At 71.4% G+C, this 55844-nt stretch carries 56 protein-coding genes and 1 pseudogene (2 of these 57 running past the window's edge); 23 read left to right on the forward strand and 34 right to left on the reverse strand.

From position 1 onward, the window contains the following. Positions 1–880, forward strand: partial view of a cation:proton antiporter gene (locus IF46_RS0116035; protein ID WP_030489151.1) — the 3' portion only. Its footprint begins 416 nt before the window's first position; 880 of the gene's 1296 nt are visible here — the last part of the coding sequence; its start codon lies off the left edge, out of view; the stop codon is at positions 878–880. A gap of 9 nt (positions 881–889) precedes the next feature. On the opposite strand, the gene IF46_RS0116040 is transcribed toward IF46_RS0116035, so the two are convergent. The 4 genes from IF46_RS0116040 to IF46_RS0116055 form a co-directional block, all read right to left on the reverse strand. Next, the gene (locus tag IF46_RS0116040; RefSeq protein ID WP_030489152.1) at positions 890–1849 is read right to left on the reverse strand and encodes an NAD(P)/FAD-dependent oxidoreductase; all 960 of its coding nucleotides are present in this window, start codon (positions 1847–1849) and stop codon (positions 890–892) included. A gap of 120 nt (positions 1850–1969) precedes the next feature. Further along, positions 1970–2470, reverse strand: a complete 501-nt coding sequence (locus IF46_RS0116045; protein ID WP_030489153.1) for a metallophosphoesterase family protein — start codon at positions 2468–2470, stop codon at positions 1970–1972. A gap of 104 nt (positions 2471–2574) precedes the next feature. Further along, complete coding sequence (locus IF46_RS0116050) at positions 2575–5451, reverse strand: ricin-type beta-trefoil lectin domain protein (RefSeq protein WP_051723942.1); 2877 nt, start codon at positions 5449–5451, stop codon at positions 2575–2577. 151 nt (positions 5452–5602) lie between these two features. Further along, a complete protein-coding gene (locus tag IF46_RS0116055) occupies positions 5603–7432 on the reverse strand; it encodes a glycoside hydrolase family 15 protein (protein WP_030489155.1) in 1830 nt (609 codons plus the stop codon). A 111-nt stretch (positions 7433–7543) separates the two neighbouring features. Between IF46_RS0116055 and IF46_RS0116060 the strand changes: the two genes are divergently transcribed. Continuing rightward, complete coding sequence (locus IF46_RS0116060) at positions 7544–8131, forward strand: general stress protein (RefSeq protein ID WP_030489156.1); 588 nt, start codon at positions 7544–7546, stop codon at positions 8129–8131. Between the two features lie 48 nt (positions 8132–8179). Here the strand turns inward: IF46_RS0116060 and IF46_RS0116065 are convergent, their stop codons facing one another. Beyond that, complete coding sequence (locus IF46_RS0116065) at positions 8180–8767, reverse strand: DUF1684 domain-containing protein (protein ID WP_036392302.1); 588 nt, start codon at positions 8765–8767, stop codon at positions 8180–8182. Next, positions 8764–9168 carry a winged helix-turn-helix transcriptional regulator gene (locus IF46_RS0116070; RefSeq protein WP_030489158.1) on the reverse strand — a complete coding sequence of 135 codons (405 nt, stop codon included), beginning with the start codon at positions 9166–9168 and terminating at the stop codon, positions 8764–8766. The genes IF46_RS0116065 and IF46_RS0116070 overlap by 4 nt, the downstream gene beginning before the upstream one ends. A 94-nt stretch (positions 9169–9262) precedes the next feature. On the opposite strand from IF46_RS0116070, the gene IF46_RS0116075 reads away from it, so the two are divergent. Next, positions 9263–10267, forward strand: a complete 1005-nt coding sequence (locus tag IF46_RS0116075; RefSeq protein ID WP_157563063.1) for a hypothetical protein — start codon at positions 9263–9265, stop codon at positions 10265–10267. Positions 10268–10556: 289 nt separating this feature from the next. On the opposite strand, the gene IF46_RS0116080 is transcribed toward IF46_RS0116075, so the two are convergent. Further along, entirely contained in the window at positions 10557–11126 is a 570-nt protein-coding gene (locus IF46_RS0116080; protein WP_030489160.1) for a TetR/AcrR family transcriptional regulator, read from the reverse strand. A gap of 59 nt (positions 11127–11185) precedes the next feature. Here IF46_RS0116080 and IF46_RS0116085 point away from each other — a divergent pair, with 59 nt between their 5' ends. Beyond that, positions 11186–11674, forward strand: a complete 489-nt coding sequence (locus tag IF46_RS0116085) for an FBP domain-containing protein (RefSeq protein ID WP_030489161.1) — start codon at positions 11186–11188, stop codon at positions 11672–11674. Positions 11675–11684: 10 nt separating this feature from the next. Here the strand turns inward: IF46_RS0116085 and IF46_RS0116090 are convergent, their stop codons facing one another. Beyond that, positions 11685–12218, reverse strand: coding sequence for a GNAT family N-acetyltransferase (locus IF46_RS0116090; protein ID WP_030489162.1), 534 nt, complete (start codon positions 12216–12218; stop codon positions 11685–11687). Positions 12219–12376: 158 nt separating this feature from the next. Here IF46_RS0116090 and IF46_RS0116095 point away from each other — a divergent pair, with 158 nt between their 5' ends. Beyond that, entirely contained in the window at positions 12377–12859 is a 483-nt protein-coding gene (locus IF46_RS0116095) for a MarR family winged helix-turn-helix transcriptional regulator (RefSeq protein ID WP_030489163.1), read from the forward strand. Between the two features lie 10 nt (positions 12860–12869). After that, positions 12870–13856, forward strand: coding sequence for a pirin family protein (locus IF46_RS0116100; protein ID WP_030489164.1), 987 nt, complete (start codon positions 12870–12872; stop codon positions 13854–13856). 64 nt (positions 13857–13920) lie between these two features. Here the strand turns inward: IF46_RS0116100 and IF46_RS35525 are convergent, their stop codons facing one another. Then, the gene (locus IF46_RS35525) at positions 13921–14049 is read right to left on the reverse strand and encodes a hypothetical protein (RefSeq protein WP_256441970.1); all 129 of its coding nucleotides are present in this window, start codon (positions 14047–14049) and stop codon (positions 13921–13923) included. Positions 14050–14183: 134 nt separating this feature from the next. Here IF46_RS35525 and IF46_RS0116110 point away from each other — a divergent pair, with 134 nt between their 5' ends. Further along, complete coding sequence (locus tag IF46_RS0116110; RefSeq protein WP_030489165.1) at positions 14184–15773, forward strand: phospholipase D family protein; 1590 nt, start codon at positions 14184–14186, stop codon at positions 15771–15773. Here the strand turns inward: IF46_RS0116110 and IF46_RS0116115 are convergent. Then, on the reverse strand, positions 15722–16471 hold the full coding sequence (locus tag IF46_RS0116115) for a hypothetical protein (protein ID WP_030489166.1): 750 nt from the start codon (positions 16469–16471) through the stop codon (positions 15722–15724). The genes IF46_RS0116110 and IF46_RS0116115 overlap by 52 nt on opposite strands. A gap of 378 nt (positions 16472–16849) precedes the next feature. Between IF46_RS0116115 and IF46_RS0116120 the strand changes: the two genes are divergently transcribed. After that, positions 16850–17674 carry a SigB/SigF/SigG family RNA polymerase sigma factor gene (locus IF46_RS0116120; protein WP_030489167.1) on the forward strand — a complete coding sequence of 275 codons (825 nt, stop codon included), beginning with the start codon at positions 16850–16852 and terminating at the stop codon, positions 17672–17674. Positions 17675–17787: 113 nt separating this feature from the next. Here IF46_RS0116120 and IF46_RS0116125 read toward each other — a convergent pair whose 3' ends face one another. Genes IF46_RS0116125 through IF46_RS0116135 form a run of 3 tightly spaced genes read right to left on the reverse strand, consistent with a single transcriptional unit; the run spans position 17788 to position 20556 of the window. Continuing rightward, positions 17788–18378: a GNAT family N-acetyltransferase gene (locus tag IF46_RS0116125; protein WP_030489168.1), complete on the reverse strand. Its 591-nt coding sequence runs from the start codon at positions 18376–18378 to the stop codon at positions 17788–17790. Continuing rightward, positions 18375–19883, reverse strand: coding sequence for an APC family permease (locus IF46_RS0116130; RefSeq protein WP_030489169.1), 1509 nt, complete (start codon positions 19881–19883; stop codon positions 18375–18377). The genes IF46_RS0116125 and IF46_RS0116130 overlap by 4 nt, the downstream gene beginning before the upstream one ends. A gap of 46 nt (positions 19884–19929) precedes the next feature. After that, positions 19930–20556, reverse strand: coding sequence for a GOLPH3/VPS74 family protein (locus IF46_RS0116135; RefSeq protein ID WP_030489170.1), 627 nt, complete (start codon positions 20554–20556; stop codon positions 19930–19932). Positions 20557–20741: 185 nt separating this feature from the next. Here IF46_RS0116135 and IF46_RS0116140 point away from each other — a divergent pair, with 185 nt between their 5' ends. Genes IF46_RS0116140 through hrpB form a run of 3 tightly spaced genes read left to right on the forward strand, consistent with a single transcriptional unit; the run spans position 20742 to position 24376 of the window. Further along, positions 20742–21566 carry a helix-turn-helix domain-containing protein gene (locus tag IF46_RS0116140; protein WP_269639330.1) on the forward strand — a complete coding sequence of 275 codons (825 nt, stop codon included), beginning with the start codon at positions 20742–20744 and terminating at the stop codon, positions 21564–21566. Between the two features lie 41 nt (positions 21567–21607). Then, complete coding sequence (locus IF46_RS0116145) at positions 21608–21808, forward strand: DUF397 domain-containing protein (protein WP_030489172.1); 201 nt, start codon at positions 21608–21610, stop codon at positions 21806–21808. 30 nt (positions 21809–21838) lie between these two features. Then, on the forward strand, positions 21839–24376 hold the full coding sequence (gene hrpB, locus IF46_RS0116150) for an ATP-dependent helicase HrpB (RefSeq protein WP_030489173.1): 2538 nt from the start codon (positions 21839–21841) through the stop codon (positions 24374–24376). Between the two features lie 21 nt (positions 24377–24397). Here the strand turns inward: hrpB and IF46_RS0116155 are convergent, their stop codons facing one another. Further along, complete coding sequence (locus tag IF46_RS0116155; protein WP_030489174.1) at positions 24398–25123, reverse strand: PP2C family protein-serine/threonine phosphatase; 726 nt, start codon at positions 25121–25123, stop codon at positions 24398–24400. Between the two features lie 262 nt (positions 25124–25385). Between IF46_RS0116155 and IF46_RS0116160 the strand changes: the two genes are divergently transcribed. Beyond that, on the forward strand, positions 25386–27995 hold the full coding sequence (locus IF46_RS0116160) for a glycoside hydrolase family 9 protein (protein WP_030489175.1): 2610 nt from the start codon (positions 25386–25388) through the stop codon (positions 27993–27995). Positions 27996–28059: 64 nt separating this feature from the next. On the opposite strand, the gene IF46_RS0116165 is transcribed toward IF46_RS0116160, so the two are convergent. The 6 genes from IF46_RS0116165 to IF46_RS0116190 are packed head-to-tail and all read right to left on the reverse strand — an operon-like array spanning position 28060 to position 33311. Then, positions 28060–28716: an HAD family hydrolase gene (locus tag IF46_RS0116165; protein ID WP_030489176.1), complete on the reverse strand. Its 657-nt coding sequence runs from the start codon at positions 28714–28716 to the stop codon at positions 28060–28062. 23 nt (positions 28717–28739) lie between these two features. Beyond that, entirely contained in the window at positions 28740–28997 is a 258-nt protein-coding gene (locus tag IF46_RS0116170) for a UBP-type zinc finger domain-containing protein (RefSeq protein WP_051723943.1), read from the reverse strand. Then, entirely contained in the window at positions 28994–30565 is a 1572-nt protein-coding gene (locus IF46_RS0116175) for a Na+/H+ antiporter (RefSeq protein WP_030489178.1), read from the reverse strand. The genes IF46_RS0116170 and IF46_RS0116175 overlap by 4 nt, the downstream gene beginning before the upstream one ends. Before the next feature lie 37 nt (positions 30566–30602). After that, positions 30603–31568: a TIGR03885 family FMN-dependent LLM class oxidoreductase gene (locus IF46_RS0116180; protein ID WP_030489179.1), complete on the reverse strand. Its 966-nt coding sequence runs from the start codon at positions 31566–31568 to the stop codon at positions 30603–30605. Between the two features lie 51 nt (positions 31569–31619). Beyond that, a complete protein-coding gene (locus IF46_RS0116185; RefSeq protein WP_030489180.1) occupies positions 31620–33035 on the reverse strand; it encodes an NADP-dependent succinic semialdehyde dehydrogenase in 1416 nt (471 codons plus the stop codon). Positions 33036–33047: 12 nt separating this feature from the next. Further along, a complete protein-coding gene (locus IF46_RS0116190) occupies positions 33048–33311 on the reverse strand; it encodes a DUF6343 family protein (RefSeq protein WP_030489181.1) in 264 nt (87 codons plus the stop codon). Positions 33312–33433: 122 nt separating this feature from the next. On the opposite strand from IF46_RS0116190, the gene IF46_RS0116195 reads away from it, so the two are divergent. Next, a complete protein-coding gene (locus IF46_RS0116195; protein ID WP_030489182.1) occupies positions 33434–34027 on the forward strand; it encodes an antibiotic biosynthesis monooxygenase in 594 nt (197 codons plus the stop codon). 120 nt (positions 34028–34147) lie between these two features. Beyond that, positions 34148–34999, forward strand: coding sequence for a GDSL-type esterase/lipase family protein (locus IF46_RS0116200; RefSeq protein WP_030489183.1), 852 nt, complete (start codon positions 34148–34150; stop codon positions 34997–34999). Between the two features lie 16 nt (positions 35000–35015). Here the strand turns inward: IF46_RS0116200 and IF46_RS0116205 are convergent, their stop codons facing one another. From IF46_RS0116205 to IF46_RS0116215, 3 genes are all read right to left on the reverse strand, one after another. Further along, on the reverse strand, positions 35016–35771 hold the full coding sequence (locus IF46_RS0116205; RefSeq protein ID WP_030489184.1) for an EcsC family protein: 756 nt from the start codon (positions 35769–35771) through the stop codon (positions 35016–35018). Between the two features lie 49 nt (positions 35772–35820). Beyond that, positions 35821–35967 carry a hypothetical protein gene (locus IF46_RS34795; RefSeq protein WP_198041451.1) on the reverse strand — a complete coding sequence of 49 codons (147 nt, stop codon included), beginning with the start codon at positions 35965–35967 and terminating at the stop codon, positions 35821–35823. Positions 35968–36073: 106 nt separating this feature from the next. After that, positions 36074–36934, reverse strand: coding sequence for a hypothetical protein (locus IF46_RS0116215; RefSeq protein ID WP_030489185.1), 861 nt, complete (start codon positions 36932–36934; stop codon positions 36074–36076). Positions 36935–37353: 419 nt separating this feature from the next. On the opposite strand from IF46_RS0116215, the gene IF46_RS0116220 reads away from it, so the two are divergent. Genes IF46_RS0116220 through IF46_RS0116230 form a run of 3 tightly spaced genes read left to right on the forward strand, consistent with a single transcriptional unit; the run spans position 37354 to position 39444 of the window. After that, positions 37354–38274, forward strand: a complete 921-nt coding sequence (locus IF46_RS0116220; protein ID WP_030489186.1) for a proteasome assembly chaperone family protein — start codon at positions 37354–37356, stop codon at positions 38272–38274. A 37-nt stretch (positions 38275–38311) separates the two neighbouring features. After that, the gene (locus IF46_RS0116225; RefSeq protein WP_030489187.1) at positions 38312–39109 is read left to right on the forward strand and encodes an exodeoxyribonuclease III; all 798 of its coding nucleotides are present in this window, start codon (positions 38312–38314) and stop codon (positions 39107–39109) included. Between the two features lie 17 nt (positions 39110–39126). After that, positions 39127–39444 (forward strand): antibiotic biosynthesis monooxygenase family protein, encoded by a 318-nt coding sequence (locus tag IF46_RS0116230; protein WP_030489188.1) that lies wholly within the window; start codon positions 39127–39129, stop codon positions 39442–39444. Positions 39445–39569: 125 nt separating this feature from the next. Here the strand turns inward: IF46_RS0116230 and IF46_RS0116235 are convergent, their stop codons facing one another. Both IF46_RS0116235 and IF46_RS0116240 read right to left on the reverse strand, forming a co-directional pair. Continuing rightward, positions 39570–40235, reverse strand: a complete 666-nt coding sequence (locus IF46_RS0116235) for a class F sortase (protein WP_030489189.1) — start codon at positions 40233–40235, stop codon at positions 39570–39572. Positions 40236–40479: 244 nt separating this feature from the next. Next, on the reverse strand, positions 40480–41118 hold the full coding sequence (locus IF46_RS0116240; RefSeq protein WP_030489190.1) for a hypothetical protein: 639 nt from the start codon (positions 41116–41118) through the stop codon (positions 40480–40482). 208 nt (positions 41119–41326) lie between these two features. Here IF46_RS0116240 and trmB point away from each other — a divergent pair, with 208 nt between their 5' ends. Then, positions 41327–41956 carry a tRNA (guanosine(46)-N7)-methyltransferase TrmB gene (gene trmB, locus IF46_RS0116245; RefSeq protein WP_051723969.1) on the forward strand — a complete coding sequence of 210 codons (630 nt, stop codon included), beginning with the start codon at positions 41327–41329 and terminating at the stop codon, positions 41954–41956. A gap of 112 nt (positions 41957–42068) precedes the next feature. Continuing rightward, positions 42069–44582: a DEAD/DEAH box helicase gene (locus IF46_RS0116250; RefSeq protein ID WP_030489192.1), complete on the forward strand. Its 2514-nt coding sequence runs from the start codon at positions 42069–42071 to the stop codon at positions 44580–44582. A gap of 10 nt (positions 44583–44592) precedes the next feature. On the opposite strand, the gene IF46_RS0116255 is transcribed toward IF46_RS0116250, so the two are convergent. Beyond that, positions 44593–45312: an MBL fold metallo-hydrolase gene (locus IF46_RS0116255; protein ID WP_030489193.1), complete on the reverse strand. Its 720-nt coding sequence runs from the start codon at positions 45310–45312 to the stop codon at positions 44593–44595. A gap of 113 nt (positions 45313–45425) precedes the next feature. Here IF46_RS0116255 and IF46_RS0116260 point away from each other — a divergent pair, with 113 nt between their 5' ends. Beyond that, on the forward strand, positions 45426–45992 hold the full coding sequence (locus tag IF46_RS0116260) for a TetR/AcrR family transcriptional regulator (RefSeq protein WP_030489194.1): 567 nt from the start codon (positions 45426–45428) through the stop codon (positions 45990–45992). A 23-nt stretch (positions 45993–46015) separates the two neighbouring features. Here IF46_RS0116260 and IF46_RS0116265 read toward each other — a convergent pair whose 3' ends face one another. Then, entirely contained in the window at positions 46016–47134 is a 1119-nt protein-coding gene (locus tag IF46_RS0116265; protein WP_051723944.1) for an acyltransferase family protein, read from the reverse strand. Positions 47135–47272: 138 nt separating this feature from the next. Further along, positions 47273–48334 (reverse strand): LacI family DNA-binding transcriptional regulator, encoded by a 1062-nt coding sequence (locus IF46_RS0116270; protein WP_232234059.1) that lies wholly within the window; start codon positions 48332–48334, stop codon positions 47273–47275. A gap of 52 nt (positions 48335–48386) precedes the next feature. On the opposite strand from IF46_RS0116270, the gene IF46_RS0116275 reads away from it, so the two are divergent. Continuing rightward, on the forward strand, positions 48387–49598 hold the full coding sequence (locus IF46_RS0116275; protein WP_051723945.1) for an MFS transporter: 1212 nt from the start codon (positions 48387–48389) through the stop codon (positions 49596–49598). A gap of 208 nt (positions 49599–49806) precedes the next feature. Here IF46_RS0116275 and IF46_RS35740 read toward each other — a convergent pair whose 3' ends face one another. Together IF46_RS35740 and IF46_RS32570 are read right to left on the reverse strand one after the other, a co-directional pair. Then, a complete protein-coding gene (locus IF46_RS35740; protein WP_420063573.1) occupies positions 49807–50067 on the reverse strand; it encodes a tetratricopeptide repeat protein in 261 nt (86 codons plus the stop codon). A gap of 164 nt (positions 50068–50231) precedes the next feature. Next, positions 50232–51737, reverse strand: a pseudogene (locus IF46_RS32570) (tetratricopeptide repeat protein); the annotation flags it as partial. A 3-nt stretch (positions 51738–51740) separates the two neighbouring features. Here IF46_RS32570 and IF46_RS34800 point away from each other — a divergent pair. Then, a complete protein-coding gene (locus tag IF46_RS34800; RefSeq protein ID WP_198041454.1) occupies positions 51741–52028 on the forward strand; it encodes a hypothetical protein in 288 nt (95 codons plus the stop codon). Between the two features lie 2 nt (positions 52029–52030). Here the strand turns inward: IF46_RS34800 and IF46_RS0116285 are convergent, their stop codons facing one another. Both IF46_RS0116285 and IF46_RS33315 read right to left on the reverse strand, forming a co-directional pair. Next, the gene (locus tag IF46_RS0116285; protein WP_051723946.1) at positions 52031–52423 is read right to left on the reverse strand and encodes a hypothetical protein; all 393 of its coding nucleotides are present in this window, start codon (positions 52421–52423) and stop codon (positions 52031–52033) included. A gap of 529 nt (positions 52424–52952) precedes the next feature. Continuing rightward, positions 52953–53198, reverse strand: a complete 246-nt coding sequence (locus IF46_RS33315; RefSeq protein ID WP_157563068.1) for a hypothetical protein — start codon at positions 53196–53198, stop codon at positions 52953–52955. A gap of 339 nt (positions 53199–53537) precedes the next feature. Here IF46_RS33315 and IF46_RS0116300 point away from each other — a divergent pair, with 339 nt between their 5' ends. After that, a complete protein-coding gene (locus tag IF46_RS0116300) occupies positions 53538–54182 on the forward strand; it encodes a hypothetical protein (RefSeq protein WP_030489200.1) in 645 nt (214 codons plus the stop codon). Positions 54183–54335: 153 nt separating this feature from the next. Here IF46_RS0116300 and IF46_RS0116305 read toward each other — a convergent pair whose 3' ends face one another. Together IF46_RS0116305 and IF46_RS0116310 are read right to left on the reverse strand one after the other, a co-directional pair. Then, on the reverse strand, positions 54336–55283 hold the full coding sequence (locus IF46_RS0116305) for an ABC transporter substrate-binding protein (protein WP_030489201.1): 948 nt from the start codon (positions 55281–55283) through the stop codon (positions 54336–54338). Continuing rightward, positions 55283–55844, reverse strand: partial view of an ABC transporter ATP-binding protein gene (locus IF46_RS0116310; protein ID WP_030489202.1) — the 3' portion only. It continues 374 nt past the right edge of the window; 562 of the gene's 936 nt are visible here — the last part of the coding sequence; its start codon lies off the right edge, out of view; it ends in the stop codon at positions 55283–55285. Before IF46_RS0116310 ends, IF46_RS0116305 begins: the two co-directional genes overlap by 1 nt.

Consider the following 55844-nt stretch of genomic DNA (forward strand, 5'->3'; position numbering starts at 1 on the left):
CGACGTGCAGGTCGGCGAGCCCACCGACGTCGAGGATTCCGAGGACGAGGTCCGCTTCGCGTTGACCTCCGAGGCCGGCCTCAACGACGGGCTGGCGTTCCCGTTCGTCTACGCCGCTATCGCCATCGCCTCGACAAGCCTCGCCCCACGCGACTGGTTGGCCGAGTGGTTCGCCGTGGACGTGCTCTGGAAGATCAGCATCGGCGTCGGCGGCGGGCTGCTCATCGGCTGGTTGCTCGGCAAGCTGTTCTTCCGGGCGCCCAGCGAGCTGCGGCTGGCCCGGCACGCCGAGGGCTTCCTGGCGCTGGCCGCCACGTTCCTGGCGTACGGGCTCGTGGAGGTGGTCGGCGGGTACGGCTTCCTGGCGGTGTTCGTGGCCGCCCGGGCGATCCGGGCCGCCGAGCGGACCCACGAGTTCCACTCGGTGCTGCACGACTTCGCCGAGCAGGTCGAACGGCTGCTCACCCTGGTGTTGTTGCTGCTGCTCGGTGGCGCGATCGTCGGGGGTCTGCTGGGCCCGCTGACCTGGCCGGCGGCCGCCGTCGGGCTGGCGTTGGTGTTCCTGGTACGGCCGCTGATCGGCTGGTTGTCGCTGCGCGGCGCCCCGGGACGCCCCGCCGAACACTGGGTCATCTCGTTGTTCGGCATCCGCGGTGTCGGCTCGTTCTACTACCTCGCGTACGCCACCACGAAGGCGGACTTTCCGCAGGCCGAGTTGCTCTGGGCGATCGTCGGGCTGGTGGTGCTCGTCTCCGTCGTGGCGCACGGCATCTCGGCGACCCCGGTCATGCAGTTGCTGGATCGGGAGGGTGAACGGACCTCCGACCCGGCCGAGCGGGACGCCGACGCACGGCCCGTCGCGGCAGCCGGGCGCCCCTGAGCGCGTCGCTCAGGCCAGGCGGGCGGCGAGCGCACGGCCCAGGTCCCGGCCGGAGCGCCACGCGCTCTGCACCTGGGACTTGCCGAACACGTCGCCGGCCAGACCGATCCCGTCGGCGTCGAGGTGGTGGGTGGCATCGGTGGCAGCGCTTGTCGGCTTCGCGTACGTCCAGCGGTGCACGTGCACGTCCACGGCCTGCTCGGGCAGCCCGAGCAGGTCCCGGACGGCCTGTTCGATCGCCGGGCCGGCCCCGGTGGGTTGGGCCAGGTGCCCGGCCGCGAACTCCGGCACGGTGTGCGCGACCAGCACCGGCGCCCCGTCGCCGCGCCGGTCGCCGTCGTCGCAGACGAGGTTGAGGACCGGATGCTCGTTGACGAACGCGCCTCGGAAGTCCGGCCAACGCCGGGTCGGGAAGCGCAGCACGGCGGCCAACGACGGCGACCAGCGCTGCTCCTGCACGACCCGGGTGGCGTCGGCCAGGGCCGGGTCGAGCAGCAGGGCGGCCTGCGGGCCCGGCATGGCCAGGGCGACCGCCGCGCACGGCTGCCCGTCCACGGTCGGGCCGGGCTCCACGGTGAGCACCAACCGGTCGACGGTCACCGGCACCGCACTGGCCAGGTGCTCAACGAGCGAGCGCAGCCCACGGGGGGCGGCGAAGCGCATCGGCCCCGGCACCTCGTGGTGCCCGCTGCGGTCGTACGCCTGGAAGGTGTCGGTCCACTCGCGGACCAGCCCGGCGGCACGCCACTGCTCGACCAGGGCGACGAAGTCCGGGTCGCTGGCGGTGAAGTACGCGGCGCCGATGTCCGCGGGCCGGCCCTGGAAGCGTTTGCTGGCCATCCGGCCACCGCAGACGTGCCCCCGCTCCCGGACCTGCACCGGCACCCCGGCCCGGCTCAACTCGACCGCACAGGCCACCCCGGCGATACCCGCCCCGACCACCACGACACCCGACCGGTCCACCGTCATCCGTTGATCGTAGGTGGCAGCGTGCGGGCATGAAGCACCGACGAACGGGGCACTGGCACGCCTGTTCGAAGAACAGTGATGGCCGAGACCGGCCGAGGCCAGTAACTCCTGCGCAGGGGGTCAGGCGCGGGGCAGGCGGTGCAACTGCACCTCGGTCAGACTGCCCGCGTGCACCTCGGCGGTGAGGTAGGTGGCGTGGGGTTGGGAGCGACGGTCGGTCGGTGAGCCGGGGTTGAGCAGGCGCAGCCCGCCTGGCGCTTCGGTGTCCGCGGGGATGTGCGAGTGCCCGAAGACCACCAGGTCGAGATCGGGAAATCGGGCCGCGCACCGCTTCTCGCGGCCGGTGCGTGGCCCGGTCTCGTGCACCACCGCGATCCGCAGGCCGTCGAGTTCGACCCGGGCCACCTCCGGCAGCCGGGCGCGCAGCCCGGGGCCGTCGTTGTTGCCGTACACCCCGATCAGTCGGCGCGATCGCGCGGTCATGGCGTCGAGCAGGGCCTCGTCCACCCAGTCACCGGCGTGCACCACCACGTCGGCTGCCTCGATGGCCGCCCAGAGCGGCCCGGGTAGGTCCCGGGCCCGCTTCGGTACGTGGGTGTCCGCAGTCAGCACCAGCCGCATCCCGACATTCTCCCCCGACCTCATGATCACTTGATGCTGAGTAGCCATTGGGGCCCTCCCACAACTACTCAGCATCAAGTGATCAAGAAGCGGTCAGGGGACGGTCACGGCAGGGTCCAGCGTTGTGCCCCGGTGCCGTTGCAGGTCCAGATTCGCAGTTGCCGACCGTCGGTGAGATCCGAGTTGGGGATGTCCAGGCAACGCCCGGACTGGGGGTTGCGGAGGCTGCCGTCCGACTGGGCGGCCCACTGCTGGGCTCCGCTGCCGTTGCAGTCGTAGAGCTGCACGAGCGTGCCGTCGGTGGTGCCGCTCGCCTTCACGTCCAGGCACTTGGCGAGCCCACGCACCGTACCGTCGCCGGGCAGGGTCCAGCGCTGGGCGGCGGTGCCGTTGCAGGTCCAGGTCTGCACCTTGGTGCCGTTCGCGGTCTGGCTGGAGGCGATGTCCGCGCACTTGCCGAGGGCCGTGACCGCACCGGTACGCGCTCCGCCGGTGCCGACGCCCGGGCCGGTGAAGGTGTAGCTGTCCACGTCCAGCAACGCCCCGCTGCCGCCGGTGACGACCAGGTACAGGTCGTGGGTGCCGTCGTCGGGCCTGGTCACCGTGGCGCTCAGCTCGGTGTAGTTGTCCCAACCGCCGGTGTTCGGCACCGCGATCCGGGCGACCTCGGTGCCCGTCGGTGAGTCGTACCGGAAGGAGAGGGTGCCGCCGGGGCCGCCGGAGGAGACGCGGGCCCGCACTCCGGTGATCCCCTTGAGGCTCACCGCGTGGTGCCGGATGCTCTCGCCGTTCTGGACGTCACCCAGCCGCTTGCCGCCCTCGGCCGCCGCCTGGTCGATCACCTTGGGCCCGTTGAGCCCGACGGCGTGCTCGGCCTGCCACTGTTTCGGGTAGAGGATGATCTGCTTCTCCCCGGTCAGGACGGTCGAGCCGGTCGAGCCGCGATCGGTGTAGCTGCCCCGCAGGACGAAGAACAGCACCGAGTCGGGGCCGGCGTGCACCGGGCCGGTGTTGAAGGTGGCACCGCAGCCGGTCCCCTCCCCCTCCTCGTGGGCGTGCTCCTGGTGGCCCAGCGCGGCCCGGACGACCACCGCCGAGCAGGCCGGCGTGCCGTCCTGCGGGTCGCTGGCGGAGGCGGTCACCGCCAGGTCCTGCCCCCAGTCGAAGAGCCCGCCGTCGGGCAGGCCGGTCAGCGTGACCGTCGGCCGGTTGTTGCCGACCACCACCGACACCACAGTGGTGGCGCTGCGGCCGGTGCCGTCGTTGACGGTGAGCCGGGCGTTGTAGCTGCCGTTGGCCGAGTACGTGAAGGACGGGTTCGCGGCGGTCGAGTCGGTGCTGCCGTTGTTGGTGAAGTCCCAGGCGTACGTCAGCGGGTCGCCGTCCGGATCCGAGCTGCCGGCGCTGGAGAAGCTCACCGAGAGGGGTGCCAGACCGTTGTCCCGGTTGACGGTGGCCTGGGCCACCGGCGACCGGCCACCCTGGACATAATTGATCTTGTAGAGACCGGCGTCGACCGCGCCGGAGAAGTAGCCGCTGCCGTACTCCAGCAGGTAGAGCGAGCCGTCCGGGCCGAACTGCCAGTCGATCGGGTGGACGAGCTTCATGCCGGCGAGCACCGGCTCGATCACGGTCGGCGCGCCGGTGGACGGGTTGCCGTTGTCGAACTGGACCTCCTTGATCCAGTTGCGGCAGTACTCGGAGATCAGCCACTTGTTGTCGTAGTAGGCGGGCCACTTCACGTCCGAGACGAGGTTCGGGTCGTAGTGGTAGACCTCGACGTGGTTGGGCGACCCACACCCACCCGGATTGTCCAGCGCCGGCCAGTCCTCACTGCCGCCGTGCTGCTCCCAGACCAGCGCCGGTTTCGTCGGCGGGAGCTGCTGGACGCCCGTGTTGCGCGGCGAGTTGTTGACCGGGCCGGTCGAGCCGCCGCACGGGAACCAGCCGCGCGGCGTGGCGGTGGCGAAGTCCCAGTCGTTGTAGGCGACGTTGGGGCCACCGCAGTACGGCCAGCCGTAGTTGCCGGGCCCGTTGGCCCGGTTGAACTCGTCGTACGCCGCCGGGCCACGATTGGCGAGGTCGGCGCCGGCATCTGGGCCGACCTCGCCCCAGTAGAGGGTGTTGTTCGCTTTACGGTCCACCCAGATCCGGTACGGGTTGCGCACGCCCATCACATAGATCTCCGGGCGTGTGCGCGCGGTGCCGGCGGCAAAGAGGTTGCCGGCGGGGATGGTGTAGCTGCCGTCGTTCTCCGGGTGGATTCGATTGATCTTGCCGCGCAGGTCGTTGGTGTTGCCGGAGGTGCGCTGGGCGTCGTACTGCGCGTTGCGGCTCGTCCGCTCGTCGATCGGGGCCATCCCTGCGGAGTCACCGCCGGAGTTGGTGTTGTCACCGACGGCGAAGTAGAGATTGCCGGCGGTGTCCCAGGTCATCGAGCCGGCCGAATGGCAGCAGAGATCGCGTTCGGTGGACCACTCGATGAGCACGTCCTCGCTGGCCGGATCGAGCAGCAGGGTGGACGGGTTGAAGGTGAACCGACTGATCCGGTTGACCAGTGGGGTGACCTTCGGCGAGTAGAACAGGTAGACCCAGCGGTTGCTCGCGAAGCTCGGGTGCAGGGTGATGCCGATCAGGCCGTCCTCAAAGCGGGCGTCCAACGCCAGGGTTAGGGCCACCGTGGTGGAGCTCGTCGCCGGGTTGTAGAGGCGGACCTGGCCGCCAGCGCTGCTGGTGCCCCGGTTGATGTAGAAGACCTTGCCGTCGGGGGCGACGGCCAGTTCGATCGGTTCACCCATGGAGAGACCGCCATCGAGGGCGACCTTCTCGAAACCGATGGTGGCGGGCGGCGCCAGGGCGGCGGCCGGGGCCAGAGAGGCGGCGGCCGGGCGAACGCCTGCCTGCGGGACGAGGCAGAGGGTGACCAGGACGATGAGCAGGGTGGTGGCGCTGACGAGACGTCGGCGCGGTGTGCGGGACACGAGACCTCCAGCTGTCCGGGATCTCGGTGCCGCTCCCGCCGACTGGAGGAGCACCGCAGGGTGTCCCGGACATTAACGTCTTTCGCTGAGAGGCGATAGAACTTCACGTCAACAGATAGAAAGTTGTCAAGATTTATACGAAAGAACGGCTTCAGTAGCGCGTCGGGGTGAAGTGTGCCGGGGGCATCCCGCACTCGCGCAACGTCGGGTCCTGCTCGACATCGGTCAGCACACCGGCGGCATTGATCAGGCCGATGTGCGAGAACGCCTGGGGGAAGTTGCCCAACTGCTCCCCGGTCCGCCGGTCGATCTGCTCGGCGAACAGGCCCAGGTCGTTGACCCGAGCGGCCAGATCCTGAAACAACTCGTGCGCCCGGTCCCGTTCACCGGCCAGCGCCAGGCAACTCACCAGCCAGAACGAACAGATGACGAACCCTGCCGGGTCGCCGTCCCAGCGCCGCAGCAGACCGTTGTGCGACAGCCGTTGCTCCACCGCGCGCATCGTCGAACGCATCCTCGGGTCGTCGGCCCGCAGAAACCCCACGAGCGGCATCACCAGCACCGACGCGTCCATCTCGTCGGAATCAAGAACCCCGGTGTACGACTGAAGCCGCTCGCTCCACCCCCGCTCGAGCACCACCGCGCGCACCTCGTCGCGGGCCGCCGTCCAGCGGGCCAGATCCTGCGGCCCGCCGAGTTGGTCGCCGAAGCGGACCGCCCGGTCCAAGGCGACCCAGCACTCCACCTTCGACGACACGTGGTGGTGCTGGACGCCACGCTCCTCCCACATCCCCGCGTCCGGCAGTTTCCAGTTCTGCTCGGCCTGATCGGCGAGCACCCGCAGCAGGTGGTAGACATCCGGGTTGAACGGCTCCAGCCTGTCGCGCATCAACCAGGCGGCGTCCATCGCCGCGCCGTAGATGTCGTTCTGCCGCTGCCGCCACGCATCGTTGCCGATCACCACCGGCGGGTTGTCCCGGTAACCGCCGAGCTGGTCCAGGCGGTGCTCGGTGAGGTCCCGTTCCCCCAGCACCCCGTACATGATGGGTACCGGCTGATCGCCGATCCGGCCCATCGCCCGGCCCAACCAGGCGAACTGCCGCCGCACCTCGTCCAGGCACGCCGACCGCCACAGCGCCCGCAGGGTGTGGCTGAAGTCGCGCACCCAGACGTAGCGGTAGTCGTAGTTGCGGTCCCCGCCGAGCTTCTCCGGCAACGACGTGGTCACCGAGGCCACCACCGCGCCGCTCGGCCGGTACGTCATGCCCTGCACCACCAGCCCGCTGCGCCGCACCTGCTCGGCGTAGAGCCCCTGGTATTCGTGCTCGTCGGCCCAGGACCGCCAACCGGCGACGGTGTCCGCGATGGTCTGGTCGGCGTCCGGCACCTCGGGCAGCGGGGCGTCGTAGGTCGGGGCGTACCCGAGACTGAAGTTGTGTTTCGTGCCGGCGCGGACGGTGAACGTCCCGGTGGCCTCGCCGTCGTCGGCGGTCAACCGCACACTGCCGCGCAGGGTGAGCCGGGCGGCCCCGGCGATGGCCTCCAGCATGTCCTCCCGCTCGACCAGGTACGCGACGGCGCGGCCGTACTCGAAGCGCGGCCGGTAGTGGACCCGCATCGACACCGCACCGGACAGCCCCTGCACCGAACGGACCAGCACCTGCGGCGAGTGCAGGCCGATGTCGTGACCGCGCGAGCCCGGCTCGAAGGCGAGCGCGTCGGTCAGCGCGACCTCCCCCTGCGTGGTCCGGAAGACCGTCCGCAGCACCAGGGTGTCGTCGAGGTAGGAGCGCTCGACGCGGTAGTCGTCCTCGGGCCGGATCGACCAGTGCCCGGCACCGTCGTCGAGCAGCCGCCCGAACACCGACGGGGCGTCGAACCGACCCGGACACCACCAGTTCACCGAGCCCGAGGCGTCCACCAGGGCCGCGCTGCGGCCGTCGGCGAGGAAGCCGTAGTCGCTGATCTGTCCGCTCTCCACCTGCCTGGCTACCCGAGCCGCCCGCGTGCATTCCCCTCCTCGGCGACGGCAGCCACCGCGTTACCGCTCGACCTGGACGGGAACCCACCGAGCTGACGAGGGAGGATGCTCATGACGTCAGCTTCAGGGCCGACCGCCGCCTGGCGGCCCGGCACACAGGGTGGCGACCTGCTTCCATCCGGGCCGGCCGGCCGCCTGTCGACACCGGCCGGTGACGGCCACGGGCCGGAGTCCGGCCCGCCAACCGTGACGATCGGCTCGTACCCGGACTATCCGGCCGCGCAGCGGGTCGTCGACCATCTGGCCGACAATCGCTTTCCGGTGGAGCACAGCGCCATCGTCGGCACCAACCTCACCCTGGTGGAGACGGTGCTCGGGCGGATGACCACCGGTCGAGCCGGCCTGCTCGGCGCGGGCACCGGGGCCTGGTTCGGGCTCTTCATCGGCCTGCTGTTCGGCATCTTCACCGTCGGCAACTGGCTGGCGGTGATCCTGGTCGGCCTGGTCATCGGCGCGATCTGGGGTGCCGTGTTCGGCGCGGTCGCGCACGCGATGACGGGCGGGCAGCGCGACTTCACCTCGGCCAGCTCACTACGCGCCGGCCAGTACGCGGTGACCGTCGACGCCCAACTCGCCGACCAGGCGCGACAGTTGCTCGCACGGATGCAGCCGCCCAGGTCTGCGGCGCACGCCCGCTAGACCGACGATCGACCGCCCGTCCCGGCAGCACTCGGGGCGGGCGGCCGTTCAGTCGTGGTACGCCAGCTCGCCGGCGCGCAGCGGCACGTCGACCCGGTTCTCTGGTGGTGCCAGGGGGCAGGCCCAGCGGTCGTCGTAGGCGCAGCTCGGGTTGTAAAGATAGTTGGCGTCCAGCCGGACCCGATCGCCGGGCAGCAGTTCGACGCCCCGACCGAAGGTGCCTTTCACCGTGTCGGTGAGGTACCGCCCTCCCCCGTAGCTCTCCCGCCCGCAGGTGCCGTCGCGCAGCGGAACGAAGAGCCCGCCCCCGTACGCCTCGATCCACCACAGGGTCAGCGGCCCCCACGGCGTCTCGGCCACCGCGACCCGCCGGTACGCGACCACGCCGTCCGGGCCACCCGTGTCGACGCGCAGCTCGCCGCTGGCCGAGCGCAGGGGCGCCTCGACCACGGCCTCGGGGTTGGGCGGGAAGTAGCGCACCCCGGAGAAGCCGGGACGATCCGGCGGTGGGATCGGGCTCTGCGGGTGGGTGGCGAAGAGCTCGTCGCGGCCGGCGCGGAAGCCGGTCAGGTCGACGTCGGACAGGTACAGCCGGGCGACCCGCTCCCGCCAGTCGGCCAACTCCAGGTCGCTCAGCATGCTGGCGACTCCTGATCGACTGACAACTCTCCGGACCGAACGGGCTTGCCACACGCCCGGCAGCGCACCTCGGCGACGAAGACCTGGCCGCAGACTTCGTGGATGAAGTCGACCCTGGGCACGTCGCCCTCGCTGTAGGTGTCACCCCAGCGCTTGAGCACGAGGATGACCTGCCCGAGGTCCTTGCCCTTCTGGGTGAGTTCGTACCCCGCGACCTTGCCGTTCTCGGTGGAACGGGCCTGGAGGATGCCGGATTCGCCCAGTTTTCGCAGTCGGGCGGCGAGGACGTCCCTGGGCGCGCCGACGGCGCGAAGGATCTCTGTGTAGCGCGAGGCGCCGAATGCGAGCGCACGCACGATGTGCAGCGACCACCTGTCGTTGACTGCGTCGAGCGCCACAGCGAGAGTGTCCCGCTCTGGTTTGGTTTTCAAACCGTCGGTGCTACGGTTCGTTTGGTTGGACATTCAAACCACACTACCCGAGAAGGTGCCCATGACGTCGCCATCCGATCCCCGTACCGACGAAGCGCCCGTCGTCACCCAGCGCCGAGCCTGGACAACGCTCGTGATCACCGGGCTGATCATCGGCACGGCGTTCATCGCGGTCTATGTCGGACTGCAACGCAGCCCTCAGCCGAGCCAGCTGCCGATCGCCGTGGCCAGCGCGCAACTGGCGAACACCGCCCAGGCCGGGTTCGGTAACGCCGTGGCCGTCACCGAGGTCGCGAGCGTCGCCGACGGCGAGGCCATGGTGCGACACGGCGACGCCGTCGCCGTCCTCAGCGCGACCTCCCCCACCACGCTGACACTCGACTACGCCGGCGCGAGCGGGTTCAGCGAGAGCGGCGCCGCGCGTCAGCTCGCGGCCGGTCTCGCCAAGAAGGCTGGGGCGACCGTCCAGGAGAACGACATCGTGCCGCTGGCGACCTATGACAGCCGAGGGCTGTCCGCCTTCTACGTGGTGTTCGGCGTCACCCTCTCGTCGTTCGTCCTCGCGCAGGGGCTCACCGCAGCCACCGCGAAGGTGCGGCTGCGCCACCGCCTTTACGCGATGGCCGGATTCGCCGTCCTGATCGGTGTGATCGCGGCGACCGTCGCAGGTCCGGTCTACGGATCACTCACGGCGCCGTTCCCGCTGCTCGCGCTCTCGCTCATCCTGCTCTCCGCCGCCAGCGCCTTCACGACCAAGGCCTTGGGGGCCTGGCTCGGCCCGGCGGGCATCGCTCTCGCCGTCCTCACTCTGACGACCATCGGCAACGCGACGAGCGGGGCGACGATCGGGGTCGACCTGCTGCCGGAATGGGCACAGGCGATCTCGGGGAAGCTCCCACCCGGCGCGGCCGTACGGGCGGTCAACAACTTCGGCTACTTCGACGGCGCACACACCCTGGCGCCCCTCGTCATCCTCGCCACCTGGTTCCTGGCGGGCCTCGGATTCGTCCTGCTCCGGCAGCGGGCCGCGCAGCGCCGCCCGCTCACCGCCGAGGTGGGACGGTGACCGCCCGGGTCAGCCATCAGGGGTCGATCGGGCGACGACACGGCCGGGGGCAGCTCGTCGATCACCCTCGGCGGCGACCAGGCGGAACTCACCACGTACTTCGAGCGGTTGTCCTCGCGGGGGACGATCACGGTGCCATTCGCCAGATCGCCGTGGGGCGCGCTCTACGGCAGGTGCACCGACAGGTTCGGAACCGACTGGCTGGTGAACGTCACCGCACCCGCCATGCCCTGATCCGAGCACACCTCTGAGCGCCGGCCGGGTGGGCGGACGCATGCCCGCTCGACCGTCAGCGCGACGGCCAGTTGGTGAGCACGGCGTCGAGGGCGTCCAGGGTGCGCGACCAGGAGTCGTCCGTGGCGCGCGGGGTGTGCCGGAAGCCGCCGGTCCGCTCCAGGCTCACGAACCCGTGGAACGTGCTGTGCATCATCCGCACCGCGTCGGTCTGGTCGGGCTCGGCGAGCCGGTAGCCGCGCAGGATGGCCCGGGTCATCTCGGCGTGCCGGACGCCCGCGCTCGCGGCGGCGGTCTGCGGGTCGAGGTCGATCTGCATGGCGGCGTAGCGGCCCGGGTGCTCTCGCGCGTAGTCGCGGTACGCGTTGGCGAACGCCACCAGCGCGTCCTTGCCGGCCCGACCGGCTAGCGCGGCGGCCACCCGGTCGGCCAGCTCCGCCAGCGCCAGCAGGGCGATCCTGACCCGCAGGTCGTGCGCGTTCTTCAGGTGGAAGTACAGGCTCGCGTCCTTCACCCCGAACTGGCGGGCGAGCGCGGCGACGGTGACGTTCTCCACGCCCACCTCGTCGGCCAGCTCGGCCCCGGCCATCGTGAGGCGATCGACGGTCAGCCCCGCACGCACCACGCAGCACACTCCAACCTAGCCGTAATAACCGTTTGCCTAAGATGGCTAGGCTACTACCTATGTTAGCCGTGACCGAATCCGTCATCCGCAAGTCCTTCGTCAACTGCAGCCAGGGCGAGGCGAAGCGGATGGCCGTACCGCACGAACTGGAAACTCTGCCCTGGGACGACCTCGACTTTTTCGGCTGGCGGGATCCAGCCGCGCCACACCGGGCCTACCTGCTCGCCGAATTCGACGGCAAGCTCGTCGGTGTGGTGCTGCGGGCCGCGGCGCACCAGACCGGGCGGATGCGGCACAGCATGTGCTCGCTCTGCCTGACCACGCACCGCGGCGACGGCGTCACGTTGATGACCGCCCGCAAGGCCGGTCCCGGGGGCCGGCAGGGCGACTCGGTGGGCACGTACATCTGCTCCGACCTGGCCTGCTCGCTCTACGTGCGGGGAAAGAAGCGCACCGATCCCCCGATGCCCGAGCCGCTACCCCTGCCGGAGCGGATCGAGCGGGTCCGGGCCACCCTCACAGCGTTCCTGCGCAAGGTCGGCGAGTGACGGCCGCCGACTAGCGGTCGGTGGCCAGCCGGGCGTGCAAGTGCTCGTCGTAGCGGCGGCCGTCGCCGTAGCGGTACGACTCGCGCAAGGTCCCCTCGGCCGGGTAGCCAGCCCGATCGGCCACCCGACAGGACGCCGGATTGGCGACCGCGTGACACAACTCCACCCGGTGCAGCCCCAGGTCCGCGAACGCCCAGTCGGTGAGCCGGACGACGGCGCGCACCGCCACCTGCCGCCCCCGTGCCGCGGGCACCGTCCAGTAGCCGATGGACGCGTCGCCATCGTGGATGCGGTGCAGCGACACCGAGCCGAGCAGCGCGCCGTCGGCCGCCGCAGTCACCGCCATCGAGGCGTGGCCGCCACTGGACCAGTCGGCCCGGCGGCGCACCCACAGCAGCGCGACCTCGTCGTCGATCGGGTCGCCGCCCTGCGGGTTCCACTGGGCGATCGCCGGGTCGCGCAGGGCGTCGCGCACCGCCGGGGCGTCCTCGTCTCGCCAAGGGCGCAGCAACAGGTCGGCGGCGGCGAGTTCCACATGTTCCACGAGGCCGGAGTCTGGCACACCACGCGGCCTGCGCGCCGCCCATTAAGCACACGCTTCCTTCAAAACTGCACGACTCGACTTGAAAAGCGGTCGAGGAGTGATCCAGGCAACGTCGAACCTTGTTAGTTAAATTTTTAACTAGTGCTATCGTCGTGGGCATGACCGAGAGCCTGGACCGCAACCGAGAGGCCGCCTGGCGTGCCTACATCGAGGCCAGCCAGCGGCTCTACACCCAGTTGGAAGAGGACCTGCGGGCCGACAGCGACCTCAGCTTCGCCGACTACCACGTGCTGGTCCTGCTCTCCGAGGCGCCGGGGCAACGACTTCGGATGGGCGAGCTGGCCAGCCGGTTGATCTTCTCGCCCAGCCGCCTCACGTACCAGGTCTCCTCCATGCAGCGCCGGGGCCTGGTCAGCAAGGAGCCCTGCCCGGACGACCGGCGCGGCAGCGAGGCGGTGCTCACCGCCGCCGGCCTGCTCGCCCTGCGGGACGCGGCACCCCACCATCTGGCGTCGGTACGCACCCACCTGATGGACGACCTCGACGATGCCGAGGTCGCCTGCCTCACCCGGATCTTCGACCGGCTCGGCGAGCGCCTGCGCGCATCGCGGGTCAGCTCGACCACCCCGGCCACCCGCTAAGGAGCCTTCGATGCCCGCGATCACCGTCGACAACGTCCTCGTTCTGCCCCGCCTGCCTCGGCTGGACGAGACCACCACGATCCGCCCGGTCCGCAAGGTGACCACCGCGCCCACCGGCTTCGAGGGTGAGGGCTTCCCGGTCCGTCGCGCCTTCGCCGGGGTGTCGAGCACCGACCTGGACCCCTTCATCCACCTCGACCAGATGGGCGAGGTCGACTACGCGCCGGGCGAGCCGAAGGGCACCCCGTGGCACCCGCACCGCGGCTTCGAGACCGTCACCTACATCATCGACGGTGTCTTCGACCACCAGGACTCCAACGGCGGCGGCGGCACCATCACCGACGGCGATACCCAATGGATGACAGCGGGTAGCGGCCTACTCCACATCGAGGCGCCGCCGGAGCACCTGGTGGTGAGCGGCGGGCTCTTCCACGGCACCCAACTCTGGGTCAACCTGCCCCGCTCGGCCAAGATGAACCCACCCCGCTACCAGGACATCCGGGGGCGGGAGTCAGCGCTGCTCACCACGCCCGACGGCGGCGCGCTGATCCGGGTCATCGCCGGTGAGGTCGCCGGGCACCGCGGCCCGGGCTCGACCTTCACCCCGATCACCATCACCCACGTCACCGTGCAGCCGGGCGCGCAGGTCGACCTGCCCTGGCGGCCCGAGTTCAACGCCCTGGTGTACGTGCTGGGTGGTCGCGGCACGGTCGGCACCGACCGGCGGCCGGTGCGGACCGGCCAGCTCGCGGTGCACGGCCCGGGTGACGCGCTGCGGTTCAGCGCCGACACCGCGCAGGACAGCAACACCCCGGCGCTGGACCTCTACATCATGGGTGGTCAGCCGATCCGGGAGCCGGTGGCACAGTACGGCCCGTTCGTGATGAACACCCGCGACGAGCTGCTCCAGGCATTCGAGGACTTCCAGGCCGGCCGCCTCGGCGTGATCCCCACCGAGCGGCTCCCGCACACCGGTGGCCAGGGCACCCGGCCCTGATCACGGTCGACCACTGAGCTCGGCGTCGGCGCCTCCGGTCCACCCCGGGGGCGCCGACGCCGCCTCAGGACACCGCAAAAATCCCGGCAACACCCAGAATTACCATCACCAACACCGCTACCAGCGCACCCCGTTCGCTCTCCACCGCCGGCTCGCGGTTCTCGGTCACGGGATTCGTCGTGTCGCGGGGCATGGTGTGGCCTCCTCGGTTGTTGTCACGTCGCGTTCGATGGCGTTGGCCAGGTCACCGGTCGGTCGACCTGGCGTGCGGACCCGCGTCGGGGGTCCTACCGTGAGGACGTTGCCGACCTCCAGGGGGGCTGGACGGTGCCGTTGCAGAACTGGTTTCTCACCGCAGAGGAACGCGCCAACCCGGTCTCTGGGTTACCCGTGTGGACCACGGGAAACCTCGCTGAGCCGTTGATTCATGGCGCCGCGTACTTCGACCGGCTGGTCGACGAGGTCGAAGCCCTGGGCCCCGGCGACCACCTGTTCTTCACCGACTGGCGGGGTGACCCGGACCAGCGGCTACGCCCGGATGGTCCGACCGTGGCCCAGCTCTTCGCGCAGGCCGCCCAACGCGGTGTGGTGGTCAAGGGGTTGATCTGGCGCTCACACCTCGACGTCCTGGCGTACAGCGAGGCGGAGAACCGCGACCTCAGCGAGACGATCTCGGCGGCCGGTGGGGAGGTGCTGCTGGATCAACGGGTCCGGCGCGGCGGCTCGCATCACCAGAAGCTCGTGGTGCTGCGGCACCGCGGCGATCCCGAGCGGGACGTCGCCTTCGCCGGCGGGATCGACCTCTGCCACAGCCGCCGCGATGACGCCGCTCACCATGGCGACCCGCAGCCGGTGCAGATGTCCCCCCGGTACGGACCCAATCCGCCCTGGCACGACGTGCAGCTCGCGGTGCGCGGCCCGGTGGTCGGCGCGTTGGACACCCTGTTCCGGGAACGCTGGACCGACCCGATGCCCCTGGACTCGGAGAACCCGATGGCCTACCTGCGGGATCGACTGCGCGGCTCCGACCTGCGCCCCGACCCGCTGCCCGAGCAGCCGGCCGATCCGCCACCGTGCGGTCCGCACCAGATCCAGGTGCTGCGCACCTACCCCGCCGTCCGTCCCCGCTATTCGTTCGCGCCGGACGGCGAGCGGACCGTGGCCCGGGGTTACACCAAGGCGGTACGCCGTGCCCGCCGACTCATCTACCTGGAGGATCAGTACCTCTGGTCGACCGAGGTCGCGGACCTGTTCGCGCACGCGCTGCGGGACAACCCGGACCTGCACCTGATCGCCGTCGTCCCCCGACACCCGGACGTGGACGGCAAGCTCGCGTTGCCGCCGAACATGGTCGGGCGCGAGCAGGCGCTGTCGCTGTGTGAGCGGGCCGCACCGGAGCGGGTGCACGTGTTCGACGTGGAGAACCACGCCGGCGACCCGGTCTACGTGCACGCCAAGGTGTGTGTGGTCGACGACGTCTGGGCCAGCGTGGGCAGCGACAACTTCAACCGGCGGTCCTGGACGCACGACAGCGAGTTGTCCTGCGCGGTGCTCGACGACACCCGCGACCAGCGGGAGCCCATCGACCCGGCGGGGCGAGGCGACGGTGCCCGGACCTTCGCCCGGGACCTACGACTGCGGCTCTGGCGCGAGCACCTGGACCGGGACCCGGACGGCGCGGACGACGCCGACCTGCTGGACCCGGCGGACGCCGTCGCGGCGGTCACGGCCGCCGCCGACGCGCTACAGCAGTGGTACGACGATGGCCAGGTGGGCGAACGGCCGCCCGGACGGCTGCGTCCGCACCGCCCCGAGCGGCTGCCGTGGTATACCCGGGCCTGGGCGCTGCCGGTGTACCGGCTGGTCTACGACCCGGACGGCAGGCCACTGCGCGCGAGGCTGGCCGGCACCTGGTGAACCAGGTGGGCCGGCTCCGGCGCGGCCACCGCGTGGACGCTCAGCCCACCGGGGTAGGCGAACGAGGAGCGCGGCGAGTAGTAGCCGAAACCGATGGTCAGCGGGTTGGCTGGGCGCAGCGCGTACAGCGGGTGGCTGGGCTGGAGAAACTCCACCGACTCGATCTCGAACGGGGCGACCGGCTCGGCGACGAACGGGTAGACCGAGCTGAGGAGTTGACCGTCGCGCCGGGTGAAGTAGCGGTGGTGCCCGCTGCTGATCACGTGCCCGGTCTCCCCCACGTGGCACCGGGCCCGGATCAAGGGCGTGCCGTCGATCTCCGTCTCGGACAGCAGGCCCTCGCCGTTCGCCTCGATCTTGGTCCGGCCGGCGAGCACCGGGGCGCCGCGGGCGGCAGCGTACTCACGGACCCGCCGGCTGGACGCTACGTAGTGGGTCCACCAGCCGCCCGGGTTGAGGCCGCCCGGCGCGTCGACGCCCAGTAGCGAGACGCCGAGGTAGGTCAGCGAGTACGCGCCGAAGCCGGAGGTCTGCGTCTCGTCGTCGACGACGTACTGGTTGAGGAAGACCTGCCGGTCCGGGCGGGGGCAAAGCCCTGGCGGGACCATTGCGGCGACCGCGTCCGGGTCCGCCGGCAGCCAGCTGAAGTAGAGGGTGCGACTGTTCACGACGAGCTGGGGAGCGGCTGGATCGAGCACGGTGCCTCCGAACCGGGTATGTACACGCGACGCTACGGCCGGTCCCGCCAGCGGGACAACGACGGATAGTCGACACTCCTGCCCACTTGTCGGATTTCATGTTGACCAGTCGACGTGACCCGGGAGGGCCGACCGGTCGGGCTGGTTGGACGACCGGGCAGCGCAGCATGACCAGGAAAGCGGGTAAGGATCCTCACAACCACCCCAGCTTTCGCACCATTCGCCCCTTTCATGTTTGAAAACCCCTTAAGTACATCAGCCTTTCGGCTAGATTTCGGGGAGACGATCAGGTTAAGGTGACTCCCGAACGGCCCATTGAAAGCTAAACCAAAGCGTCACGTCTTTTTGTCCGCGGACGAGGTGCAGGGAGGACCACCAATGACCGCGCCAACGATCACCGAGCAGCCGAGCGTCGCCGCCAAGGCCACCACCAAGCTCGATCCGCGTGCTCTCACCGACAGCGCCGCCGACCTGCTCAACGCGATGGCCGCGCTGCCCGCCGACCACCCGTCGCGCCCCGCGCTACGGGACCGGGCGATCGAGGCTTGGTTGCCGCTCGCCAACCACCTGGCCCACCGCTACAGCGGGCGCGGCGAGCCGAACGACGATCTGGCGCAGACCGCAGCGATCGGCCTGATCAAGGCCATCGACAAGTTCGACCCGTCGCGCGGTGTCGACTTCGCCGGCTACGCGATCCCCACCATCATCGGCGAGCTCAAGCGGCACTTCCGAGACCGCACCTGGGACATTCGGGTGCCCCGCCGGCTTCAGGAGCTGCGGCTGGCCATCTCCGACGCCAACAGCTCGCTCCTGCAGACCCTCGGCCGCTCGCCGACCGTCGCCGACATCGCCGCGCACCTCAAGCTCACCGAGGAAGAGGTGCTGGAGGGCCTGGAAGGCGCCCGCGCGTACAACGCCGTGTCGCTCTCCACCCCGACCGGCGACGGCGAGCGCGCCACCGAGCTGGGCGACATGCTCGGCGGCGAGGACAGCGAGTTCGAGCTGGCCGAGCTGCGGGTCGCCCTCGGCCCGGCACTGGCCACCCTCGACGAGCGCGAGCAGAAGATCCTCACGCTGCGCTTCTACGGCAACCTGACCCAGTCGCAGATCGCCGACCAGATCGGCGTCTCGCAGATGCATGTCTCGCGGCTGCTGACCCGGGCGCTGACCAAGCTGCGCGGCCAGCTCCACGGCACCTACTGAGCAGTTTGACGAAACGAGGGCCGGGTCCACTGGACCCGGCCCTCGCCCGTTTCCGTGGTGTCACGTATACGGGACACCACGACCGCAGGATGTACCGGTAGGCAGCTACCCGGTCAGCGCCCGACCGGCTCCCGCCACATCGGCCAGAACGGCGTGCCGTCGGGCACCCGGAACGGTTCGCCGGCCAGGTAGCCGTGCCGCGCGTACAGGTCCCGGCTGCGCGGGCTGCTCGCCTCCAGGTACGCCGGCATCGCGTTGGCGTCCAGCCAGGCGTGGTGGTGCCGCATCAGCGCGCTGCCCAGCCCCTGCCCCTGCCGGTCCGGCCGGGTCGCCAGGAACGCGAGGTGGTGGTGATCCGGATGCGGGTGGTTCGCCGCGAACAGCTCGTCGAGGTGCTGGAACCGGTCGGTCCACTCGCCGCAGGCGGCGGCCAGTCGGGCGTCGTACTCCGCCGGCGGCGGCGCCGGCTCGCCGACCGACGGAAACCAGACCGCGACCGAGGCACGGTCCGCGGTGGCGTGGACCATGCCGTGCCGCATCGCGTGCTCGACCAGGATCTCGAAGTCGCCGGCCAGCACGGCCTCCCGCTTACTCGCGTCGGGCACCAGCCAGTACGTCACCTCCAGAACGGTGAACGCCTCGGCGATCCGACCCGCCACGAAGGTGGTGTCCTCCGGCCCGAGTTGCTCGATGACCACGCTCATCGGGTTGCCTCCACAGTGGCCGGCGCGTCCGGCGTTACGGCGGCGGCGCTCGCCGCGCCCAGGCCGATCCGGGCGTACGTGTCCGGGCGGTTGCTGCGCAGCAGCAGCGCCCAGCCGATGCCCAGCAGAGCGGCCACCGGGTACGCGGCGGGCAGCGCCCAGCGCAGGGTGGAGTCCGGCGCGACGCCGAGCAGGTTGGCGAAGTTCGACACGGCCAGCCAGATGATCACGAAGAGCGCGATGGTAGCCAGGCCGGGTGCGATGGCCCGCCGCCAGAGGTTCTCGCCCCCGCCGGATCGGGCGAAGTAGGCCATCACCGCCACCGAGGTGGTGGCGATCAGCAGCAGGACGCCGAATCCGCCGGTCGTGCCGACCCAGAAGAACAGCTGCACCACCGGTTCCCAGCCGTTGACCGCGTACAGCAGGATGACCACCAGACCGAGGACGCTCTGCGCCACCGAGGCGGCCCGCGGTGCCCCGGTACGCGCCGAGGTCTGCCCGAACACCGCCGGCAGCACCCGCTCCCGACCGAGCGCGAACGTGTAGCGGGCCGTGGTGTTGTGGAACGAGATCATCGCGGCCAGCACCGAGGTCAGGAAGAGCACCTGCCCGATGGTGACCGCCGTCTCGCCGAGCTGCGCGGCGGCCAGGTTGAAGATCAGCTCGACGCTCTGCTCACCGGCCTCGGCGACGATCTGGTCCTGCCCGACGGCGACCGTCATGGTCCAGGACGACAGCGCGTAGAGCCCGGCGATGATCGCCACCGAGAGGTAGGTGGCCAGCGGCACCGTGCGCTTCGGGTCCTTGCTCTCCTCGCTGAAGACGACCGCGGACTCGAAGCCGACGAAGCCGAGGACGGCCAACACCAGCACCGCGCCGAGCCCCGGCACGAAGAGGTTGTCCGGGGAGAACGAGGCGAAGCTGACCTGACCGTCGGCGGGGTTGCCGAGCTGTCCCAGGTCGAAGACGAGGACCACGACGATCTCGGCGACCAGCAGCGCGGCCAGGACCATGCCGTTGAGGTCGACCCGGAGCAGGCCGAGCAGGCCGACCAACGCCCAGGCCACCAGGGCCACGACGGCCCAGTGCGGGTGCCCACCGAAGATCCGGTCGAGCACCGGCTCGGCCGCCGCGCCGATGGTTCCGTAGAGCCCGACCTGCAGCGCGTTGTACGCGATCAGCGCGACCCAGGCCGCGCCGACGCCGGCGGGTCGCCCGAGACCCCTGGAGACGTAGGCGTAGAAGGCGCCGGCGTTCTCCACCCGGCGCGACATCGCCACGTAACCCACCGAGAACAGGGCGAGCACCGCGGCGATCAGCAGGAAGGCCAGCGGGATGCCGGTCACCCCGATGACGCCGTAGCCGGTGGTGACAACGCCGGCCACCACGGTCAGCGGCGCGGCGGCGGAGAGGACGAAGAAGATCACCGATGGGACGCCGAGACGGCCTCGGGCCAGCGCTTCGGAGACGTTGCTGGGTCGGTCGACTGTCGATGTCGGGGGCATACGACTACTCCGATCGTCGAGGGGAGGGTTGGGGGTGCCGAGGGGATCAGGGAATGCCGCGCAGCACGGCGGCGCCGACGGCGGCCTCGGTGTGCCCGACGAGTTCCTTGAGGGGGCCCGGCAGCGCGGGGATGAGCACGTTGAGCCGGTGGTGCGCGCGAGGGCCGGCGCTCCACAGCACCTCGCGGGTCAGCCCGGCGGCCACGACCAGGCCGAGCAGCAGCGCGTCCGGCACGCCCGGTGGATCCGGCCGGTCCAGCAGGGCTCGCAGCCGGGTGGCCGGCCAGGCCACCGCGTTCAGGTCGATCGGCAGATAGCTGACCGTGGTGCGCAGCAGCCGTCGACTCTCCTGGCGGCGCAGCACACCGGCGCGGGCCAGCCGCTCCCCCACCGAGGTCGTCGCGCTCTGCGCCAGGAAGCTGAGCCAGGTGCGCAACTCCTGGTGCTGGGGTTCGCCGATCAACTGGTCCAGGACGGTGTGCGCCAGCGCGTCGGCCGGCGGACGCCGGTCGATGACGGTGACCCGCCCGGCCTGAACGGTGATGTGTCCATACAGGAGCAGTTCGCCGAGGAGCCCGCCGGCGAGCCCGAGGCCGGTCGCCGCCGGGTGCAGTTTTGCCTTGCCACGACTGTCGTTGTGAGCGATCAGGAAGAACTCGTCGGCGATGAGCAACGGCCCTCCCGCACAGATGTGTGTCCACAGTGATCGCGACCGGGAAAGGATGCACCGACAGCTACTGCAACGCAACTCCCAGATTTGAAAGTTGCACTCCGTGCAGGCGCGACCTGCGGATCTTGTCGTGACAGACTCGGACGGTGACCGCCACCCCCACCATCCGACCCGCCGCCAGCCCCACCGTGCGCCGACGACGCATCGCCAGAGAGCTCCGCCAACTCCGGGAACGCGCGGGCATGACCCTCGATGTGGCCGCCCGGCAACTCGACATGTCGAAGAGCAACCTCTCCCGGATCGAGACCGCGCAGATCGGCATCAAACCGCGCGACGTCCGGGCCGCGCTCGCGCTCTACGAGGTGACCGGCGCGGATGCCGAGGCGCTTATCGAGATCGCCCGGGGGGCGCAGCAGCGCGGCTGGTGGCAGAAGTACAGCGACGTACTCCCCGAGTGGTTCGAGTTCTACGTCGGGCTGGAGGCCGAGGCGGCGGCGCTGCGCACGTACGAGGCCGAGGCGGTGCCGGGGCTGTTGCAGACCGAGGCGTACGCCCGGGAGATCTTCCGGCGCACCGCAGGCGAGGACGGCTTGGAACGCAAGGTCGCCGCCCGCCTGCACCGGCAGGAGGTGCTGCGCCGCGAGGACCCGGTCGACCTGTCGGTGGTCGTCAACGAGGCGGTGCTCCTGCGCCCGGTCGGCGGCAGCGCGGTGATGGCTGAGCAGTTGATCCACATGAGCCGGATCGCTCAGTTACCCAACGTGACAATCCAGGTACTTCCATTCGCTGTCGGCGGGCATCCGGCGATGAGCACCCCGTACGTGATCCTCAACTTCGCCGACGCCGCTGACGCGTCCGTGGTTTACCTGGATAACCTCACGATGGGGCTGGCGTTGGAGGATGCCGATCAAGTGCTCGGGTATAGCCTTCTGCACGAGGAGCTGTGCCGGATCGCGCTTGATCCAACGGCGTCGTTGACCCGTATTGAGCACGCTTCTCGTAACTTTGCGTGACCGCGTCTGCGGCACGCCGACGCAGACGAGAGGTACCGCGGATGACGGCGTACGACCTGACCCGAGCAGACTGGCGCACCAGTACGCGCAGCAGCGGCAACGGCAACTGCGTGGAGGTCGCGACAGTCGACGGTCAGGTCGCCGTCCGCGACAGCAAGGACCGCTCCGGTCCGGTGCTCGCCTTCGGTGCGGCGGCCTGGCGGGCCTTCGTGCTCGGCGTCGACGAGGTCCGTCGCTCCTGAGCCACCAGCGCGTCGGTGCGAGACTGGGCCGTGCTCTCCGACGTAACCATTGACCTGCCGGTCCGCCCGGTGCTGCCGGCGCTGGTCGCGGCACTCGACGCGGCCGGCGCCGGTGTCCTGGTGGCCCCGCCGGGGACCGGCAAGACCACCCTCGCGCCGCTGGCGGTGGCCGACCGGGTGACCGGTCGGGTGGTGATCGCCCAACCCCGCCGGGTGGCGGCTCGTGCCGCTGCCCGGCGAATGGCCGAGCTGCTCGGCGAGCGGGTCGGTGAGCGCGTCGGCTACGCGGTGCGCGGCGAGCGCCGGGTCGGCCCGGCCACCCGGATCGAGGTGGTCACCACCGGCCTGCTGGTCCGCCGGCTGCACCACGACCCTGAGCTGCCCGGCACGGGCGCCGTGCTGCTCGACGAGTGCCACGAGCGCCAACTCGACGCCGACCTCGCGCTGGCGTTCACCGTGGAGGCGCGGGCCACCCTTCGGCCGGACCTGTGGCTGCTGGCGATGTCGGCCACGCCGGACACCGACCGGTTCGCCGCGCTGCTCGGCGGGTCCGCCCCGGCCCCGGTGGTACGGGCCGACTCGGCGCTGCACCCGGTGCAGCGGATCTGGGCGCCCCCGGCACGCCCGATCGCCCCGCCCGGGGCCGGGCCGGTGGACCGGGCCCTGCTCGACCACGTGGCCGCCACCGTCCGCCGGGCGCTACGCGAGCACGACGGCGACGTGCTCGTCTTCCTGCCCGGGGCCGGCGAGATCGCGGCGGTCACCAGCCGGCTGGCCGACCTGCGCGACGCGGTCGCGCTGCTGCCGCTGCATGGCCGTCAACGCGGCATCGAGCAGGACGCCGCTCTGCGGCGGGCGGACCGACGGCGGGTCGTGTTGGCCACCGCGCTGGCCGAGACCAGTCTGACCGTCCCGGGTGTACGGATCGTGGTGGACGCCGGGCTGTCCCGGGTGCCCCGGATCGACCTGGCCCGAGGGTTGGGCGCGCTGGTCACCGTGCCGGTCTCCCGCGCCGCCGCCACCCAGCGGGCCGGCCGGGCCGGCCGGGAGGCCCCCGGGTACGTCTATCGCTGCTGGTCTGCCGCGACCCACGAGCGGCTACCCGCCCGCGCCGAGCCGGAGATCGCCACCGCCGACCTGACCGGTTTCGCGTTGGAGCTGGCCGCCTGGGGTCGGCCGGACGGTGTCGGGCTCGCGCTGCCCGACCCACCGCCGAGCGCCGCGATGACGGTGGCCCGGGACACCCTGGAGACGCTGGGCGCGGTCGACGCCGACGGTCGGATCACGGCGCGGGGGCGGTCGATCGCCGCCGCCGGCGCGCACCCACGGCTGGCCCGCGCGCTGCTCGACGGCGCCGGCCGGGTGGGTGCCGACCGGGCGGCCGAGGTGGTCGCCCTGCTCGCCGAGGAGAGCGCGGCCGGCCCCGGTGACGATCTGGTCGCCGGTTGGCGTCGGCTGCGCACCGGCGTGGACGCGGGCGCGACCGCCCGCTGGCGCACCGAGGTACGCCGGCTGCGCGCCGCGCTGCCGACCGGCGCCCCATCCGACGCTCGGGCGGGAGCCAGCCAAGTCGGCTCGGCTGGGTTGAGCGACGATCTCGCCGCCGGGCTGCTCGTCGGTCTGGCGTACCCGGAACGGTTGGCCCGGGTGCGGCGGCCGGGCGGTTCGGCGTACCTGATGACCGGCGGGACCGCCGCGGAGCTGGCGGCCGGCTCGGGGCTGGCCGGGTCCGACTGGCTGGCGGTCGCCGTCGCGGACCGCACCCCCGGCGCACCGTCGGCCCGGATCCGCCGGGCCTGCCCGGTGGACGAGGCCACGGCCCGGGAGGCGGCCGGTCCGTTGCTGCGCACCGGCCGGGAGGTCGGCTGGTCCGACGGGGACGTGGTGGCCCGGGAGGTGACCCGGCTGGGCGCGATCGAGCTGGTCCAGCGACGGCTGGACCGGCCGGACCGGGCGGAGGTGGCCGCCGCGTTGCTGACCGGTCTCCGTCAGGAGGGGCTGGGGCTGCTGACCTGGACGCCAGCGGCACGGGCGCTGCGCGAGCGGCTCGCGTTCCTCCGGCACCACCTGGGCGATCCGTGGCCGGAGGTCGGCGACGAATCGTTGCTCGACGCCGCGCCGAGCTGGCTGGGCCCGGAGTTGGCCGCCGGGCGACGCCGGGCCGACCTGGCGCGGGTGGACGTGCCGTCGGCGCTGCGTCGGCTGCTGCCCTGGGCGCAGGCCGCCCGGCTGGACGAGCTGGCCCCGGAGCGGATCGAGGTGCCGAGTGGTTCTCGGGTCCGGCTCGACTACAGCGACCCGGCCGCGCCGGTGCTCGCCGTGAAGCTCCAGGAGACGTTCGGTTGGCCGGCGGCCCCGCACATCGCCGACGGTCGGGTGCCGGTGCTGCTGCACCTGCTCTCCCCCGCCGGCCGACCGGTGGCGGTCACCGCCGATCTGGCGTCGTTCTGGCGCACCGGCTACCCGCAGGTCCGCTCCGAGCTGCGCGGGCGCTATCCCCGGCACCCGTGGCCGGAGGATCCTTCAACGGCGACGCCCACCCGGCACGCCACGCCACGCCGGCGCTGACCTACTGCTCGGCGCGTCGACCTACTCCTCGACGACGTCGGCCAGCACGACTGTGACGTTGTCCGGCGCACCGGCGTGCAGCGCCAGGTCGATCAGCTTTCCGGCGCAGGCGTCCCGGTCCGGATAACCGGTGAGCACCTCGGTGAGGGTGTCCGGTCGGACCACGTTGGAGAGGCCGTCGCTGCACAGCAGCCACCGGTCGCCGGCCCGGGGCACCATCGTCGCGTAGGACGGGGAGACCTCCTCGCCCTGCAACGCCTGGGTGACCACGGCGCGGCGTGGGTGGCTGCTGGCCTGGTCCGCGGTGATCACGCCCTGCTCCACCAACAGCTGAACGAACGTGTCGTCCCGGGTGACCTGCTTGAGCACACCCTCGCGGAACAGGTAGGCCCGGGAGTCACCGACGTGGGCGAGGGCCAGGCAGCTGCCGGTACGGGCGAAGAGCAGCGCGGTCAGCGTGGTGCCCATGCCCTGGCGCTCGGGATCCTCGGCTACCGCCTGCCGGATCCGGGAGGTGGCCAGCGCGATGCCACCCTCCAGCGCGGCCACCAGAGCGTCCTCGGGTGTCTCCAGGTCCAGTGGGGAGACCGCGTCGATGGTGAGGGCGCTGGCCAGGTCGCCGGCGGCCATCCCGCCCATGCCGTCGGCGACGGCGACGAGCCAGGTGCCGGCGTACAGGGCGTCCTGGTTTCCGCTGCGGATCAGCCCACGGTCGCTCGTTCCCACGGAACGCAGCTTCAGGGTCATGGGAGGCAGCCTGCCAGGCGAAGGGCGCAGTTGTCTCTAGGAGATCAGGACGACGGCGCGTGGCGCGGCCAATCTCACGTCCGCGCGGCGGCGCGTCGCGGGGCGCCCGCCGGGCCGACCGCCCTTGTCGGATGCCACAACCCATCCAACCAGATCAATTGACATGGCGTACCGACGCTGGAAATATCGAGCCGACACCTGGGAGCGCTCCCAAGATCTCCCCGCCACCACCGCCCTACTTCCCGTCCCGGAAGGACTCCCCGTGACGTCATCCCGACGCCGCCTCCTGTTGGCCGCGGCGACCACTCTGGCCCTCATCGGCGCGGGCGCCGGCACGGCCTACGCCGCCCCACCACCGGACGCCCCCGAGCAGATCGACAACGGCGACTTCAGTGCCGGGGTGAGCCCCTGGTTCTCCTTCGGCACCGGCTCGCTGGCGGTCACCGACGGCAGACTCTGCACCACCGTCGCGGGCGGGCTGGCCAACCCGTGGGACGCCGGCATCGGCCAGGACGGCGTGCCGTTGATCGCCGGCGCCGAATACACCCTCGGCTTCGCCGTCTCCGCCACCCCCGGCGCCGCCATCAAGGCCGTGCTGCAACTCGGCAGTGCCCCGTACACCACGTACGCGGCTGTGGACGCCACCGCGACCGGCACCGCCCAGCGGGTCGAGCAGACCTTCACCGTCCCGGACGACAACCCCAACGCCCAACTGATCTTCCAGGTCGGCGGTGCCGCCGCGGCGCAGATCATCTGCCTCGACGACGTGTCGCTGCGCGGCGGCGAGCCACCTGAGCCGTACGTGCCGGACACCGGGCCCCGGGTGCGCGTCAACCAGGTCGGTTACCTGCCCGGCGGCCCGAAGAACGCCACTGTCGTCACCGAGGCCACCGAACCGCTGCCCTGGCAGCTGCGCTCCAGTGCCGGCACCGTCGTGGCCAGTGGCACCAGCACCGCGCGCGGTGTCGACGCCGCCTCCGGGCAGAACGTGCAGACTGTCGACTTCTCCAGCTACCGCACCCCCGGCAGCGGCCTGACGCTCACCGTGGACGGTGAGACCAGCCACCCGTTCGACATCTCCGGGGCCCTCTACGACCAGCTGCGCTCCGACTCGTTGCAGTTCTTCTACGCCCAGCGCAGCGGCATCGCCATCGACGGCGACCTGATCGGCGACGAGTACGCCCGACCCGCCGGCCACCTCGGCGTCGCACCCAACCAGGGCGACACAAACGTGCCCTGCCAGCCGGGTGTCTGCGACTACTCCCTGGACGTGCGCGGCGGCTGGTACGACGCCGGCGACCACGGCAAGTACGTGGTCAACGGCGGCATCGCCACCTACCAGCTCTTGAGCACCTTCGAGCGGACCAGGACGGCGGCCACCGCCAACGGCGGCGCGGAACTCGCCGACAGCACCCTGCGCGTCCCCGAGCGCGGCAACGCCGTGCCGGACATCCTCGACGAGGCCCGCTGGGAGCTGGAGTTCCTGCTGCGCATGCAGGTGCCCGCCGGCAAGCCGCTCGCCGGCATGGTCCACCACAAGATCCACGACCAGAACTGGACCGGGCTGCCCCTCGCCCCGCACGCTGACCCACAGCCGCGCGAGCTGCACCCGCCGTCGACCGCGGCAACCCTCAACCTGGCCGCCACCGCCGCCCAGTGCGCCCGGCTCTTCGCCCCCTACGACGCGGCGTTCGCGACCCGTTGCGGCACTGCCGCGAAGACGGCCTACGCCGCGGCCAAGGCCCACCCCGCGGTGTACGCCAGCCCGACCGACGGCACCGGCGGCGGCGCGTACGACGACAGTAACGTCACCGACGAGTTCTACTGGGCGGCGACCGAGCTGTACCTGACCACCGGCGCGCAGAACTACCTGACCGACCTGACCGCCTCAGCGCACCACACCGGGAACGTGTTCGACGCGCGGGGCTTCGGCTGGCAGAGCGTCGCCGCGCTCGGCCGCCTCGACCTGGCCACCGTGCCGAACGGGCTGCCGGCCACCGATCTGGCCCGGGTCCGCGCCTCGGTCACCACCGCCGCCGACGCGTACCTCGCCGAGCTGCGCCGCCAGGCGTACGGGCTGCCGATGCCCGGTGACGCCAACAGCTACTTCTGGGGCGGCAACAGCAACGTCATCAACAACGCGGTGGTGCTGGCCACCGCGTTCGACCTGACCCGCAACCCGGTCTACCGCGATGGCGCTGTGCAGGCGATGGACTACATCCTCGGGCGCAACGCCCTGAACATCTCCTACGTCACCGGGTGGGGAGAGCACGCCGCGCAGAACCAGCACAGCCGGATCTTCGGCCACCAGCTAGACCCGAGCCTGCCCCGACCGCCAGCCGGCTCCCTCGCCGGTGGCCCGAACGCGGCCCTGCAGGACCCGTTCGTGGCGCAACTGCTGGCCGGCTGTGAGCCGATGTTCTGCTACGTCGACGACATCAACTCGTACTCGACGAACGAGGTGGCGATCAACTGGAACTCGGCGCTGACCTGGATCGCCTCGTTCCTGGCCGACCAGGGTGACGCCGGCGCGGTGCCAGCCCCCACCTGCTCGGTGAACTACACCAACTACGGCGCCTGGCAGGGCGGCACCGGGTTCACCGCCCAACTGACCATCCGCAACACCGGCGCCGCCGCCATCAACGGTTGGAACGTGCGGTTCGCGTTCACCGGCGACCAGCGGGTACGCGAGGCGTGGCTGGCGAAGGTCACCCAGTCCGGCGCGACGGTGACCGCGCGCAACGAGTCGCACAACGCCAAGATCGCACCCGGTGGCACGGTGATGTTCGGCTTCAACGCGACGACGGCCGGCGGCGCCAATCCCGCTCCCGGCCTGGTCACCGTCAACGGCGGAGCCTGCACCCTCTCCTGACCCACTGCTGGTGGCCGCTCTTCCCGGGCGGCCACCGGGATCGCATGATCGCGCGGCCGGCGGGTCAACCGCCGGCCGCGTTGTGCTCCGCGACCAGGCTCGGGAGTTCGTCGAGCGAGTCGATGCGGAACAGGCACTGCTCGGCCACGGTGGAGGGGTCGAGGATGTGCCCCCAGGGGCCACGCCGGATCAGGCACGTCTTCATGCCAGCCGCCAGGGCTGGGCGTACGTCGTTGTCGGGCCGGTCGCCGACGTACAGGATCGAGGACGCGACACCTCCGCCCGCCTCGACGACCCGGTCGAAGAACGCCGGTGCCGGCTTCGCCACCCCCCAGCCGTGCGACGTGCCGATCACGTCCACCGGGAGGTCGAGAGCGCGCAGGGTCGCCTCCGCATGCGCCGGCTGGTTGCCGGCCAGGCCCACGAGCAGGCCCTGGTCCTTCAACGACTCCAGGCAGCCCCGCGCGTCCGGGTAGAGATCCTCCTCGGCGAACGACTCCGGCTGACCAGCAGCCTCCCGACGCTTTAGCTCGGCCGTGAGGTCGAAGTCGGGCCGGAAGACCCGAAACGTCTCCTGGTAGTCCAGACCCCGGGCGATCACCGCGCCGAAGACCGCCGAGAACGTGTGCCGGGGAACACCGAGCCAGTCCGCCCAGGCCGCGAACTCGTGGGATTCGTCGAGAATCGTCCCACCGACATCGAAGAAGACCGTGGCAATCATGTCCGCTGTCGAGCTGATGACGGTCAGCCGATCTCCTCGTCGACGAAGCACCAGCGCCAGGCCTCGCCCGGCTGCGCCGAGCGGATCACCGGGTGGCCGGTGGACGCGAAGTGCTTACTCGCGTGCTGGTACGGCGACGAGTCGCAGCAGCCGACCTGCCCGCAGCTCAGGCAGGTCCGCAGGTGCACCCAGTAGGTTTCCCCGATGGCGACGCAGTCCGCGCACTCGTCGGGGGTGAGTGGCTCGGCGGCACCGGCCTCGGTCAGATGCTGACAGCTCACTTCTCTACCTCCCGCAGCAATGACTCCTCCAGGTCCAGGTCACGATAGGCCCGCACCAACACCTCCTCAGGGATCCGACCGGAGTCCCGGGCAGCCCGGAACACATCCCGCTCGGCGTCGATCATCTTTTGCCGCAGCCGACCGTACGCCTGCGACGGGGTCTCCCGCTCGTCGCCACCGAGTCGTTCCCAGGCCAGGTTGGTGCGGTCCTCGACCGCTCGGCGCAGCCGGTCCACCACCGCATCCGGGGCACTGTCGGCCAACTCGTCGAGGCGGTCCTGGGCGGCCTTGCTGGCCTGCTGCTGCACGCCGGCTGCGGAGAGCGCGTCCTGCACCGGGTCGTCCTGCGGCAGCTTCAACCGGCGGGCGACCAGCGGCAGTGTGGCACCCTGGCCGACCAGGGTGAAGACGATCACCGCGAACGCCAGCCAGATGAACAACGCCCGGGGGTACGGCTCGTCGTCGGCCAGGGTCAGCGGCAGCGCGAGCGCGGCGGCCAGGGTCACCACTCCCCGCATGCCGGCCCAGCCGATGATGATCGGGAACTTCGGTGACGGCCGGGCGTCGCGGCGGCGGACCCGGGGGACCAGCCGAGCCAGGTAGGTGGCCGGGAAGAGCCAGATGAACCGGGTCAGGAAAACGGTGGCGAGCACCGCGAAGGTGATCAGGATGAGCGACCCGACCGGCTCGTCGAGGTTGCGCAGCACCTCCCGCAGTTGGAGCCCGACCAGCAGAAAGACCAGACCTTCCAGCAGGAAGCGGACCAGCCGCCAGAACGCGCCGATCTGCAACCGGGACGCCGCCGACAGCAGTTGCGGCAGCTTGTGGCCGAGCACCAGACCGGTCACGACCACCGCCACCACACCCGAGGCGTGCAGGTGCTCGGCGGTGAACACCACCGCGAACGGGATGATCAGCGACAGCGCGTTGTCCAGCAGCGGGTCGCTGATCCGCCGGTGCAGGAAGCCGAACACCAACGCTCCGAGCGCCCCGATCAGGATGCCGCCGCCGGTGGCCCGCAGCACCTCGATGGCGACGTCGGCCGTGCCGACCGCCGAGCCGATGGTGGCCAGCGTCGCGACCCGCAGCAGCACCAGCGCTGTCGCGTCGTTGACCAGGCTCTCGCCCTCCAGGATGGTGACCACCCGGCGGGGCAGGCCGACTCGGCGGGCGACGGCCGTGGCGGCCACGGCGTCCGGTGGGGCGACCACCGCGCCGAGGGCCAGGCAGATCGCGAACGGCAGCTGCGGCAGCAGCAGGTGCAGCACGAACCCGACCACGAACGCGGTGAACAACACCAGGCCGACGGCGAGCAGCAGGATCGGCCGGATGTTGTGTTTGAACGCCGGCACCGAGGTCTCCAGCGCGGCCACGTAGAGCAGCGGCGGCAGGATGCCGATCAGCACCAACTCCGGGTCGAGTTCCACGTGCGGGACGCCCGGCACGAACGAGAGCGCGAGGCCGAGGACGACAAGCACGATCGGCGCGAGCAGGCCGAGCCGGCGGGCCAACGCGGCGCCCAGGGTGGCGATCGCCAGGAAGACGACCACCGGGAACAGGCTTTCCATGGGGTACGAGCCTAGGGGTACGGTCGTCCGGTCTCGATCAGCCGCCCGGCCGCAGCTTCGGCAGCACCTCGGCGCCGAACGCGTCGATGAAGCCGCGCTGCTCCTGCCCGACGTGGTGCACGGCGATCTGGTCGAAGCCGAGCTGCGCGTACCCCTCCAACCAGCCGACATGCCGGCCCAGGTCCGCCGAGACGTTCACCACCTCGGCGACCCGCTGCGCCGGCACGTCGGCGGAGACCACGTCGAAGTGCTCGACGGTCTCCAGGTCCCAGCAGACCGGCGGGGCGAAGACATTGCTGCGCCACTGGTCGTACGCGATCGCCTCGGCCTGTGCCTGCTCCGGCGCCCAGGAGACGTGCACCTGCAGGTGCAGCGGCCCGCGTCCACCCGCGTCCCGGTACGCGTCGATCATCTCGCGCAGGTGCGCCACCGGGGCGTTCACGGTGATCAGCCCGTCCGCCCACTCGGCGCACCAGCGGGCGGTGGCCACGCTGACGGCGGCGCCGACAAGCGCGGGCGGCTGCTCGGGGCGGGTCCACAGCCGGGCCCGGTCGACCCGGACCAGGCCGTCGTGGCTGACCTCCTCGCCGGCCAGCAGGGCACGGATCACGTCCACGCACTCGCGCAGCCGGGCGGAGCGGAGGTCCTTGCGGGGCCACGGGTCGCCGGTGATGTGCTCGTTGCTGGCCTCGCCGGTGCCCAGCGCGGCCCAGAACCGGCCCGGGTACATCGCGCCGAGGGTGCCGATCGCCTGCGCGATGATCGCCGGGTGGTAGCGCTGACCGGGTGCGTTGACCACGCCGAACGGCATGCCGGTGGCCTGCAACGCCGAGCCCAGCCAGGACCAGGCGAAGCCGGACTCGCCCTGCCGGGCGCTCCACGGCGAGAAGTGGTCGGAGCACATGGCGGCGTCGAAGCCGGCCCGCTCGGCATGCATCACCGCCTCCAGGAGGGCGCGCGGACCGATCTGCTCATGCGAGGCGTGGAACCCGAACGACGTCATGGGCGCACTTCCTACCCACGACGGCACCGGCTGATGCGTGCCGTGCCCGACCTACTCGGCGTGCGCGCCGGCACCGGCCGAGGCGGCGCCCTCACCCACCCAGACCGTCTTGGTGTTGCAGAACTCCCGCATGCCCAGCGCCGACAACTCCCGCCCGTACCCGGAGTTCTTCACCCCGCCGAACGGCAGCTCCGGGAAGGACGTGGTCATCCCGTTGACGAAGACGTTGCCGGCGTCCAGGTCGGTGGCGAAGCGCTCCTGCTCGGCCGGGTCCCGGGTCCAGGCGTTGGAGCCGAGCCCGAAGCTGGTGCCGTTGGCGACCTCGATGGCCTCTTCGTACGACGACACCCGGAACAGGCTGGCGACCGGGCCGAAGACCTCCTCCGACCACATCCGCATCTGCGGGGTGAGGTCGGTGACCACGGTCGGCGGGTAGAACCAGCCGTCGCCGGCGGGCACCTCGCCGCCGCAGAGCACAGTCGCGCCGTTGTCCACCGCGTCGCGGACCTGGGCGTGCACCTCGTCGCGGCCCCGCTCACTGGCCAGCGGACCGACGTCGGTGTTCGGGTCCATCGGGTCACCGACGCGCAGCGCGGCCATGTTCGCGGCGAACTTCTCGGCGAAGGCGTCGAAGACGTCGGTGTGCACGATGAAACGCTTCGCGGCGATGCAGGACTGGCCGTTGTTCTGGCAGCGGGCGGTGGTGGCCACCTCGGCGGCCCGGTCCACGTCGGCCGAGGGCATCACCACGAAGGGGTCGCTGCCGCCGAGTTCGAGGACTGTCTTCTTCAGCTCCCGCCCGGCGATCTGCGCGATGGACCGACCGGCGGACTCGCTGCCGGTGAGCGTCGCGGCGCGGACCCGGGGGTCGCTAAGGATCCGGTCGACCGCCTCCGAGCCGACCAGGACGGTGGTGAAGGCCCCCTCGGGGAAGCCGGCCCGGCGGAACACGTCCTCCAGCAGCAGCGCGGTCTGCGGCACGTTCGAGGCGTGCTTGAGCAGGCCGGTGTTGCCGGCCATCAGCGCCGGGGCGGCGAAGCGCATCACCTGCCAGAGCGGGAAGTTCCACGGCATCACCGCGAGCACGACGCCGATCGGCTGGTAGCGGATGAACGCCCGGGTGGCCTGCACGGCGGCGGCGTCCGCCGGCTCGTCGGCGAGGAACTCGGGCGCCTTGTCGGCGTAGAAGCGGGCGGCGGTGGCGCACTTGGTCACCTCGGCCTGCGCCGAGACGTACGTCTTGCCCATCTCCGTGGTCATGATCCGCGCGATCTCGTCGCGCTCGGCGTCCAGCAGGTCGGCTGCGGCGCGCATCCACCGGCCGCGCTGGTCGACGGTCGTCTGGCGCAGTTGGTGGAACGCGAGGTCGGTGCGCTCGATGGCCCCGTCGAGTTGCTCGGTGGACATCGCCTCATAGGTCTTGAGCACCTGTCCGGTGGCGGGGTTGGTGGTGGCGATGTGGGGCATCTCGTCCTCCTGTCACTCGAACAACGAGTGTCGTACGCCCGGCTCCTCGCGGCGGCGCGCCGCGCGGCGACGCTGGATCACGACCAGGTCGACCACGGCGACCACGGCGAAGATCGCGCAGAGCACGCCGAGCCAGGCGATGCCGGCCCAGAACGCCAGCACCGCGAAGACCACCATGATCACCAACCCGAAACCGGCGAGGGTGAGACGGAGGTTCAGCGCGCTGTTCGCGTGGCCGACCGTGCCACGGGCGCGCCGGGGCTGCGATCTCGTCATGCCCAGGGACCTACCCCCGATCGGCCGGGTTAACCGGCGCCACGCGCTCCCAGACCCGGGTACGCCGGTGTGCTCCGGCACATCCGTTCGCCCCCGCGGCCTCGCCGACGCACGATGGGCGCATGTCAATGACCCTCGCCGTGCCGGTGACCGTCTCCATCGCCCGCCGCGTCGACCCCGGCCGGGCCAGTGAGATGGTGGCCTGGATGCGGGCCGGCACCGCGCTGGCCGAGGCGTTCCCCGGGTTCCTGGGTGCCGGCTGGGTGCAGAGCGGCCCCGGTTCGCCGGAGTGGCACATGCTCTACCGCTTCGCCGACGCCGAGACACTGAGCCGGTGGGAGGAGTCGCCGCAGCGGCGCTGGTGGCTCAGCTCGGCGCAGGGCATCGTCGAGCACACCCGCATCGAGCGGCGTACCGGGATCGAGGGCTGGTTCGACCCGCCGCTGGAGCACTCGGTGGACCCGGTGGAGCCGATGCCGCCCGCATCGCCGCCCCGGTGGAAGCAGGCGGTGACCATCTGGCTGGCGTTCTTTCCCCTGAGCCTGACCGCCACCCTGCTGACGAGTCACTTCCTCGACGCGGTGCCGCTGGCGGCCCGGGTGTTGCTGATGACGCTCTGTCTGACCCCGCTGATGACCTATCTGGTGCTGCCCCGGATCACCCGGGCGTTGCACTGGTGGCTGCACGGCCAGCGTGCGCCCTGGCGGGGCGTATAGCACCCTGACGGCATCCACGTCGGCGCTCTGCCGCATACCCGACAGCAACTTCCCGGCAAACCATCTCCTGCGCATAGAGTTACCGCGCTGTCGCTCTGTGCTGCGGGAACGGGAGACGTCATGCCTCGACGCTGGGTCGCCGCCCTGGCCTGTCTCGCGGCGCTGGTCGCGCTCGCCTGCGAAGGCGGCAACTCCGCGACACCCCGCCCCACCACGAGCGCCCCGCCGTCGACCGGGCCGGGCGGCATCGCCGCGCTCGGCGACTCGATCAGCACCGGCTTCGCCTCCTGCCTGGTGCTCACCTCCTGCGAACGCAACTCCTGGTCGACCGGGGACGGGCTGCGGGTGCGGAGCCACTACCGGCGGCTGCTCGAGGAGAATCCGGCGATCCGCGACCGGACGTACAACCATGCCCGTCCCGGCGCCCGCGCGGACGCTCTCGTTGGTCAGGCCCAAGCGGCGGTACGCGACCGCGTCGACTACGTCACCGTGCTGATCGGCGCCAACGACGTCTGCCGGGGCGGGGTGGACGCCATGACGCCGGTCGCGCAGTTCCGGGCCGACGTCGACCGAGGGCTGCGGGTGCTGCGGACCGGCCGGCCGAAGGCCCGGGTGCTGGTGGTGAGCATCCCCGACCTGTACCGGCTCTGGGAGGTCGGGCACGACGACGCCCGGGCGACCCGGGCGTGGCGGCGCGGCATCTGCCCGGCCCTGCTGGCCGAGGCGACCTCGACCGCACCCGCCGACCGGGCTCGCCGGGCCGCCGTCCGTGACCGCATCGACGCCTACAACGCCGAGTTGACGGCGGCCTGCCGGGCGTACGGGTCACGGTGCCGCCACGACGGCGGCGCGTTGCACAAGGTCCGGTTCACCCTGGACCAGCTCAATCCGCTGGACTGGTTCCACCCCAACGCCACCGGCCAGGACCGCATCGCCGAGGTGACCTGGCGCTCCTCCGGCCTGGCCGGCTGACACCCCGGACGGGCCGTCAGGGCTGGCGCGGCTCCGGGACGGCGCTGCCGCGGGAACGGTAGAGGGCCCGGGCACGCTGGGCCAGATCCTTTGTAGCCGACGAGTTGGCCCAGGTGCCGAGCACGACCGCCGCACCAGGGACGATCTTGGCAACCATCCGCTTGGCGGCCCGGACGCCCGCCATCTGGGCCAGCCGGATGCCAAGGTGCAGCATGACCCGACCGAGCGGACGCTGGCCGCCGAGGCCGAAGAGCGCGTCGGCGCGTTCCCGGCCGGCAGCCACGCCGAGCGCCAACCGGGCGCTCTCGGCGACCTTGTGCACCCGCTGAAGCACCAGCAGGTCGGTGGCCCGATCGTGGTGCAGGGGGTCGACGTCGTACGCGGCGGCGATGTGCAGCGCCATCCGCGCCTGGGTCCAGGCCAGCACGCCCACGTCGATCACGGCGCCGGGCAGCCCGGCCACTCCGGAGACCGCGCCGGAGAGACGGGCCAGGTTGACGAACTTGCGGGCCGCCTGGTCGGCCAGGACGTCGGCCGAGACCCCGGGCTGCTCGGCTCGGGCGCGGCCGACCCACTGCACGGCCTCCGGCCCGAGGCGGCGCACCGCCTCCAGGGCGAGGTGCTCCGGCGCGTACTGCGGGTCGTCCCGCATCCGGTCCCAGAGACGGGCCGGCGGACCCTCGGGGGCGTCCACCGGCCCGGCCGGCAGGCTGACGGACGGTTGTGGAGTAGGGGTGGCGGGCTGGCCGCCAGCGGGTGGGGTGTCGGTCACCAGGTCTCCCCAGGGGTGGAAACGGTGGGCAGGGCGGCCGATGGAGCGGTCAGCGGCGGCGGTTGGACAGCTTGGCCGCCAGCCCCTTCAGCTTCTGCTGGTTGCCCGGCTTGGCCATCTCTCGACGACCTCGCTCGACCAACTGCTGCCCCTTCGGTGATCTCAGGAACGTGGTGATCCGCTGCATCAGTGACATGGCGTCCTCCTGTCGGTGATCCCGTAGTCATGTGTACCCCGAACCCGCAACACATGTACCCGGGATGCGACAGCCTCAACCCTGACCGTCCATAGTGGGCGGTAGGTTACCGCCCTGCCGGCACGATGGCGTCGACCACCCGGGTCGCCCGCCACTCGTGCTGCTGGTAGTACTCGGGGTAGGCGGAGACCTGCACCGCCTGAGCGGCGTCGGTGAGCCGCATCCCCTGCCAGCCGGGCACCTGCTGCAGCGCGGTGAGGAACTGCCGGGTGGCGAACTCGGGGTCCATCAGCCGCCCGACCGGGCCCCAGCCGCTGCTGGAACGCTGCTGGAACAACCCGACCGAGTCATGATCCCAGCCGACGCCCTGGTGCGGATAGTCCTGTGACTCGGGCAGCACGCCGCTGGCCACGTTGTAGAGATTGCTCTCCTGCATGGCGGTGGCCACCGCGATCACCAGAGCCCGGCGCGGCACCCCCATCTTGCGGCCGGCGCGGACGATCGCCTCAGCGTTCTCCATCTGGTCCTCGTCCAGCCCGGCGACGGGCGCCGGGTCGGTCGGACGGGCCGGGGCGACCTTGCGGGCCGGCGCGGTGGTGTCCGGGTCAGCGGGGCTCGCCGCGACGGACGGGGCAGCGGCGGACGTGCTCGGGGCCGCCACGCGTTCGAGGCCACGGGAGGCGCGCTGCTGCTCGGCGCGCTGCGCCAGCTCGGAGCTGGAGAGGGACCCACCCCGAGTAGCCGCGTCGGCGTCCTCGTTCCGAACCTGGGCGACGGCGGCCAGACCGAGGCAGCACACCACACCGGTGGCCAGCGCCACCTGCGCCCGGCGTCGACCGGCCAGGTCCCGGGCGTACGCCCGGAGCCGGCTCGCGGCAGTTGTCCGTTCGGTTGAGGTGCCATCCTCCGTATCGGTAGTGGGGCTGCTCGGGGCGTACGGGTCGTCGAGGGTGCCGTCGTCACGCATCAACCGAGGCTAGGCAGGTGGAAACCCCGATCACGCACGGTGATCACGTGGTACTCGACACAGAACTGGCCCCTACTGGTGGACGCCCCGGGCGGGTCGACCCGCCCGGGGAACGGACCTCGCGTACCGGATGAAGCTGGCGTCGCACGCGGACCGGCACGGCCGGGACAGGGCTGGACATCGGGCCCCCGAGCCTGACTTGATCGACAAACTCGGCCTTTGGGCCGAACCACCCCTCCACCGATCGGCCAAGAGGGTCGGCCCGGTGGCGTAAACAGGCGATTAGTCCGGTCGTGCCCACCAGCCGGCCAACGGATCGCCCGGCGCAGGAATGCGCCAGGATGGCGGGTACGTTGCCCGAACGGGTGCCCTCCGTCGCGACGGCACCCCGCAGGCACATTTCAGGGAGGTCCGCACCTGTGCTCGACCCACACGAGCTCTACCAGCTCACCGACGACTTGCCCGACCTCGGGCAGCCGGTCCTGATCCAGGCCCTCACCGGGTTCGTGGACGCCGGAAACGCCAGCCGACTGGCGCGTGAGCAGCTACTCACCTCGCTGGAGGGTCGGCCGATCGCCACCTTCGACGTCGACCAGCTCTTCGACTACCGATCGCGACGACCGGTGATGACCTTCGTCGAGGACCACTGGGAGAGCGTCGACTCCCCCAAGCTGGAGCTGCACCTGCTCCAGGACGACGACGAGACCCCGTTCCTGCTGCTCACCGGCCCCGAACCGGACCTGCAGTGGGAGCGTTTCGTGGCCGCCGTCGCCGGGCTCGCCGCCCGGCTGGACGTCCGGCTCACCGTGGGGCTCAACTCGATCCCGATGGCGGTCCCGCACACCCGGCCGACCGGGGTGACCGCGCACGCTACCCGCCCGGAGCTGATCAGCGGCTACGAGCCCTGGCTGCAGCGCGTCCAGGTGCCCGGCAGCGTCGGTCACCTGCTGGAGTTCCGCCTCGGCGAGCAGGGCCGCGACGCGCTGGGCTTCGCCGCCCACGTGCCGCACTACGTGGCGCAGACCGAGTACCCGGCCGCCGCCGAGGTGCTGCTCACCTCAGTGTCGCGCAGCACCGGGCTGCTACTGCCCGGCGACGGGCTGCGCTCGGCCGCCGAGGTGGTCCGGGTGGAGATCGACCGGCAGGTCGCCCAGACCGAGGACGCCGCGGCCCTGGTCCAGGCCCTGGAGGAGCAGTACGACGCGTTCGCCCGAGGTCGGGGCGAGAAGAGCCTGCTCGCCCCGGATGCCGGCCCGCTGCCCACCGCCGACGAACTCGGCGCGGAGTTGGAACGGTTCCTGGCCGAACAGACCCGTCCCGGCGACACCCCGGGCAGCTGACCCGGCGTCGCGGGGGCGAATACGGCAGGCTGGGGGTATGCGCCTGGCGACCTGGAACGTCAACTCGGTGAAGGCCCGCCTACCCCGGCTGCTGCAGTGGCTGGCCGACACCGGGCCGGACGTCGTCTGCCTCCAGGAGACCAAGTGCCCGGACGGCGCCTTCCCGGTGACCGAGGTGGGCGAGCTGGGCTACACCGTGGCCAGCCACAGCGACGGCCGGTGGAACGGGGTCGCCATTCTGTCCCGCATCGGGCTGGACGACGTGCGGGTCGGGTTCGCCGACGAGCCCGGCTTCCCCGAGCCGGAGGCCCGAGCCATCTCCGCCACCTGCGACGGAGTGCGGGTCTGGTCGGTGTACGTGCCCAACGGCCGGACGCCGGACGACCCGCACTACGCGTACAAGTTGGCCTGGTTCGCGGCACTGCGCGACGCGCTGGAGGCCGAGCTGGTCGGCGGGTTGCCGCTGGCGGTCAGCGGCGACTTCAACGTCGCCCCGACCGACGCCGACGTCTGGGACCCGGCGGTCTTCACCCACTCCACCCACGTCACCCCGGCCGAGCGGGCGGCCCTCGCGGCGCTGCGCGACCTCGGCCTCAGCGACGTCGTGCCCACCCCGATGAAGGGCCCGCACCCCTTCACCTACTGGGACTACCGGGCCGGCATGTTCCACCAGAACAAGGGCATGAGAATCGACCTGGTGTACGCGTCCGCGCCGTTCGCCCGCGCGGTACGCGGCGCGTACGTGGACCGCGAGGCCCGCAAGGGCAAGGGCCCCTCCGACCACGCGCCGATCGTGGTCGACGCCGACCTGGTCCCTGCGGTCGAGGCGTTCTGAGTGGCTAGGGTGGGCAGATGGCAGTCGTGAAGATCAACGCAATCGAGGTCCCGGCCGGCAGCGGCGCGGAGCTGGAGAAGCGGTTCGCCGCCCGGGCCGGCGCGGTGGAGAACTCCCCCGGTTTCCTCGGCTTCGAACTGCTCCGCCCGGTGGCCGGCGAGACCCGCTACTTCGTCTACACCAAGTGGGAGAGCGAAGAGGCGTACCAGGCGTGGGCCGCCGGCCCCTCGCGCGCCGCCCACGCCGCCGCCCCCGGCGACAAGCCCCGTCCCCCGGTCTCCACCGGCGCCAGTCTGCTGGAGTTCGAGGTGGCCCTGCACGTCCCTCAGCCCTAGCCATCTTGATCGTGCTCGATCCTGGATCCAGTCCCCTCCCCGCAGGGCGAGACCACTACATCCTGGTTCGAGCACGATCTTGAGCGGCTCGGCCCTGACCGACGAGCGGCCTGGGCGGGGTCGATTCAGGACTTGCGGGAGGACTGCAGGGTGGCGAAGGCGATGACGTTGTCGGCGTAGCCGGTGCGGCCCCCGATGAACTGCCCGCCGCAGGTGATCAACCGCAGCCCGGGTGGCCCGTCGTGACCGTAGATCCGCTCGGCGGGTAACTGGTCCTTCGGGAAGTGCTCGACGGTGTCGACCCGGAACACCACCACCGACTCGTCTGCCCGGGCCACCTCGATCAGGTCGCCGGGGTGCAGCTTGCCCAGGTCGTAGAAGACCGACGGGCCGGTCTTCGTGTCCACGTGCCCGACGATCACCGCCGGGCCGGGTTCACCGGGTGTGGGCCCACGGTCGTACCAGCCGGTCTCGTTGTGCCGTTCCAACGGCGGTACGGCGATCGAGCCGTCGCGCGCCTGCCCGACTGGTGCCACCGGCGCGGCCACCTTGATCGACGGCACCGATAGGCGAACCGGACGACTGGCCGACAACCCGACCGACTCACTGCGGGCCGGCCGGTCACCGCCGGTCGGGGCCAGATCGAACGGGCCGACCGAGCGGCCCAGCCCCGCCCCGGTGGCGAAGACACCAGCCAGCACCAGCACCACGGCCACCGGTACGGACCAGGGGCTGCGGCCGGGCGGCCGACTTCGTCGAGGGGCGACTGCGGTCGGTGGACGCGCGGCCACCGACGGGCGGTCGGGATCCAGCGGACGGTCGGGATCCGGCCAATCGTCGTCCAGCGGCGGACGCACATCATCGGGCGGTGAAGCCGGACGACCGGCAAACGGCTGCCGGTCACCATCGGGCGGTGAAGCCGGACGACCGATGAACGGCTGGCGCGCACCGTTGGACGGCCCGGCGGGACGGCCGGGCGACGGCTGGCGGTCACGATCGGGCGGCGGCGTGGGGCGGAAGATCTCCATGGCGGGCTCAGCGACGCGCGGCGGCTCGGGGGCGGCGCAGCGCCAGCACGGCGAGGACCAGCCCGGTGATGGTCAACGCCGCGCCGCCGGGCAGCAGCAGCTTGCCGGTCATTCCGCCGGTGCCCCCGCCGAAGCCGGTTGCCGGACCCCGACTGGGCTGGACGGGCACCTTCTTGACCACCTGAAGCATGGTCGAGGCGGTCTCGCCGTCGCGGCACTCCAGCTTGACCCGGTAGTTGCCGGGGCGGGTGCGTTCGCGCACCATCGGCGCGGCGGTGAGCCGGCCGCCCTGCGGCTGCACGCCGATCTCCCCGAAGGCGTCGGAGACCACGGTGGCGCCGACCGAGTTGTCCCGACAACTGGCCCGGATGCCGACCAGGTAGCCGGGCTGCACGGTGCTGGGGCTCACCTCGACGAAGATGTCCACCGCCGGCGTCGGTTGGGGTGCGCCACCGGGTGGCCCCTCGGGCTGCGGCGCAGGCGCGACAGCGACAGCGACAGCCCGCTCCGGCACGGCGAGGGCGGCAGGCACGGCACGAGCGGCAACCCGCTCCGGCGCGGCGAAAGCAGGCGCGGCGGCCAGCAGCGGGCCGGCGAGGACGGCCACCACGGACAGGGTCACGACGCCACGGGAAACTGTCACGATGCCCCCTTCCGACGCCGTGCGGCCGGGACGGGCAGCGGAGCACCCGACCTGCCGTACCAGTTGGATCCTCTCATTTCCGGTCGCACATCACATCCGATTCGTCGGCGGCTTCGCGTAGGCTCGGGTCGCTGTGAGCGCCATCGACCATGACCCCGCCGTCCCGCCCGCGAGCCGGACGATCCGCACGTTCCACCCCCGCCGGGGTCGGATGAGCGACCGGCAGACCGACGCGCTGGGCCGGCTCTGGCCCGCGTACGGCCTGGATGTGCCGGACGGCCCTGTCGTGCCCGTCGACCTGGCCGACCTGTTCGGTCGCCGGGCGCCGGTGGTGCTGGAGATCGGCTCGGGCATGGGCGACACCACCGCGATGATGGCTGCCGCCGACCCGGATCGAGATTATCTGGCGGTCGAGGTGCACACGCCGGGAATCGCCAACCTGCTCGACCTGGTGGATCGCGGCGGCCTGCGCAACGTGCGGGTGGCGCAGGGCGACGCGTTGTCCCTGGTCAGCGGCTTGCCCGAGGGTGTGTTGGACGCCGTGCACGTCTTCTTTCCGGACCCGTGGCCGAAGTCGCGCCACCACAAGCGGCGGATCATCCAGCCGACGCATGTGGCGCTGCTGCGGTCCCGGCTGCGACCGGGCGGGATGCTGCACTGCGCGACCGACTGGGCCGAGTACGCCGAGGCGATGCGGGAGACCCTGGAGGCGGACCCGGAGCTGGTGGACGCGTACGGCGGTTTCGCGCCGCGGCCGGCGCACCGGCCGGTGACGAAGTTCGAGCGGCGGGCGATCACGGCCGGTCGGCCGGTGGCGGACCTGCTCTACCGCCGACGGTGACCGGCGAAACGCCCGAACACGAGCATGTCTGGGCGTTCCGGGCGCCCGGACGGGGGTCCGGCGGAAGCCGGGTTGGCGTAGCGGGGCATGATCCAGGCACCATGGACAGGCTATGACGCTCACCGCCGCGCTGCCGACAAGCGCCGACCCCGACACCCTCTTCGACGCGTTCGCCGGTTGGGCGAAGGAGCGCGGCCTCGACCTCTACCCCCATCAGGAAGAGGCGGTCATCGAGATCGTCTCCGGCGCCAACCTGATCATGAATACGCCCACCGGCTCGGGGAAGAGCCTGGTGGCCATCGCCGCGCACTTCGCGGCCCTCGCCGACAGCCGGACGACCTTCTACACCGCGCCGATCAAGGCCCTGGTGTCGGAGAAGTTCTTCGCGCTCTGCGAGGTCTTCGGCGCCGAGAACGTCGGCATGCTCACCGGCGACGCCAGCGTCAACGCCGACGCCCCGATCATCTGCTGCACCGCGGAGATCCTGGCCAATCTGGCGCTGCGCGAGGGCGTGAAGGCCGACGTCGGCCAGGTGATCATGGACGAGTTCCACTTCTACGCCGAGCCCGACCGGGGCTGGGCGTGGCAGGTGCCGATCATCGAGCTGCCGCAGGCCCAGTTCATCCTGATGTCCGCCACCCTGGGAGACACCACCCGCTTCGTCGACGACCTGACCCGGCGCAACGGACGGCCGACCGCCGTCGTGCGCTCGGCGGAGCGGCCGGTCCCGCTCATCTTCTCGTACGCGATGACGCCGCTGCACGAGACACTTGAGGAGCTGCTGGAGACCAAGCAGGCCCCGGTCTACGTGGTGCACTTCACCCAGGCCGCCGCGCTGGAGCGGGCCCAGGCGCTGACCAGCGTCAACGTCTGCACCCGCGCCGAGAAGGACATGATCGCCGAGGCGATCGGTGGTTTCCGGTTCACCGCCGGTTTCGGCAAGACGCTCTCCCGGCTGGTCCGGCACGGCATCGGCGTGCACCACGCCGGCATGCTGCCCAAGTACCGCCGCCTGGTGGAGACCCTCGCCCAGGCCGGCCTGCTCAAGGTCATCTGCGGCACCGACACCCTGGGCGTCGGCATCAACGTGCCGATCCGCACCGTGCTCTTCACCGGCCTGTCCAAGTACGACGGAGTCCGTACCCGGCTGCTCAAGAACCGGGAGTTCCACCAGATCGCCGGGCGGGCCGGCCGGGCCGGCTACGACACCATCGGCCGGGTCGTGGTGCAGGCACCCGAGCACGTCATCGACAACGAGAAGGCCCTCGCCAAGGCCGGTGACGACCCGAAGAAGCGGCGCAAGGTGGTCCGCAAGAAGCCGCCGGAGGGCTCGATCGGCTGGGGCCAGCCCACCTTCGACCGGCTTGTCGACGCCGAGCCGGAGCCGCTGACCTCAAGCTTCCAGGTCAGCCACTCGATGCTGCTCAACGTCATCGGCCGGCCCGGGGACGCGTTCACCGCGATGCGGCACCTGCTCACCGACAACCACGAGGAGCCCGCCGCCCAGCGCCGGCACATCCGCCGGGCCATCGCCATCTACCGGGCGCTGCGCGCCGGTGGGGTGGTCGAGGAGCTGCCCGAGCCGGACGAGACCGGCCGACGGATCCGGCTCACCGTCGACCTCCAGCTCGACTTCGCCCTCAACCAGCCGCTCTCCCCCCTCGCGCTGGCCACCATCGAGCTGCTCGACGCCGAGTCCCCGTCGTACGCGCTCGACGTGCTGAGCGTGATCGAGTCGATCCTCGACGACCCCCGGCAGATCCTCTCCGCGCAGCAGTTCAAGGCCCGCGGTGAGGCGGTCGCCGCGATGAAGGCCGAGGGCATCGAGTACGAGGCCCGCATCGAACTGCTCGACGAGGTGACCCACCCGAAGCCCCTGGCCGAGCTGCTGGAGGCCGCGTACGAGATGTACCGGCAGGGGCACCCCTGGGTCGCCGACCACCAGCTCTCCCCCAAGGCCGTGGTCCGCGACATGTACGAGCGGGCCATGACCTTCACCGAGTACGTGCAGTTCTACGGGCTGACCCGCTCGGAGGGTCTCGTCCTGCGCTACCTGGCCGACGCGTACAAGACGCTGCGCCAGACCGTGCCCGAGGACGCCAAGACCGAGGAGCTGATCGACCTCATCGAGTGGTTGGGCGAGCTGGTCCGCCAGGTCGACTCCAGCCTCATCGACGAGTGGGAGCGGCTGCGCAACCCGTCCGACGTGGCCGAGGTGGCTCAGGCACACGCCGCCCTGACCGACCGGCCACCGGCGGTGACCCGCAATGCGCGGGCGTTCCGGGTGCTGGTGCGCAACGCGCTGTTCCGTCGGGTCGAGCTGGCCGCGCTACGCCGCTGGGACCTGCTCGCCGAGTTGGACGCCGAGGACGGCTGGGACTACGACGCGTGGGCCGACGCCCTGGGGCCGTACTTCGAGGCGTACACCTCGCTTGGGGTTGGTCCGGACGCCCGAGGCCCGGCGCTGCTCATGATCGAGCAGGGCCGGGAACGGTGGACCGTCCGGCAGATCTTCGACGACCCGGACGGCGACCACGACTGGGGCATCAGCGCCGAGATCGACCTGGCGGCCTCGGACGAGGTCGGCGCGGCGGTCGTCCGGATCACCGACGTCGGCCAGCTCTGACGCGCACCGATCAGCGGGCCTGGGCGGCGGCCCTGATCCGGCGTACCGCCTCGGCGGCGCCCTCGTTCCAGGGGGCGCCGTGGCCGGGGAGGATCCACGTCGCCCCCAGGTCCTCGATGCGGGTGAGCGAGGCCAGCGCCAGGGTCGGGTCGTCGGTGAACGGCGCCGGCTGCGGGCCGGGCCGGCCGGTAAGCACGTGTCGGGTGGTGAGCGCGTCGCCGACGAACACCGCGTCCGCGATCGGCACGTGTACGGCGATGCTGCCCGGCGAGTGACCGGGCATCCCGATGACGCGCGGAGCGCCGGGCAGGTCGAGCACCTGACCGTCCTGCACGGCCACCACCTCGCTGAGGTACGTGGTGCGCAGCCCGCCCTTGCGGCCGGCGTACAGCATGAAGCGGGCCGTGGCACCCACCTTGAACGTCCCGAAGGACGCCTTGGGCCTGACCTCGCCGCGGGCGCGGGCGGCATCCGCTTCGTGCACGTAGACCGGCACTGCGTGGTCGCGGCGGAGTCGCTCGGCGAAGCCGATGTGGTCGGTGTCGCCGTGGGTGAGGATCAGACCTCGGATGTCGGCGAGCGAGCGACCCATGCCGGAAAGCTCCGCCACCAGCTCCGACCAGTGACCGGCGAGGCCGGCGTCCACCACGGTGACGCCCTCGTCGGTCTCGATCAGGTAGGCGGCGACGATGTCGTTGCCGATGCGGTGCAGGTGTGGCCCGAGCTTCATGGTGTCCTCCCGAGGTAACGTCGCTCTCTGATAGCTATGATAGTTAGCCATCATGGCTAAGGTCCATAGCTATCATGAGTGACGGTCGTCGCCCACCCGCAAGGAGCCACCACATGCCGACCCCCGACCGGACGTCCCTCGCCGACATCGTGACGGCTGCCCGCCAGATCCTGGAGTCGGAAGGCCTTCCACGCCTGACCATGCAGGCGGTCGCCGAGCGGGTGGGCGTCCGCGCCCCCTCGCTGTACAAGCGGGTCCGCAACCGCGACGCCCTCATCCGGCTCGTCACCGAGGCCACCGTGCACGACCTCGGCGAACAGCTCAGCGCCGTCACCGGCAGCGGCGATCCGCGCCAGGACCTCGCCGAGCTGGCACGCGCCTTCCGCACGTTCGCGCACGCCCAACCGGCCAGCTACCACCTCATCTTCGCCAACGGCCCGGCGGAGACCCGTCCCAGCCTCGACGCCCTCACCTTGGCCAGCACCCCCGCCCTCCGCGTCGCCGCCGACCTCGCCGGGCCCGAGCACGCCCTGGCCGCCGCCCGCACATTGACCGCCTGGGCCAACGGCTTCATCAGCATGGAGTTGGCCGGCGCCTTCAACCTCGGCGGCGACCTCGACGACGCCTTCGAGTTCGGCATCGACCGCCTGACCGTCGCACTGAGGGCCCGGGCTGGATGACCACCGCCGCAGCGCTCGTCGGATCACCGATGCCGGCCACCCCTGGCGTGCCTCCCACCAACGGGCCGTCCGACGTGGACCGGCCGTGGTCCGAACAGTGTCGGGGTACGCCGGGCGGCGACGTCCTCGATCCAACCGAACAGCAGCACCGCCCCGGCGGTCAGGAGACACACCCCGGTCAGCCGTAGCGCGATCGAGGCGACCGAGTTGTACGGGAGCACCGGCGCGAGCAGCAGGAACATTCCGAGGGTGGCCGGGATGTGCCACAGGTAGATGGTGACCGCTCGGGCGTTGACCAGCCGGAGCGCGCCGCCCAGCGGCACCCGGCCGACGAACCGAGGCTGAACTCTCAGCAGCACGGCGACGAGGGCCATCGACCACAGCGTGGTGCCGCCCGCGATGTGGTTGAGGTCGGCGGCCCGGCCGGTGACGACGGCGGACACCACCCACGTCCCGCCCGCCCCGGCGAGGCCGGCGACGAGACAGCCGTACCAGCGCCACGGGACGCGGCGCAGCAGCCGATCGTGGTGGGCGAAACCCATCAGCCAGCAGGACAGGTAGGCGGCGACGAAGTAGCCGGCGTGCACTCCGGCGAGGTGCATCCCGATCGGCAGCGCGGTGGCGACCGCGATGCTGGGCCATGGCCAGCGGCGGAACACGCGCAGCAGGACCGGGGAGAGCAGCACCAACCACAGGTAGGTGACGACGTACCAGAGCCCGATCTGGAACGCCCAGGCCCAGGACGGCCCGCCCACCGGGGGCACCCGCAGCGGCAGGACCCACCAGAGCAGTTCACCCCAGTCGGCCATCCCGTCCGGCAGCGGCCGCCATCCAGCAGTGCAGAGCACCGCCAGGGTGATCACGCCGAACACCCAGAACGGCAGCAGCAGCCGGCGCAGCCGGCGGAGCACCGCCGACGGGCCGTGCCGGTCCAGCGACGCCGCCATCAACGAACCGGCGATGCCGAACATCAGACCCATCGCCGGCACCAGCAGGCTGAGCCAGAGCCAACCGGTGACGTGGTAGAGCATCACCCGGACCAGTGCGACCGCGCGCAGCAGGTCCAGGTAGCGGTCCCGGTCCGACGCGGGCTCGCGGGACCGGACGGCTCCTGCCGTCGCCCCGGTGCCAGGAGCGATCACCCTGGGCGCCCAACCAATGACCACAAGGCACATTAACGCCACAACTGGGACAATTTACGTTTCTCGCTATAAATCGGCTGACCAGAGCCTCAGCACCCCGACGCTCGTTCCGGGCGCAGCGCGGTGCCGACAGCCGACCTATGTCCGGGGTGGTGCCGTCGAGGCACGGACCACGACCTCGGTCGGCAGGATCAGCGCCGTCCGGGTGAGCGCCGGCCGCAGGAGCATGCGGACCGCCTCCGCGCCCTTGCGGGCGTGCGGCTGCCGCACCGTGGTCAGGGCCGGGCTGGCAGCGGCTGCCGCCGGCACGTCGTCGAAGCCGACGACGGAGAGATCACCAGGGACGTCGATGCCGCGACGGGTGGCTTCGGCGATGACACCGAGCGCCAGCCGATCGCTCATCGCCAGGATCGCCGTGGGCGGCTCGGCGAGATCGAGCAGGGGCACCGCGGCAGCGGCCCCGTCGGCCTCCTCGACCCCGCGGGCCGCCACGACGACGATCCGGCCACCGCCGCCGAGCGCGGGGCCGAGCGCGTCCCGGTAGCCGTCGAGGCGGGCCCGATTGGCGACGTACCCGGTGGGCGCGTCGAGCCCGGCGGTCACCACCGTCGTCGCCGAGTGGCGGGCCAGGGCGAAGCTGATCACGCCGATCCGGCGGTGGCCGAGGTCGACCAGGTGCGCCGCCGCCGCACGGGCCGCGGCCCGGTCGTCGATGCCGACGTACGGCTCCCCCGGCGTCACAGGAGCGTCGAGCCCGACGACCGGCAGCCTCCGGGCGCGCAGCAACTCCCGCCGCTCGGGCTCCAGTGGATCGCAGAAGGCGACGAACCCGTCCACGAGCGCGGTGGGGACGACGTCCGGAAGGCCGGGCTCGGCGCGGGGAACCAGCACCAGTGAGGAGCCGCGCTCGCCGCAGACCCGGGCGACGCCGGCCATGGTCAGACGCGCCGCCGGGTCCTCGAAGAGGTATTGCAGCGGCTCGTGGATGATCAGCCCGACGGCGCCGGTCTGGCCTCGGCGGAACGTGTTGGCGATCGGGTCGGGACCGGGATAGCCGAGGTCCCGTGCCGCGATCAGGATCCGGTCGCGCAGCTCGCGGCTGAGCTGATCGGGCCGGTTGAAGGCGTTGCTCACCGTGGCCTGGCTGACACCGAGCGCTCGCGCGACGTCTCGCATCCGAGGGGGTGGGTCGCTGGGCATTGGAGCACCTCCCTGCGTTGTGCCGGTCCTCTGATACGTATAAGTTAGCCAGATGACCGTCGATGTCGCGGACGGCCTACACGGCCGTACCAGCGGCGAGTGGCGCGTGCCGGCGGTCGCCTTCGCGGTCAACGGCGCACTCTACGGGAGCCTGCTCACCCGCTATCCCGAGATCGCCGACCGGGTGTCCGCCAGCGAGACCCAGTTCGGCGTGGTGCTCTTCGCAGCGGCGATCGGTGGGTTGCTCGGTTCGCTGGTCGCCCCGCTGCTAGCCCGCGCCGTCGGTGAGCGCTCGGCCACGCTGCTCGCCGGGGCGGGCTACGCCCTGCTCGCCGTCGGCGTGGCGTGGGCGCCGCAACTGATCCTGCTGGGCGGGTCGCTGCTGCTGCTGGGCATTCTCGACGGCGCGCACGACGTGGTGATGAACGCCTTCGCGGTCCGGGTGCAGCAGCAGCGGGCCACCACACTGTTGGGCCGGATGCACGCCACCTGGTCGCTCTCGCTGGCCGGAGCAGGCGTGCTCGGAACGATCGCCGCCGGGCTCCGGGTGCCGGTGGCCCTGCACGTCGGCATCGCCGCAGCGGTGGCGCTGATCGTCCAGCTCGCGATCGCCCTCGGCCGCAAGGGGATGGTGGCCGAGGGCCCGCCCGCGCCGGCCCCGACGGTTGACGGTCCGGAGCGACCGGCGCGTTCCGGCGGCCGGCTGCTCTATGTGCTGCCGGTGCTGGGGCTCGCGGCGGTGGCCGCCAGCTACGTGGAGAGCCCGGGGCAGGAGTGGACCGGGCTCCTGCTGAGCCGCGGGTTCGACGCGACACCACAGGTGGCGGCCGTGGCGCCGGTGCTCTTCGGCGCTGGCCTGCTGGCATCTCGCCTGTTGCTGGACGCGGCGGCGTCCCGGGTCGGCCAGGCGAGAGTCGCCGCGGTCAGCGCCGCCACGATGATGGCCGCCGTGGTCGCCGGCCTGCTGTGCACACTCGCCGGCGCTCCGGTGTGGTGGGCGCTGGCCGCGGTGGCCGTGGCCGGCTTCGGGGCCGGGCCGGCCTTCCCCCTGCTCTTCGGCGCGGCGGATCAGCTCAGCGTGCGACACGGCATCCCCCCGGCCCGGACGGCGTCCATGGTCTCGGCGTTGTCCCGGGTCGGCGCCATCTCGGCGCCGATCGTGGTCGGGCCGCTGACCGACGCTTTCGGGATGGTGATGGTCTTCGCGATCATGGCAGTCGGCGCCGCGCTGGTGCTGGGCGCGCTGCCACGGGCGGTCCGGTGACCCGGCCGCCCACACGACACGGTCCACGTACACCGGCTGGTGGCTGCCCACCTCGACCCGGTTGGCGGAGGTAGCCGACGCCGCCCCACGGCCGCGCGTCAACGGACAACTTCCAGTGTCCGGTCCAGTTCGAGCTGGCGCACGGTGAGCGCTGTGACTAGGGCTTGGACAGGATGACGCGGACGAACGAGTACGTTCTTGTCTAGATCTACTTGGCACTTTCTATGGCCTGTGCCGCTGCTGGGTGCTCGACTCGGGTAGCCTCGCCTGCCTTCCCTCGCCAAAAAATAAGACGATTGCGGGTGGTGAGGGTGTGGGGGTGGTCGGGTCCGAGGACCCGCACCTGGTCGGTGAGCAAGTCGGCGCAGGCGGTGGCGGCACTGGCCGGATCCCCGGCCTCCCCCCGCCAACGGGCGAGGTTGCCGCGGGTGGCGAGGGTGTGAGGGTGGTCGGGTCCGAGGACCCGCACCTGGTCGGTGAGCAAGTCGGCGCAGGCGGTGGCGGCACTGGCCGGATCCCCGGCCTCCCCCCGTCCCCCCGCCAACGAGTGAGGTTGCCGCGGGTGATGAGGGTGCCGGGGTGGTCAGGTCCGAGGACCCGCACCATGTCGGTGAGCAGGTCGGCGCAGGCGGTGGCAGCGCCAGCCGGATCCCCGGCCACGCCCTGCCAATAAGCGAGGTTAGTGCGAGTGGCAAGGGTGCCGGGGTGGTCAGGTCCGACGACTCGCACCATGTCGGTGAGCAGGTCGGCGCAGGCGGTGGCAGCGCCAGCCGGATCCCCGGCCACGCCCTGCCAATAAGCGAGGTTAGTGCGGGTAGTGAGGGTGTCGGGGTGGTCGGGTCCGAGGACCTGCAGCCGGTCGGTGAGCAGGTCCGCGTAGGCGGTGGCGGCGCCGGCCGGACCTGCAGCCGGTCGGTGAGCAGGTCCGCGTAGGCGGTGGCGGCGCCGGCCGGATCCCCGGCCTCCCCCCGCCAGCGGGCGAGGTTGTGGCGCGTGGTCAGGGTGTCGGGGTGGTCGGGTCCGAGGCAGCGCGCGGTGGTAGTCGAACGCGGCGCTGACCTGACCAGTCTCACCGAGACTGCGTCCTGCCCTGAACAGCACCCGGTGGCCGCCGTTGTCGGAGTCCCACAGCAGTAGGCCGGCGTGGGTGTTGAGGGCGTCGGTGTTGGCGCGCAGGGTCTGCCCGAGTTCAGGGTCGCGTTCGATGTCTGGCCAGATCTCAACTAGGGCGTTAGCGGTGGTTATGGCCAGCGCGGCAGCCTGAGCGGTTGGGGTGGCCTCCCGCACCACGCGTTGTAGGAGACCGTGCACCCGTGCGGTCCGGTTAGCCGGATCGTGGGTGATGAGGTTGAGCCGGTCCAGGTTATCCAGGGCGTCGGTGGCGTCCTCACCGTCGGCTGGCCGACCGGCTCGGGAACGGGTGGCGAGGTAGCCAAGGATGGCGGTAGTGGTGAACACGTCGGTCGGGATGCCGTTGGGGTTGAGCAGCGCGGCTAGCTCCAGCACAGGGCGGGCCACCCCCACTGGCGCGAACTCGTCGGCGCGTGCGATCGACAGGGACCAGGCCACCGCGATCGGGCCAGAATGCTCGTCCGGTAGCGCTTCGGGGGTTAGGTCGGCGAGTTCGCGAGACTGGTCGGCGAGCCGGCGGCGGTAACCGGCACAGGTCATGCTCCTGCGGTCGAGGATGTAGGCGGCTGCCTGCGCCAGGGCGAGGGGTAGGTGCCCGAGGTCCTCGGCCAACTCGGCGGCCTGGTCCAGCCGTGCCGGGTCGCTGCCGAGTTTGGCACGCAAGTAGGCAACGCACTCGGCGGAAGTGAACAGGCCCACGTCGACTACTCGCCGGCCGGCGACCAGAGCCGCGTCCCGGCGTCGGGTGGTGACCACTGTCCGGCCGAAGGAACCGGCCGGCGGCCACAGGCCCCGCAGGTCGTTCGGGTCGGCGACATCGTCAAGGACGACCAGCCACCGCCGTCGCGTGGCGGCGAGCCAGGCCAGGAACCGTGCAGCGCCCTGATCCGGATCCTCATCCACCACTCCGTGGACATCCGCAGCGGCCTGCGAGTACCCGGTGATGGTGTTCGATCGTGAGGTTGCAGTGACCCAGACGAGCAGGTCGAGTTCTCGACGCTGCCACATCCTGTGCGCAAGCCCGGCGGCGAGCTGGGTTTTGCCGACGCCGCCCAGGCCGGTCAACACCTGACACACGACCACCGCATTACCACCGGCGGTGGCGGCGTCCAGTTCCCCATCGGCAGGGCGTTCCTGCCGGCAGTCGACCAGCGCCGGTACCACACCGACCCGGTGGGGCCAGATGACCTGCTGGCGACCGTTGACCGTGACCGGACCATGGAAGATGCCGGCCAGCCCTTGATTGGTGCCGATGCTGAACTGCGCAGGGTCGGTGTTGGTGTTACCGGGGGCGGCTGACCCTAGACCGTCCCCGGTGCGGCCGGGGGGATCTGTCTCCCCTGGTTGAAGGTCACCGGGGCGTGGAATCCACCGACCGCGCCATAGTTGTTCGTCACCGTGTAGGTCCCAGCCTGCGTCCCGATCGGGTCCGCCAGCCGGAGCACGGCCCGCGCCGCCGTGAGAACCTCGCTGTCGAAGGCGGCCCCGGAGGCTGTCAAGTCGTCGCCGATTCGGGCCTGCCACACCCCCGGCTGCTCCTCATCGGCTGCGAGCGCGGCCACCACCTGAGCACGGCCAGCCAATCGCCGAACGAGCAGCCTCTTCAACCCGGCGTACGCGTCCTGCACCCCGCTGCCAATGCCTGCGGTCGCCGCAGCGGCCAACGCCGCCACGATCAATTCCACACCGGTCACAGGAGCCCTCCACCGAAGTCTCGAACAGGCCACCCATTGTGACATCACGTTGTCACGTGATCACCATCAGGAGTTTGGATACGTCCCGGCAGGCACCCATCCCGGCCTCCTCACCCGGCCGGTGCTAACAGCCTTGGACGGTGCCAACTTCACGTGGACCGGAGTGCGCCACGAAGCATCACGCAATCGAGTGGAGGTGAAAGACCTTCGCCGCCGGGCCGTCGCAGCGGCTGGGTGAAGCTGGGGGCAGCCTGATCCGGGGAGCGCCGGGGAGGGTGGAGAGCAGCCCCGACAACGGCGGGACGTGCCGGTACGACCACACAGGCTGCACCGCGCTCCACGCCGCAGACGCCGGCTGCTCCAACAACCGCCTCAACCGTCCGGTGCCAACACCGGGCACCGGCTGTAACTCGTCGAGCTCACCGGCAAACGCCCAAGCCGCCACCAGCCGCGCCATCGGCCCGGTCGGGGCGAACAGGTCCGACAGCCAGCCACCGCAGCGACACTCCCCGACGGTGCACCTTCGGAGTCACCGCGCCGACCGATGCAACAGCCGATCCATCTCCGCCGCCACCGCGTCAATCCGCTGCACCGCCGTCGCCCAGTCGGCCGCCGCACCGACTCGGACCTGGTTCATCGCAGTCCGCGCCACGAACAGCCCACGCTGGACCGCCGCCAGCTCAACGATGGTGACGCTGCTACCGGTGGTGCCGCCGTCATCGCCGGGCCGGGCCGCGGCCAGCGCCATCTCGGCGACGTAACCCGTCGGCGTCAACCCACCGCCGCAGCAGCCTGCCGTACCCCGACGTACTCGTCCTCGCCCAGCCGCAGGGGGCTCCGACGAACTCGACCTGAAGCCCGCGACCGGTTCTGACCCGCCCGGACAGCCCCACGATCCATCGATGCCATCGCGGCACCGTAGCGAGCCATGACCCCAAGGCGACGGACACCGTGTGCCACTTAGCCCGGATTCGTGCCACTGTCCGTGCCACCTAGCCCGGATTGTGCCAACTTCGCGCGAACAGGACATCCAGCGCCCAGATTCGCTGGGCGATGTCAGACCCGTCGATTAGAATGTATGTACTAATCGAGTTCCTGACCTGGGAGGACGCCCATGACCGCGCCCGCCTCCACGCCCCTCACCCCCTACGCCACGCTGCTCGGTTTCACCCGCTACGTCGACCGCACCGGCCCCACCAAGGCGACCTTCGTGGGCGGGCTGCGCAAGCAGCGCGCGAGCCGGTCCGGCTTCAACCCGCACGGCCAGTTCGTCAAGGCGCTCAAGGCCGACATCGCCTTCCACACCGGCGGCACGCACCTGACCGGGGTGGTCGACGTGGTCAAGCCCCGCTGGCGCCCGCTCTACCAGGCGCTCGTCCCCGGCGCTACGACCTGGCTGCACTCCCTCGGCGAGCCGGCCGCCGTCGATCTCGCCCAGACTCGCGACGCCCTGGCCATGCTGGGCGACCTGCCCGTCAAGATCAACCTCCACTTCGGGGTACGCCACGCTGACGGCCACGCCGAAGCGGTCCGCCTGCACTTCGACGAGACCCCACCGAGCGAGGAGTCGGTGCTCGCCACCCTGCACCTGATGGCTCGACACATGGACGCGGTGCTCCCGCACGCCGAGCCGGTCCTGGTCGACGTCCGACGCGGCCAAGCCCACCGCATGCCCACCGACGCCAAGCCCGACCAGATCGAACGTTGGCTGTCCGGCGAAGCCGCCGCCTTCCGCGCCATCTGGTCCACCGCCGCCTAACCCCCACCCTCCCCACCGTCGCCCCTCGCCCTCGCCCGGCACGATCGCGCTCGAACATGGAAGTAGTGGCCTCCCCATCCAGGGAGGCCACTACTTCATGGATCGAGCGCGATCACGAGCGGGTGCCCTCGGCGCTCGCGGTGCCCGCGATGATTAGGCGGCGGGAAGGTACTTGGTCAGGTCGTCGAGGATCTTGTTGGCGGCGCCGACGCCGATGCCGGTCATCCAGATCTCGTCGGAGACGGGGTACGCCTTGCCGGCCTTGACTGCGCCGAGGCCCTTCCAGAGGGTGCCGCCGGCGACCTTGGTCTGCTCGGCGGCGGCCTTGTCGCCGTACGCGGTCACGAAGATGACGTCACCGTCGACCTCGTTGATCCGCTCGGGGCTGACCAGGTCGAAGCGCTTGTCCTCTTTGTTGGCGAGCAGCTGCCGCTCGGGGCGGCCCAGGCCGGTGTCGCCGATGACGATGCCGGAGAACGAGTCCGGGCCGTACACCCGAATGTTGCCGGGCAGGAAGCGCACGATGGAGACCTTGCGGGAGGCGGCGTTGCCGAGCGTCGCGCCGAAGTCCTTGGCCCGCTTCTCGTACGTGGCGAGCAGATCCTTGGCCTGCTGCTCGCGGCCGAGCGCCTTGCCGTCGAGGAGGAAGTTCTCCTTCCAGGTGATGCCCACCTTGTCGGTGAACACGGTCGGCGCGATGGCGGCCAGCTCGTCGTAGAACTTCTCCTGGCGGAACTTGCTGCCGAGGATGAGGTCCGGCTTGAGCGCGTTGATCGCCTCCAGGTCGGGCTCGGCGAGCACCCCGACCTCCTTGATGCTGGCGAGCTTGTCCGCGCCGAAGTACGTCGGCCAGCTCTTCGCCTCACCGGCGGTGGCGGCGCCGACGGGCGTGATGCCCAGCGAGAGCGCCGTGTCGATCTTGTCGGTGTCGAGCACCACGACGCGCTTGGGCTCCGCCGGGACCTTGGTGGTGCCCATGGCGTGGGTGATCTCCCGGGTCTCCCCGGTGGTGGAGCCGGCGACCGGGTCGCTCTCACCGCAGGCGGTGAGTCCGACGCCGAGGGCGGCGGCCGCGGCGAGAGCGGCGACGAGACGACGCATCAGAGTCCTTTCGAGGGGTACGAGCCGGTGAGCGGGTTGGCCGCATCGCCGGTGGGGGGTCGGGCGTCCGGCACGGACGCCGTCGACGAGGAGGGGTCACCCGCGCCAGCGGACACGACGACCGGGCCGCCAGGAGCGCCAGCGGGCGGGGCGGCGGGGCCACCGGTGTACGCGGGCACCACCAGCGGCGCGCCGGTCACCGGGCAGGGCACGACCACGCAGGCCAGCCCGAAGACGTCGCGGACCAGGTCGGCGGTGAGGATCTCCCGGGGCGCTCCGGCGGCGACCACGGTGCCGGCGCGCATCGCGACCAGGTGGTCGGCGTAGCGGGCGGCCTGGTTCAGGTCGTGCAGCACGGCGACCACGGTGCGGCCCCGCTCGGAGCGCAGCCGGTGCAGGAGGTCCAGCACCTCGACCTGGTGGGCCAGGTCGAGGAAGGTGGTCGGCTCGTCCAGCAGCAGGGCGTCGGTGTCCTGGGCGAGGGTCATGGCGATCCACACCCGCTGCCGCTGCCCACCGGAGAGGCTGTCCACCGGTCGGTTGGCCAGGTCGGTCACGTCG

The organism is Micromonospora chokoriensis (assembly GCF_000718555.1).
GTDB lineage: Bacteria > Actinomycetota > Actinomycetes > Mycobacteriales > Micromonosporaceae > Micromonospora > Micromonospora chokoriensis_B.

Excerpts from the sequence above, each read along its gene's own strand:
- IF46_RS0116040 (WP_030489152.1), bottom strand. The coding sequence starts at position 1,849 with ATGACGGTGGACCGGTCGGGTGTCGTGGTGGTCGGGGCGGGTATCGCC.
- IF46_RS0116045 (WP_030489153.1), bottom strand. The coding sequence starts at position 2,470 with ATGCGGCTGGTGCTGACTGCGGACACCCACGTACCGAAGCGGGCCCGG.
- IF46_RS0116060 (WP_030489156.1), top strand. The coding sequence starts at position 7,544 with ATGACGTCAGCTTCAGGGCCGACCGCCGCCTGGCGGCCCGGCACACAG.
- IF46_RS0116075 (WP_157563063.1), top strand. The coding sequence starts at position 9,263 with ATGACGTCGCCATCCGATCCCCGTACCGACGAAGCGCCCGTCGTCACC.
- IF46_RS0116085 (WP_030489161.1), top strand. The coding sequence starts at position 11,186 with ATGTTAGCCGTGACCGAATCCGTCATCCGCAAGTCCTTCGTCAACTGC.
- IF46_RS0116095 (WP_030489163.1), top strand. The coding sequence starts at position 12,377 with ATGACCGAGAGCCTGGACCGCAACCGAGAGGCCGCCTGGCGTGCCTAC.
- IF46_RS0116100 (WP_030489164.1), top strand. The coding sequence starts at position 12,870 with ATGCCCGCGATCACCGTCGACAACGTCCTCGTTCTGCCCCGCCTGCCT.
- IF46_RS35525 (WP_256441970.1), bottom strand. The coding sequence starts at position 14,049 with ATGCCCCGCGACACGACGAATCCCGTGACCGAGAACCGCGAGCCGGCG.
- IF46_RS0116120 (WP_030489167.1), top strand. The coding sequence starts at position 16,850 with ATGACCGCGCCAACGATCACCGAGCAGCCGAGCGTCGCCGCCAAGGCC.
- IF46_RS0116125 (WP_030489168.1), bottom strand. The coding sequence starts at position 18,378 with ATGAGCGTGGTCATCGAGCAACTCGGGCCGGAGGACACCACCTTCGTG.
- IF46_RS0116130 (WP_030489169.1), bottom strand. The coding sequence starts at position 19,883 with ATGCCCCCGACATCGACAGTCGACCGACCCAGCAACGTCTCCGAAGCG.
- IF46_RS0116145 (WP_030489172.1), top strand. The coding sequence starts at position 21,608 with ATGACGGCGTACGACCTGACCCGAGCAGACTGGCGCACCAGTACGCGC.
- IF46_RS0116155 (WP_030489174.1), bottom strand. The coding sequence starts at position 25,123 with ATGACCCTGAAGCTGCGTTCCGTGGGAACGAGCGACCGTGGGCTGATC.
- IF46_RS0116165 (WP_030489176.1), bottom strand. The coding sequence starts at position 28,716 with ATGATTGCCACGGTCTTCTTCGATGTCGGTGGGACGATTCTCGACGAA.
- IF46_RS0116175 (WP_030489178.1), bottom strand. The coding sequence starts at position 30,565 with ATGGAAAGCCTGTTCCCGGTGGTCGTCTTCCTGGCGATCGCCACCCTG.
- IF46_RS0116180 (WP_030489179.1), bottom strand. The coding sequence starts at position 31,568 with ATGACGTCGTTCGGGTTCCACGCCTCGCATGAGCAGATCGGTCCGCGC.
- IF46_RS0116185 (WP_030489180.1), bottom strand. The coding sequence starts at position 33,035 with ATGCCCCACATCGCCACCACCAACCCCGCCACCGGACAGGTGCTCAAG.
- IF46_RS0116190 (WP_030489181.1), bottom strand. The coding sequence starts at position 33,311 with ATGACGAGATCGCAGCCCCGGCGCGCCCGTGGCACGGTCGGCCACGCG.
- IF46_RS0116195 (WP_030489182.1), top strand. The coding sequence starts at position 33,434 with ATGTCAATGACCCTCGCCGTGCCGGTGACCGTCTCCATCGCCCGCCGC.
- IF46_RS0116200 (WP_030489183.1), top strand. The coding sequence starts at position 34,148 with ATGCCTCGACGCTGGGTCGCCGCCCTGGCCTGTCTCGCGGCGCTGGTC.
- IF46_RS34795 (WP_198041451.1), bottom strand. The coding sequence starts at position 35,967 with ATGTCACTGATGCAGCGGATCACCACGTTCCTGAGATCACCGAAGGGG.
- IF46_RS0116215 (WP_030489185.1), bottom strand. The coding sequence starts at position 36,934 with ATGCGTGACGACGGCACCCTCGACGACCCGTACGCCCCGAGCAGCCCC.
- IF46_RS0116225 (WP_030489187.1), top strand. The coding sequence starts at position 38,312 with ATGCGCCTGGCGACCTGGAACGTCAACTCGGTGAAGGCCCGCCTACCC.
- IF46_RS0116230 (WP_030489188.1), top strand. The coding sequence starts at position 39,127 with ATGGCAGTCGTGAAGATCAACGCAATCGAGGTCCCGGCCGGCAGCGGC.
- trmB (WP_051723969.1), top strand. The coding sequence starts at position 41,327 with ATGAGCGACCGGCAGACCGACGCGCTGGGCCGGCTCTGGCCCGCGTAC.
- IF46_RS0116250 (WP_030489192.1), top strand. The coding sequence starts at position 42,069 with ATGACGCTCACCGCCGCGCTGCCGACAAGCGCCGACCCCGACACCCTC.
- IF46_RS0116255 (WP_030489193.1), bottom strand. The coding sequence starts at position 45,312 with ATGAAGCTCGGGCCACACCTGCACCGCATCGGCAACGACATCGTCGCC.
- IF46_RS0116260 (WP_030489194.1), top strand. The coding sequence starts at position 45,426 with ATGCCGACCCCCGACCGGACGTCCCTCGCCGACATCGTGACGGCTGCC.
- IF46_RS0116270 (WP_232234059.1), bottom strand. The coding sequence starts at position 48,334 with ATGCCCAGCGACCCACCCCCTCGGATGCGAGACGTCGCGCGAGCGCTC.
- IF46_RS0116275 (WP_051723945.1), top strand. The coding sequence starts at position 48,387 with ATGACCGTCGATGTCGCGGACGGCCTACACGGCCGTACCAGCGGCGAG.
- IF46_RS0116300 (WP_030489200.1), top strand. The coding sequence starts at position 53,538 with ATGACCGCGCCCGCCTCCACGCCCCTCACCCCCTACGCCACGCTGCTC.
- IF46_RS0116305 (WP_030489201.1), bottom strand. The coding sequence starts at position 55,283 with ATGCGTCGTCTCGTCGCCGCTCTCGCCGCGGCCGCCGCCCTCGGCGTC.